The following is a 54297-nucleotide window of genomic DNA, read 5'->3' as shown; positions in this document are numbered from 1 at the left end:
CCAAGCGCTGGATAACGTCGAAATCGCCAGCTGACCCCCACCCCGACGAGGGGAAGCCCTCGTCGAACCCCGCTGTCACAACCCGGCTGGCACACGGCCACGGCTTGCGCCCCCCAGCCTCGGCTGTCAACCTTCGGGCCGTTCTCAAGGATCAGAACCAGGAAACATGGATGAGTGGCTACGTACCCAACCCCCCGAAAAATTATCGTTACGAAGAAGCCAAACCCGTCGATATTCACGCCCAGCGTTGGGCGGAATATGAGAAACACGGGAAAGAACCTGCGCGCGAACCTGAGAAAATCGGGATCGCGTTGAGGATTGGGGTTTTCTTTGATGGCACTGGGAATAACGCGAACAACACGGCGGCTGGGTTGCTGTGTGGGGCGCAGCATCCCATTGCGCCGGAAGATATTCCTGCTAGTTGTCAGCCTTACATGAGGGATCCGGACAGCAGCTACGCCAACGACACCACCAATGTTCAGAAACTGAGCGAACTGTACTTTGCACCTCAAAAGGCCGAAGGGGATAGTTCGCAAAAGCAAGCGTTCCGGATGATTTACATCGAGGGAATAGGAACTCAGTCAGGCAAGAAGGACAGTACGTTAGGTGGTGGTACTGGCCGAGGCGAAACAGGCGTGGCGGGCCGTGTTCAGTTGTCGTTTGCAGAGATCAAAACGCGTATCAAGGACGTGTTGGACAACAATCCTAATAGTGAAATTACGTCCCTGACCTTTGATACATTCGGCTTCAGCCGTGGTGCTGCTGCAGCAAAACACTTCGCCAACGAGGTCGTACGTGGAAAGCAGGGGCCACTCGGGGAGGTTTTGCGCAGCAACGCCAATGCCCTCAGCCGGACCTTCATCGAAGAGTACAAAAGCAGCATCAACATGGGTTTTATTGGCCTTTTTGATACGGTGCCATCGATTGCTGGCTGGTCGAATCTGGGGGACATCAAAAGTCCCATCGCAACAGGAATCAAACTTTACCTCGACCGCCGCTTCTTCACTGATGTCGTGCAGTTATCCGCGCGTGACGAATATCGGGCTAACTTCGCTCTGAGCCGCGTTAAAGCGGATCACTTGGAAATAACTCTGCCCGGGGTTCATTCCGACATCGGCGGTGGCTACCGCGATGAGGTCGAAGAGTGCGTGCTCGTCAGTCCGATGCAAACGCTTGAGGTGTCGCAATTTACCGATGTCTCCACTACGTCGATCTACCGTGATGCCGTGACGGTTAAGGCGCAGTGGCTCGCCAAAGGATGGCCTGAAGAAATGTTGGAGATCGTCACGCCTGATGCCCTTCTTCTGCCAATTGATCGGCAGGAACGGCTCAGCCCACGTATGAAGCGCGTTTATGCCGCAGTGCAGCTCAAACGTCCCGTGAGTGGCTTGCTCTCCAAGGTATATCTCCGAGTGATGCACCGATTGGCTAAAGAGAAGGGTGTTCGATTTCAAGACATTCCCGATACGCCTGAGTTGGCAGTGCCCGCGGAGCTTCAAGCGCTGTGTGATCGATTTCTAGCGGGTAGTTACGACACCTCAATCCAAGAAGACCAATTGCTGAAGCTGAAGTACATTCACATGTCTGCAAATTGGAACCATCCTCTCGGGCGCCGAGATGGCAGTGGCGTCCGTGCCGTTTACATCAATGCCCCGACGCCGGACTCGATACGCGTACAACACCCCCATGTAGCTGACTGGAAACTTTGGTGATGAAACTACTTTTTACCCTGCTATGCGCGCTGTTCATTACTGGGTGCCAGTCTGCAGATCCACTTTCAGCAAAAAATGACCCGAAATCCGAGTGGTGGGAGTTGGCGTTTACCGAGCCGGACTACATGAAGGTCTGGGTAGAGAACAGTTCTGTTCAAGACATTAAAGGAAGGATTTTCTACAAAACCGGCGGCGGCACCGCTGCGGGGGGTGAGCCTGAAGATGGAACGGAGTCCGCCCGAGGTTGGACAGGTGGGGTAGGCGGCAGCGGGAGGAGAGTGGTGGGAGCAGATTTACCTGTTCGCATCTGGGTCCGTTGGCAATCGATTGTCGAACAGAAAACGTGGCAGGCATGGGTAGAAATCCCAGAGGAAGCCAGGCAGTTGATGGTGGCGTCCGTCAATCAACGTTGCCCGCAGACGCCTGATCAGGAAGCGAGATTTATGGCGTCGGTTTATCTAGGGTTGGCCCCCGGTGGTGTTGTGCAGGTTTGGGTAAGAGACTCTTGCCACCACCCGGTCAAAGTCGCTCGAGCGCAGGCAGAAATTGAACCACTGGGGCCGAGCCAAGGTAAGAACGAAGGGCGTTACGCTTATCCGGTGAGTGAAAAGGCCAAGCGGTATATAGACAAATATGGCATTCCGTACGGAAGTTGGTAGCCGTGACACTTAACTGAATGGATCTTTTGTAATGAACGCAAGGATTGCGCTGCTGGGCGCTTTATTGATATCTGGCTGCCAAATCGGAGGCACCGAAACCGGCGAAAATGACCCTAAATATCCATGGTGGGAGTTAGTGTTCGTTGAGCCGAATTACATGAAGGTCTGGGTAGAAGACAGCTCCGTTCAAGACATCAATAACAGAATTTTCTTTCGCGCTGGCAAGAGCACTGCTGCTAGCGGTGAGCCCGATATCCGCACAGAGTCTGCTCGTGGTTGGGGGAAAGTATCGGGTACCGGGAGACCTGTGACGGGCGCTGATCTTCCAAAACAGATCTTTGTCCGCTGGCAATCCATAACAGAGCAAAAAACCTACCAAGGTTTCATCGAAATTCCGGAGGAGGGCAGGCAACTGATGTTGAAGTCAACGCACCAGCGTTGCCCGGAAACACCGGAGAAAACCGCTCGGTTTATGGCGTCGCTCTATGTGGGTCTCGCTCCTGGCGGCGTGCTCAAAACATGGGTTAGAGATTCATGTCGAAATCCGGTTGAGATTTCTCGCGGTCAAGGAGAGATAGAGCCTCTGGGGCCGGAACAAGGGAAGCACGGTGGTCGTTATGCCTATCCGGTAAGTGAGAAGGCTAAACGATACGTCGAAAAGTACGGCATTCCGTATGGAAGTTGGTAGGAAAGAGGTAGGAGTCACTTCTCTTGCCTGCTTTCAGTGGCGTTGTCAGGAGTGAATCACATTTGACAGCCACCGCGTCAATGATGAACTCAGCGAAGGTCCGCTTTCGGCCATTTGCTGCCCTTCGCAAAAAACAACAATCGGTCTCCTATGTGTATCGGCTCAGCAAGCATTCAACTGCGTACTAAGATGAAATCCTCGACCAAAAAAGCGGCTTGGCTAATGCGGTTAGCAGGTTCGATTCTGGGCGCCTTTCGCTACGAAAAGGGCAAGTTTCTTAATCAAAATGAATTGTGCCAGCAAACTAGCGATGCATATAATTCGCAACTTTCCGAATGCGGGTGGGTGTAAACGAAGATTTACGCTGTAATTCTCGCGGGCCCTCACATTGCGAGACCAAATCGGGGCGCTCGCTACCGCTTGCGCTCGAACCTACCGAGCCTCAATGTTTTTACTGTTTCAAATTTGGATATCGACAATATCATTTTTTCTGGTTCTAAGAAAAAAAAGAAATCACCAGCATGGCCAACGAAGCGAGTACTTTGAAGGGGATGCGCATCAGGCGTTATAGCAGTGTTATCTATTACATAGTCAAATGCTTTACCGTCCAATACGGCAGCCGCTCTTAATTGACCAGTACCAAAAGCGATAAAAGGCAGAACTGCAAGCAAGAACAAACATAAAGTCCGAGGCCCGTCCGCCGGAATTTGACGTTCTAAAACATTGCGTGCGCTTGCATATAAAGCGATAGGAGCCCCGAACAAAACTGGCAATGCCCCCTGCCACTTCTCAACTGGCCCATAAATCGCAAATAACAAAGTCCCGGCGAGATATAGAAAAATCAATAAACGTTTATGCCTCGTTATAAATTGTGCTGGAGGACTGTTTCTGCCTCCGCCAGGCGGTAGGTCTGGCCCCACACCTACCAGCTGACCTATCATTACTCCAAGAGCCATAAAAACAAAGGTTGAAGCGATGGGGTATATTGTTGACTTCACTATATCTGTGAGGTTTACATACTCTAGAATATTAACACCGAATGGCGACCAATAACCCCATAGATAAAGAGCTCCCGTTGCCACAGAATATAGAGACAGAAAGTAAATGTAGGCACTTGGCGGCCCTCCCAACTGCTCTAAAGACAATTTTTCACTCATGAAACCCCCTTGTTTCATTGATTTGAGCTAATAGTAAAACTGGCGCGCCATGCAACAGTGGTTATTTCTTCCTCCAGCGGTGCAGATAATCTTCGTTATCAAACAAATATTTATTGCTCGGAGACCGAAAACACCTTCATAAGTTTGGCTTTGAGATTTTTATCACATATCTGATAAATGTCTACCGCCCTAATCAAAGCATCCACCTGTTTTTCACTGTGCATGGGATGAGACAACACCGATTCAATTTGAGAGATTGAAAGAAATTTCGCCAAATATTGATAGGGGTTTGTATCATTTTTTGCATGCGAAAGAAGCATGTTCCATTTCTGATACTGCCTCAGACCCTCATGAATCCTTGTATACTCAAAATATAGCTGTAGAGACTGCGCGTTTTGTTCAATCACGACTCCTTTGTGCCATGTGTAATATGCTTGTGCTTGTTTTTTGTATGTTGTGAGAATTTCGTACACGTCAACACTGCCATCTAAGCTTTGGATGTAATGTTTCGCCTTGGCAGTCCATTTTCTCCATGCGAGCAAATCTTCCTTGCTTATCTGAAAATGAACTGTCCGCGTCCCATTTTCCATGTCGTAGTTTATTGACCAGTTGGCTTCAGCAATGCGCCAATGTGTATTGAAGTTGCGTAAATCCTGTAGGAAATCGTGCAATCCAGACGTGGTGAAGAATTCAGCTCTTTTTTTTCTACCCCATTTGTATCATATCTTTTGTCAAAGTTTCTCGCGATGTCTACTAGGGTCATAAGCGAGGAAGTACAATAGTAAAGTTTTCGTTTCACCTCTCTTGTATAGTGCTCTGCCGTTTTTTCATTGCTTTCATTCCAGAATTCTGGATCCTTGCTTCGCTCGCCAAAAACACAAATTTCATCAATAAGTTCGGAAATGCTTGTATAGAAGATCCATACCGTATCATCCAGCCCCTTCAAATCATTCCAAATTTTACCGCCGGGAGTTCTTTGAATTGAGGGATAAACTTCCGTAAATTTGTGCGTCATCGCAGCCATAATCTGCTTCCGATTCCACGGATGAGGAACAGAGTCTAAATAGCCAGTCATATAAAACTCCAACAATGAACTTGTGGTTGCTCTTTATCTGTCTTTTCGGTTCCACAAAACGACGTAAGGAGTCTTTAGCGTAGCGCTTTCTTGGTCGCAGACAAGATCAGCAGTGCACTTGAATCGCTATTTGTTTCTTACTAATTCCAGAAGTTTCTTTAGCTCGTCCAGATTAACCTTCTCTAAAAGCTGCATCATGGGTAGCTTTTCTTCATGTTTCCCGTCTAATGTTTTTGAAGCATTAAAAGCGATTGCTTCGATAGCTTTAGCGATCAACTCTTGCTGCAACAAATCTGCATCTATCTTAAGTTCTTGCAATTGTTTCTTATAGCTTTCATATGATGATGCAAACGCTTCTTTATGTGCGTACTCTTGTTGCAGTCGTTCATATTGGCTACGACGCGTCGCTGAGAATATCGCAAACCAGACTACTGGTATTATTACTGGAAGGCGGGTGAGCAACGTACGGAGCATCTCCTCCCAATCTGCAGCCCTAGAAAGTTCTATGTGAAACGGCCATAACGTGAAGCTATCTATAACTAGTGCTAGCCCGCCCAGCAGCAATGCAAGCATTGCTCCATAGAAGGCCCGTGTATAATTGGATATAGGTTTCTCAAAATTATCTTTGAGAGTCTTGTATGATGAGGCCAACCCCGCACTGGTAGCGCCGGGAAGTAGAGACTCAATACGCGTAAATAGTGCCTCTTGACGTGTTGCTTGTTCTGTTTCGTAAGTAGCAAGCTGTTCAAATCTGAGGTCTAGTTCTCGCTTCAAACCGTCATCTTGGATTTCATCATCATCCGCTGAAGTACGACCAAAAACGCGCTCATAAAAATGTTCCAAATCCTTGTGCTTAGATACTGACTCTTTGGTCAACTCATTCTGCGCATTTCTGAACTCTGAAATTTCCTGTTCGAAATTTGTGATTTTTTCAGACACCGAGCCAGGATTAACCAGTAACTTCTGATGCAAGTCACTTATAGATTGATGTTGACTTTCAGCATTAGAAAGCGCTCGTGCAAAAAATTTCTCTGCAGGATCGTTGCCATCTACCCCGTCGAACAGATACGCGTCAAAATTCTTTACGCGTTGTTCAATCTCCTCAATTACCCTGACCTGCTCCACAGCTTTGCGCACAGATATATCTAAGTTAGATTGGGTCTCCGATGTTTTCGACTGAAAGGCGCCGATGTAATCTGAAACTTGATCGGAGAAAGCTTTGACGGCCACACCGTATGCCTTAATTGCATCTTTAGGGTGTACCATGTAAGGTCGAACATAGGTAAGAAGATTATCGGCATGCTCGTTTGCTTGAATAAGATGCGCCACATTCCGATTGCTGTCATAATGCTGCACTTGACCTAAACATGCATCTGCTTGGCTATAACTGCTTGCCCATATTGACTTGGGTGTGAGCTCAAGGTCGGCACTACTAAATATGCCATCAATGAAGAATAGGGCTTTTTTAACCTTGCTAACTCCTGTACAGTAGTCGCAACAGTAACGTCGTCAACGACTACAGATTTGACTGCTGCCAGCAGATCCTTCCATACATGATTGAACGGGTGTTGGTTGAACTCTTGAATCCATCTAGTCATTTCGCTTTCCTTTTCCACAATCCTCTATACTACATTAGGCGGAAGTGTTTCGCCTTAGACCGGCAACAAGATTTTTCAGTTAGCATAGACAGATTTGCTTTAACGTCTCGACCCTTTTGATTCGGTCGCAATATATCCTCCAAAAAATAGAATCACGAGCATAGCAGTCGCTATCTGACTGACTGTTTTTGGCCGTAAGCTGCTACTCACTAACGACTGCTATTGGCCAAAGCGGGCCTTGAAATTAATTTCACTCGACATCATCAAGTACTGCAATCATTTCATCCAGTTTGCTTTCGCACCCCTCGTTGAATGACTTGCTTTTTCTTAGTTTAACCAGCCATCTCATGTCCGCTTCTAGATGATGACTTTGATTAGGTTGCCCTAAAATATCTAATATCCCAAGGATATCCGAAGTAGAAAACCAGTTTAAGTTTCGGAGATACACGTTCCAGGTAGACCAACATTTACCTAGCTGAGATGGGGCAGACCAACGAAGCACCTTAATAATATGAGTTAACCGAGCCTCAAAAAACTCACTATCTTTAGCTGGGGAAATGCGCAACACATTCCGAAAAGGGCTTTCTGCAGTATAAAAATCCCAGACGCCCTCAGTGTTTGCGCAGACATCTAGCACTGCTCTGTGGAAATTGGACTTTACATCAGGCGACGGGTGGCCAGCCTTGTTAACCAACCAAATAACAGCACCTACGACCAGATCTATTATGCTATATGGCATCCGATTTTCTGGGGCAAGCAAATTTCCACCAAATTTTGTATAGAGATTCTGATCATTGAGGATTTCGACTAGTGCTGAAATTGCTTGATGTCGAGCTTCCTTGGTCTTGAAAACGCCGATTTTGTTATCGGCCTCTACATCTTTCTTTTTGTTTATGTCAGCAAATACAGTATTAAGTCGAGGTATTATGTTTTTATACTCCTCATCAAAGCTCTTGTTTGAGATTAAGTATTTTTTATATTCGACGGATAAGTCATTGATAAACTCTCCGATTTCTGCCTGGATAATATGTATATTCTTACTAGAGAATAATAGGCGCGTTTCTTCGAGCACTTGATCGCTTTCGCTTGGATGTACCACCATGTATGCTGGTGGCTTTTCCTCGCCCATATGAGCATAAACTTCATCATACAGAAAGCTTATATTAGGATCGGTTAGGCTGTAACCTAGAAAAATAGGAGATGCCTCGGAAAATAATGTATAAATCTTTCTATTAAGATATGTATCTTCTCTCTGAAAAGAAAAGTACTGGCTTTGGGTTACAACAATACTGGCGGGACGACCGACATCTCCATGTATCTTTAAAAGGTTTTTACCCTTACTTGAAATTTGTGGGGACTTGTCCTTTCTAACGACTACATTGATCAGGCCATCGAAAATCCTCTCCAATTGATCATCCCAATTGGTTGTAACAATCATGCCAGGAGAGAAACGTCTAAATCGATCTGTCCATTCAGGATCTTTTTGCTTCTTCCTGGAGTCCTGTAAGCATTTTGCAACGAGAGAGTTAAACTGATACTCGCTCCATTCCAACTTTGTTCTGGCGTATGAACATAGTAGTTCAGCCGCCCTGAGCGGACTGCTTAAGTCAAGATCGAGAGGGTACTCAATTTCTTTTCCGATTAGTCTTAATACTTTACCCCAACTTACATATCCAAAATTATAGGAAAATCCAGAGCCAACCCATAAAAAATAATTTCTTGAAAACATTGATCCAAGTAGTTTGGATTTTGCAATATCGTCCAGCTGATCTATGCAGTTCATTGCATTCCTTTTTCTGAAGTCGGCTGCGCTATATTTGTCGGCTTGTATTTTTCAGTGATTGTGGAAGAGCCATCAACGTATTTCTCACATTGGAAGGCAACGTCACATATTATTATATTATCGCTGATTTCACTGAAAATTCAGAGAAAACGCTTGGTAATGGTCAAGGGCTAGAGGACGCGGCCTTTTACGTAATAAAGCCCAAGCTTTTCATGCCGCGAATGTCCGCTTCTGGCCGAAAGCTGCCCCATCCGTAATTCCCTATCAGTCCGAATACTGCCAGATCAGCGGAATCCATTAGCGGTATCAATCAGCAACGATGTCAAACTCAGCACTCCCCAATACCTCCCCATTAACCATAACCCGAACCCCATGCCGCCCCACAAAATGCTTCCGCGTCGTAAAATCCTTAATCACCTGCCGCCTCCCCACAACCACACTCTCGAACCCCGCCAAAACCACTGTCTTCAACTTAAAAACCTTCCCCGAAACCCCGCCATTCGCCTTCACATAGTCAATCGCATAATCAATCACCAACCGCTGCTCATGCGCCACCGTCGACTTCACCACAAACGACAACGTAATCGCTTCCCCCAACCTCACCACCGCCGGCTCAACCCGCACATCCAACAACTCAACCTCAGCCTTCGCCCCGGCGCCAATCACCGTCAGCGCCCGCAAATCCCCCTGCTTGATCAAACTCCTCAAAGCATGCTTGGCAATCCAGGCCGTGTGCTTGTTCTCCAGCGACCAACCTTCAATCGTGTCCAACACCCACTCCGGATGCACTTTCGTCACATCATTCAAATGATTCGCCACGGACTTGCGCACGTACAAACTCTCATCCGCCTTCAACCGATCCAGTATCCCGGCAGCCAACCGCGGATCCGCCTGCACCGCGTCCAACCGGAACGACCAAGGCAGGCGAGGGCGGCTGCCTTCGCTGGCGAGGCGTCGAACGTGGTGGTTTTCGTCTCGGGTCCAGTCGTGCATCCGTTCCAGCGAGCGCTCGAGGTCGCTGCGCAGAAAGTGGCGGATGGCGAATTCGGAGGAGCCGAAGGTGGTGAAGTACTTCAGCGCATCCATGGAGGTGTCGAACGCATGCCCGCCGTAGCTCGCGACATAGTGCGGCAGGCACATGCTGACGAATCCGCTGTTCAGCCTTGGCGCGAGTTCACGCAATACATCGAGGGAATCTTGGTAATCCAGCGGCAACACGGCATGCAGGCTTTCGCTGACACGCGCCATGCGTTGCATTACTGATAATTCAGCGAGTCCGTCTTGGGCATGTTTGAGAAACGCCTTGGCCTTGAATGCCGGGTACACGGCGCTCATTTCGCGGGCGATGTGCTGCAAGCGCTCGGCGTTGAAGATTTCCTTTAATGCCGGGGCGGCGGTGTCGGTGGTGGTCATGGTCAGGTCATCGGGGTGCTGATGAACGCTTCGAGGGTTTCGGCGTAGGCGGTGTATTGGGCGATGTGGGGGTAGCGGCGGGTGTCGATCTGGTCGGGGACGACGAGGTCGGTGAAGCTCCAGGCGACGGCCAGGCTGATGCCGGCCTGGGTGAGGGTGCCGTCGGTGGGCAGGCCGGTTTTTTCCAGTTCTTGCTCGAGGGCGGTGAACGCGGCGGCGAGTTGGCCTTCGACGCGTTCGACCCACGGCTGGTACTGAATGTCGGCCGGGCGCAGGTTGCGTTCGTAATACAGTTGCACGGCTTTTTCGCAGGCGGCGAGGCTGAGGCCGATCAAGCGCAGGGCATGGGCGCGTTGTTTCAGGTCGGTCGGCAGCAGGCTCTTGCCGGAACTGGCTTCGAGGTAGTCGAGGATGAGGGTCGAGTCCATCAGGACCACACCGTCGTCGAGGATCAGCGTGGGGGCTTTGACCACCGGGTTGATCTGCTGGAATTGCTCGAAGTGGCGGAACACCGAGACTGACTCGTGTTCGAGGTCGATCCCTAAGCGTTTGGCGGAGATGGCTACGCGGCGTACGTAGGGTGAGTCGAGCATTCCGATCAGTTTCATGTGCAATTCCTTGGCGGGACTGATGATGACGGGCAATGGATGTCGAATGTAGCGGGAAAGTTTGTCGGCTGACTACTGTAACGCCCTCGAAGCGTTCGTCGTCGCGATCCGTAACACGCATGAAACACCCGAAAATAAAGGCTTCACCTGGCCTTGCCAGTTGTTGCGAGGGTTCTATAGTCAGAGTGCCAGCACCGTCCAGGGATGGAAAAGTTAAGCGAGCTTCAGGCCCTCTGATTCAGTACTCGTTTGTATTACTCCCTTGCAGTCCACGACCCCTAGAACGTTGAGGCGCCGACCTGAGCGCATTCGATGCGGCAGTTCGTGCTTTCGAAACTGGAGGGAGGGGCATCCAATGAGGGAATACAGGTACCTGTGCTGGTGCGTGATCGGAGTGGGATTGGCGGGATGTGGTTCCAGGCCGGAGCCCGGGGTTGTTGCCGAAAACTGGGCGACAAATACAGAGCAGTTGGGCATTCAGGCTATTTATCCTCCTCGCGCCCAGTTCGAGGTCGGGGACGTATTTATCGCGCGCTCGGTCCCGAATGGGCAGAAGGCCAAGACGGCTGACTATGTTCTGGGGTCCTTACGAATCGATCACATCGATCTCAGTGAGGAATTATATGAATCGGCGCCCACTGTCAGGTTCGAGTCAACCGACACCTACGATGACGGGACGGGAAATGGCACCGTCCAGGCGCGCAAGGTCTTGCCACTGATGGTTCGCGACAGGGCGGTCAACAGCCTTGTGGCGTTTCCCGGATTCACCTTTGCATCGCTATCGGAAAGCGACATTGGCGTTAACGTCGCCAGCAACGCGATCGGGGCAATGCTTGGGTTTGGCCGCCGATCACAATACAGCGTGTCTTACTCGGTGCCGGCAGCTGAAACCTATGGTGTCAGCTATCTGCAGGCGAGGCGTCGGTTTGCCGCCCTGGCTCCAAAGCGTTACACCATCGCAGATCGGCAAATGATGCAAGAGGCTGCAGAATCGCTGCGCAAGAAGCGCTCGACATTTTTTGATCGCTCGCCACCCGTCCTGGTGTTGATCACGGATGTTTACCTGGCCCGAGCCATTGATGTGAGTGTTTCTTCGGAGGAGGGAATGAGTGCCTCGTTTTCGGCATTGACCATGGCCATGGTCGATTTGAGTGACAAGAAAAAAAGCCTTGAGGCGCAGTTGACCAAGCTCCGCCCGGCACCGAAGGCCGCAGGCGAAGGGGAAGCGGGCAAGGTGCAAACCAAAGAAGACAAGGTCACAAAAATGGCCGACCCGAAAACCCCGGATACCCCGAAGCCAGAGGAAAAACCGGCAGAAGCGCCGGTAGCAGCGAGTTCTCAAGCAAAGATCGATCAAGTGGAAGCTGAACTGGTGCAAGTCAACGCACAGCTGCGTGAAAAGGTCAGCAAGGTGGCGCCTGACTTGCCTGGCGTTACGGGTTCAGTGGTCAGATCATCTGCATTGGGTGTGACACTGCGTCAGGCGTTCGCCCGGCCCGTAGCCATAGGTTTCCGAGGTATCAATTACAGCGTTGAATCGTTGCTGCCACCGAAGGATGCCGATCAGGTTGCCGACTTGCCGCAGCCATCTCCGGGGCGTACTCCTGTTGTGCTTGTCCGCAAAGGCGATGATCCGAGCACTATCTTGAAAATAATAATGAAGCTAATGAATGAAGACGGCCCCAAGGCGGATTAGGCAATATCCGTGAGCAAAGCTATGCGCCGGCCGATGCTCTGCACCTGCCGGCGCACTAGTCATCAAACCCCGCCTGCTCGTGAATCTCATCCACATTCAACCCCAACCGATAGGCCACCGCCACAAACAACGCCTGACACAAACACAGCGTCGCACTCAGCGAACGAAAGGCGAGAGCGCTGCCTTCGTTGACCAGCAATACGCTGTTGGCGAGTTTCGCTAGCGGCGAGAGATGGCTGTCGGTGAGGATCAGGGTGTTGGCCTGCTGCTGGCGGGCGAAGCGCAGACAATGTTGGGTTTCCTTGGCGTAGGGCACGAAGCTGATGGCGATGACCAGATCGTTGGCGCGCACGCTGCGCATTTGCTCGCGATAGCTGCCGCCTAGCCCGGACACCAGATGAATTTTTTTCTGAGTGTGTTGCAAGTTGTAAACGAGGTAGTCGGCGACGGCGAAGGAGCGGCGCACGCCGACGACATAAATGTTGTCGGCGTTGACGATCAGGTCGACGGCTTTTTCGAATGCGGCGTCGTCGAGTTCGCGGCCCAGGCGTTCGATGCCGGAGCGCGTAGCGTCGATGCATTCGCGGGCGAGGTCGCCGGCGCTGGCTTGCTGCGACTGGTTGGCGATCATGCTGCGGATGCGTTGCTGGTAGTTTTGCACCGGCGAGGCTTTGTGCGTGTAGGCGCTGCGGAACAGCGCCTGCATTTCGCTGAAGCCGCTGAAACCGAAGCGTTGCGAGAAGCGCACGATGGCGGATGGGTGGACTTCGCACTCGCGGGCGATGTCGCTGATGCGGTCGACCATGATCCGGTCGCTCTGCTGGCTGATGTAGCTGGCGATGCGTTTGAGCTGGCGCGGCAGGGCGTCGTATTCGTCGGTGATCAGTTGCAGCAGGCGCTCGGCATTGATCGGGGGGCTGGCGAGTGAAACCTCGTCGGTGGCCGGCAGATCGGGGCGGGGCATAGGTCATCCTTCAGGCTGTTTGATCTCACGGTGGGCCTGATAGTAGGGGGGCTTTTGCGGTTCTGCTTTGCTGAAACGATGCAGTGCGTGGTAAAAAATTGCGTCTGGGCGCTGCTTGGTTAGCCGTTTGTCTTCTATATACAGCCGCTCGACTGAATTTCTTGCTATAAACGCACTCCGATTGCCCGTGTGAACGCTGTGTCAGAGCAGTTTCCGGACGTTGTCGGACAAATTCCCTGTATTTACAGTTGCTGAGGCCTCATTCGGGCCTTAGACTGCCGCCCCTCGTAAATTGAGTGCCGGGTGGCATTTGCAATAAACGATGCCTTTTCGCCGACCGCACGCGGTTCGCCGAAACGCTCCCTAATTCGCCTTAATGCACGTTTTTTTATAGAGATATCAATGACAAAGGACAAGTTGCTGGCCATGCCGGCAGATGACTACATGAATGCCGAGCAGCACGCTTTCTTCACTGAGCTGTTGCAGAACATGAAAGTCGAAACCCACGAGCGCATTGAGCAAAACCGTATCGCCATCGAAAGCCTGGACACCCCGGCTGACCCGGCGGACGCGGCTTCGGTTGAAGAAGAGCGCACTTGGCTGGTGAACGCGATCGATCGCGACCAGCGCATGCTGCCACAACTGGAACAAGCCCTTGAGCGCATCAAGGAAGACAGTTTTGGCTGGTGCGACGACAGCGGCGAGGCCATTGGCCTGAAGCGCCTGCTGATCAGCCCGACCACCAAGTACTGCATCGAAGCTCAAGAGCGTCACGAGCAGATCGACAAGCACCAGCGTCAGGCCTGATTCTGTGAGGTGACCCTTTCGATAGGGGCGCCTTGAAAAGATCGCAGCCTTCGGCAGCTCCCACACGGGCGTTGCTGGAGGCTGCGATCTTTGTTTTTGCTCGTCTGCAATAATCCCGAGCCGTTCCATTGACCTGCCACAAACCCCACGACTAACGGACCATGGATAATGGCGTTGTAGTGGCGTTTAATGCAGTCACAACAATGAGAACAAGCGTGGGGTGTTGATATGACGAGAGACGGATCTCTGGTTGGGGCTTTGCCTGCACCAGTGCTTTTGCCGAAAAACCGCTGGATCGCGCCGACCCTGCAAAGCATCGCCCTGATGCTGTTGTTGGCCGGCATGACGCTGGGTGGATGGTCGCTGTACATTGGCATGCCGTTGGCGGTGCTGATTGTCTGGCTGCCGCGCCTGCGCTCTCGCGCCATCCCCGATACCCAGCCTGCCGACAGCGGCAGTGCCATGTCCGAACTGACCCGCGACCTTTCCTACACCACCAGTCACAACGCCTTATCGGCAGCCGGTGTGGCGTTTTCGGTCAAGGAACTGGCGAGCAAACTCGAATCGCAGCTTGATGCGGCGGCGCGGATCGTCAGCAATGCTGAGGTGATGATTGCCACCGAACACGCGACTTCGCAGCTCAGCCGTACGGCGCTTGAGGCGGCCAGTCAGGCGCATCACAGCAGCGCGGCGGGGCGTACGGAACTGGTGGATTCGATCGCGCGCATGCATCAGCTCAGTCAGCGCGCGAATGCCAGCCGTGAATTGATCGAAGCCTTGAGCCTGCGCAGCGACGATATTCAGCGAGTGACGTTGGTCATTCAGTCGATTGCCAGCCAGACCAATCTGCTCGCACTGAACGCGGCGATCGAGGCGGCGCGGGCCGGGGAACATGGTCGCGGTTTTGCGGTAGTGGCGGATGAGGTTCGTGGGTTGGCGGCGCGTACGGCGTCGGCAACCGGTGAAGTCGGCGAGATGGTCGCTGACATTCAGCAGCGCACGGCGCAGGTCGTGGAGCAGATTCGCGAGTTGTCGAGTGATCTGCAGACCGGTGTCGAGCAGGTCGAACACACCGGTCAGCATCTGGAGAACATCGCGCGACTGGCCGCCGGGGTGGAAACTCAGGTCGGTGAAATTGCCCAAGGTGCGGAAACCAATCGCGAACAACTCGACAGCCTGTTCAAGGCTATCGAGCAGATGCGCAGCGACCTGGCGATCAGCGATCAACAGACTCGCCGCCTCGCCGAAGCGGCGGTGCAAATGGAAGGGCAGGCGGAAACCATCAGCGAGCGTCTGGCCGAAGTCGGTCTGGATGACTATCACCAGCGCATCTACGATCTGGCCCGCGAAGGGGCGAGCCAGATTGCTGCGCGGTTCGAGGCGGATGTCGAGCAGGGGCGGATCAGCCTCGAGGACTTGTTCGACCGCCAGTATCAGCCGATCCCGAATACGCAACCGGCGAAGTTTCAAACCCGTTTCGACCGATACACCGATCAGGTGCTGCCGGCGATTCAGGAGCCATTGCTGCCGCGTCACGAAGGGTTGGTGTTCGCCATCGCCTGTACGCAACAGGGTTATGTGCCGACGCATAATCAGGTGTTCAGCCAGCCGTTGACCGGCGATGCGCAGGCCGACGCGGTGAACAATCGCACCAAACGCAAGTTTGCCGACCGCACGGGTATTCGCTGCGGCAGCCATCAGCAACCGGTGTTGTTGCAAACCTACACCCGCGACACCGGTGAACTGATGCATGACCTGTCGGTGCCGATCATGATCAAGGGCCGGCACTGGGGGGGATTGCGTTTGGGTTATAAGCCGGAAAAGCCGCGTTGAGGGATTGTTACTCTCGGTGCAATAAATCTGTGCATGGAGCTTGCTGTTTCCGTTTGAAAGAAACCATTAATCTGACCGCTTAGTTAGGGTGCTAATGATTTTTGGAGGGCTGCATGCAGTGCAGAGTAGATGTCGCCGTGATGATCGGCAGTGGCGTACCCGCCGGTTTGCGCGCAATGGGTCGTAGCGTCTGCTGGGTGGTGTTGCTCAATGGCGAGCGTCGCGGCACTGCGTTTGCCAGCCGCGACGAGGCCGAGGAGTGCAAGGCTGCGTGGCTCGCGCAATTGCATGCCGAGTGTGGTGACAGCCTGCACTGAGTGCGGTTACTTGCTGTCGTGAAGGCGCACGTTCAGCTCGTCGAAGACGATTGCCCTGTCATCGTCTTTGCCGATCCACTCTTGCAGCGTTTGCTTTTGAGAGTCCGACCAGAAAGGGGCGTCGACTAGTTTGGTGTCAGCATCGAGAGGATGCGCTTCGATGAAATCGTCGATCTCCGGTCCTTCTGAAGGAAGACCCAACTGATCGAACAGCGTTTTCAAGTTATAACCTTCCAGATCCATCGTGTTCTCCTTTCTGATTTACGCCGGGATGGCACAATCGGTCACTCTCTTTATCTGAGGCAGCCATTCGCCAGGAGTTCGATCTTCGACTCAAGTGAGCGGGCGAGGGCGCAGGCTTCGTTGTGATCTTCGCGGAAACCTCTTACGCGGCCGGTCGATGTTTCTTTTATATGGAAAAAAGCATTGCCAGCAGGCACGACCTGGAAGCGCGGACAATGGTCATTGATATCGGTGACACGTAGTATCAGTGGTGATTCGATCCGTGCGTCAGCAGTCATGGCAAAGTGAGTCCGAGTGCACATGTGAAGTCCTTTTCATCAGTTGGCCGGTAATTACAGGCCGTTTCGGGTAGTCGGAATGAGCATCGCTGCTCTAGAATCGCCAGTACCTGTTGACGACAGGGCTTATCTAAAGCAATTTTTCGCCAGCGATATGTCGGAAAAGTGCTTTTTTTCGTGAGAATTTTCCCTAAAGTTCGTAGTCAGACTGCTCTTGCCAGCGGTGAGGAATTTTCCTTCAAGCTTTGGCGACATCGGGATGAGTTTCGCGAGTGACAATCCAGTAGTCTTACGGACCTCGCGCTGAATGAGCACTCTGCTCTATTCGGGTTTTATTTGAGTCATTTGGCAGTTACATCGGCCTGGCCGTTTTTTTTGCCGTGCGCGTTTTCCGTGTGCGGTTTTTTCAGATGTGGGGATGTTTCTTTGGCAGTCAGTAATCTCGATATGCATGCTTTGTTCGTGTTGGGTGATTTGCGTGCAAAGCTGGTCAAGCTGTTCCAGTCGCGTTTTGTTTACATCACCGAGCAGAACGCCGAAGGCATTTACGTGGCCGAGATCGACACCGAAAGCGCCTTGGTGGTCGATGACAAACCGGGGCTCAAGCTCAAGGTCGGCGATCATTTCAGTGCATCGGTCTTGCCCAGCCGCGAAGGCGGCAAGATGGATATCCGTTTTCGCGAAATCAAACTCACGGTCTATGGGCTGGGCGATTACGCTTTCGTCGAAACCGCTGACGGGCACGCGATCCTGTTCAAGGAAGGCCACAGCGTGGTGACCGTGTTTGCGGCCAATCAGCAGTTGCAGGAAGGCCTGACCAAAACCCTGAAAGCCGTGACCGCCAAAGCCGCCAAGTGGCGCAAGGGTGAACTGGTGACGTTCAAGGCCAGCGAGTGAGCCGCGCGGACTTTCATGCGCAGAACCTCGACACTGCACGCGAGGAGGCTCGGCGTTTATTCGCCGCCAAGGCCGAACTGCAAGGCGCCTGGCTGAATTGGCTGGCTGCGCAGATCTACACGCTGCGTCCTGCGGAATACGCCAGCATGGTCAGACGTGAGCTGCAAAGCCTGCAGGAAAAGTCTGATTCATAACCTCGTCCGGAGTGCGGCCCGGAAAAAGCAGGAACCTCGGCTACAGTCAGTTGACTGAGTATTCAGAGGCTTGCGGTCTTCTGTCAGGCCAACCTGCCATTGCTGTGAACAGCACGAGGTGCAATGCATGAACGGATTTCGACGGTTATTGGCCGCCAGCGTGGCCACGTTCGGTTTGCTGACATCAGCGCAATCGGTGATGGCCGCCGAGGCGCCGATCCATTTTGCCGACCTGAACTGGGAAAGCGGCAGCCTGATTACCGATGTGCTGCGGATCATCGTCGAGAAGGGTTACGGCTTGCCGACCGACACCTTGCCTGGCACCACCATCACGCTGGAAACCGCACTGGCCAACAATGACATTCAGGTCATTGGCGAGGAGTGGGCCGGGCGCAGTCCGGTGTGGGTCAAGGCTGAGGCCGAAGGCAAAGTCGTCAGTCTCGGCGATACCGTCAAGGGCGCGACCGAGGGCTGGTGGGTGCCGGAGTACGTGATCAAGGGTGACCCGGCCAAAGGCATCAAGCCGCTGGCACCGGATCTGCGCAGTGTCAGTGATCTGAAAAAGTACAAGGACGTGTTCAAGGACCCGGAAACACCGGGCAAGGGTCGGTTCCTCAACAGTCCGATCGGCTGGACGTCGGAAGTGGTCAACAAGCAGAAGTTGACGGCTTATGGTCTGCAGGACGATTACACCAATTTCCGCAGTGGTTCTGGCGCGGCGCTGGATGCCGAGATCAGCTCATCGATTCGTCGTGGTAAACCGGTGTTGTTTTACTACTGGTCGCCGACGCCTTTGCTCGGCAAGTTCAAACTGGTGCAACTGGAAGAGCCGCCGTTTGATGCCGAGGCGTGGAAGACGCTGACCGACGCTGATAATCCCAATCCGAAACCGACCCGGTCGCTGGCTTCGAAGCTGTCGATTGGTGTGTCTACGCCGTTTCAAAAGCAGTATCCGCAGATTGCCGAGTTTTTCAGCAAAGTGGATTTTCCCATCGAGCCGTTGAACAAGGCGTTGGCCGAGATGAGCGAGAAGCACACGGCGCCGCGGGATGCGGCGGTGGCGTTCATGAAGGCCCACCCTGATGTGTGGCAGGCCTGGTTGCCGAAGGATGTGGCGGAGAAGGTTTCGGCTGATTTGAAATAGGGTTTGATGCGGCTGGCCTTATCGCGAGCAGGCTCACTCCTACAGGGGAGCGCATTCCAAATGTAGGTTTTCGCCTGCTCGCGATGCTTTTAAAACTTCGTTTGCACCGCCAGTTCGAAGGTGCGCGGTGTCCCCAGGTAATACGCCGGCGAAACATGCGCAAACTCGGCATACACCTCATTGGTCAGGTTACGCACGCGCCCGGTCACGGTGGTGTGCGAATCAACCTTGTAGCTGAGGAAACTGCCGAACAAGGTGTACGACGGCACGGTCATGGTGTTGGCCGTGTCTGCATACACCGATGCCACATATCGCGCATCAACCCCACCTTGCCATTGCGGCGAGAAGTCATAGGTCAGCCACAGATTGCCGACTCGATCCGGCACGTTGGTTGGCGTGTTGCCCTTGCGTGACACCACCACGCCAGCGGCATTCTTTTCGGTGAAATCATCGTACTGCGCGTCGACCCAGGCAAAGTTGCCTTCGGCCAAAAGCTTATCGGTGATCCGCAACGAACTGGCGATTTCTACCCCTTTCGAGGTCTGCTGGCCGACCGGAATGCTGCTGGTCGGATCCAGCGGATCAGTTACGGCGAAGTCCTTTCGCTCAATGGTGTAGGCGGCAATCGTCGCCGAGCCGCGTCCATTCAAATAATCGAATTTGCTGCCGATCTCCCATTGCTTGCCGGTCGAGACATCAAAGTCCTGCGTGCCATTCGGTTGCTCAGCGGCGGTGCTGTATTGCACGTAGACGTTGGCCGACGGAATGAATTGGTACGTCAGGCCGGCGCGGCCGGTGACTGGCTCCCAACTGCGCTTGAGGTGCTTGGGGTTGGCGGCGGTCACGGTGCGATGGTTGGTCACGTCGAGATCAATGTCGTCATAACGCAGACCGGTGAGCAGCGACAGCTTATCGGTCAACGCCAGCCGGTTTTCCACGAACAGTGCCTTGGTGGTGACCTCGTTGGTTTTGTCGCTGATCAATTTGGGGTTGGTGCCGGGGATGTCGTAGAAGTGCCCCGGACGGTAGTTGTTCGGGTTGACCGTGCTGGCACCTTTGACGTTCAGCGGCGAGTTGGTGGTCTGGTTGACCTTGTATTCGAAGCCCCCCGACCACGTTGTGTCGAGACCGAACAGCGTGTTGTCGTGGCGCAGTTCGAACTGGTTGCCGTTCTGCTCGCCCTGATGACGCACTTGATAGGCGGTGGAGCGGTTCACCGCGGTGTTGTCGGCGTTGTACTGGTAGCTTTCGAGATTGCGGTAATCGCGCTGGCTGTCGAGGTGATACAGCGTGTTGCGCAGGGTGGTGCTGTCATTGATCCGGTAGTCGATGATCGAGCGTACCCAGATCGTCCGCTGCTCGTAACGCCCATCCTCGACGTTGTAGTTGTTGAAGCGGTTGTGTTTATCGATCTTCAACTCGCCGGCCTTGGGGTTGAGCACGGGCGTGCCCCAGTACGGACTGTCTTCGTGTTCGTCCTGATATTCGAGGGCAAGGGTGTGCGACAGGTCGGGCGTGAGATCGCTGAGTAGCGAGAACGCCACGCTCCAGGCATCGCGCTCCTGGCGGTCGATGTAGCCGTTGCTGGTGTTGTGACTGACGTCGAGGCGCGCGTAGTGCTGCACGTCGGCGCCTGGCTCGGTCAGGGCATGGTTGAGGCCGAACGCGGTTTCGGTAGTGTCGTAGGTGCCGTAGCTGACCCGACCTTCAACATCTTGTTCGTCGCGGCTGGCAAGTTTGGTTACGTAGTTCAGCGAGCCGCCGACGGAGCCTGCGCCATTGATCAACGATGACGGGCCGCCGACCAGTTCGACGCGGTCGTAGATCCATGAGTCGACCGGCCGCGCGAGGCCGCCGGAAACGTTGATGCCGTTGAACATCTGGGTGATCTGGCTGCTGGTGAAGCCACGATAGGAAACGAAACCGCCGAACCCCGGCGGCGCGCTGGCGTTGACCCCGGGCAAGGTGTTGGCGGCGTCCTGGAAGTTCTGCGCGCCGTGGCGTTCGATATCGTTGCGATTGGCGATGGCCACCGAGGCCGGTGTGTCGCGCACGCTCAAACCCAGGCGCGAGGCCATGCCGCTGGATTGGTCGAGGCTCAGGCCCGGTTCGGCGCCGGACTCGCCATCGATGGTGATCGGCGCCAGATCCACGGTGGCTTGCGCCCAGACGTTAACGGACAGGCAGCCGCACAGGCTCGCCAGCAAAGTGAGTTGTTTCATCATTGAATCCTGAATGCTTGTCTAGGAGTCAGCGCACAGGCAAACGCCGCGCGTTGGCGCAGTGGGCTGACAAATCAAAAAGGCAGGGACACTCAGGCGAGCGGTGGGGCGCGAGGATTGGCCGAAGGCCAGGTGAAGCGGGCGGGGAGGTCAGCGCTGACAATGGGCGCCAGCGGTGGGCTGTGCTGTTCCGGCAGGATTGCCAGGGTCAGGCTGGAGTTGAACGCCGGGCCCATGCCGCCGCCGACCGAGCACAGCGGGCAGCCGAATGCCTTGGACAGGGTCGGCAGTTGTTCTTCGGTGGGATTACTGGCGAGCGGCGCTTGGGTGGCCGGGTCGACTGTACAGAACTGGCCGCCGATACCGTTCAGCTGCATGCCGACCATTTGTCCGTGACCGATGCTGCAGGCGAACACGTTGAACAGGACGCAGCAATAGAGCATCCAGGCCAGCAGTGAGCGATCGGAACGGGAGAATTTCATGGGGCGGCACTTTACCGTACCGCTGATCGGTCGTGCACTTGAAAAAAATCCGACTAGGATGATTTGTTCAAATCCCTTTCCAAGGATTTCAACCATGACCTTTGTGTTGGCTCAATGGCTGGTGACAACGTTTGCGGTAATCGCCTTGATGCACGTGTATTGGGCGTTGGGTGGGCAATGGGCGGCAGCGGTGGTGGTGCCGCAGGTGCCGGTGCGCGGATTTGTCGCAACGGTGCGGCCGGCGTTCAAGCCTTCGGGCTGGCTCACGTTGATCGTGGCAGCGGCGCTGTTGGTGATTGCGGCGTTGGTGTGCATGCGGGTTGGCTGGGGAGTGCCGGCGGTGACGCACAAGGCGCTGCAATGGGTGATCAGCGCGATTGCGCTGTTGATGTTTGCCCGGGCGATTGGTGATTCCAATCTGGTCGGGTTCTTCAAGGAAGTGAAGGACTCACGGTTTGCGCGGCTGGACACCTGGGTGTATTCGCCGTTGTGTGCGGTGTTGGGGGCGGGGTTGTTGGCGGTGGCTTGGGTTTGAAATTTGAGGTGATATGAAGATTGCTATCGCGAGCAGGCGAAGGCCTACATTTGGAATGCGTTCCCCTGTAGGAGTGAGCCTGCTCGCGATGGCGTCATCTACAAATCTTCAGCTACCACTCTCGGTACGGCGGCTACTGACCTCTGCCGGCACATCATCCCCAGCCATGCGCTTGCGGAACAACGCCGCCCGCGCCAGCAGCAAAGTAGTCACCGGCACAGTGATCGCCAGCAAAATCGGAATCAGCCAGGCATGTATGACCGGCCCGGACTTCAACGCCGAAAAACAGATGATCGACGCCAGTGCCACACACCACGCGCCCAGTGTCGAAGCCAGTGCCGGCGGATGCATGCGCTGGAAGTAATCCTTCATGCGCAACAATCCGATCGCGCCGATCAACGCAAACAAACCGCTGAGCACCAGCAGGATCGCCACCGGAATCTCGACCCACAGAGACAATTCTGCATTCATTCGATCACCTCGCCACGCAGCAGGAATTTCGCCAGGGCAAACGAGCCGACGAAGCCGAACAGCGCAATCAGCAGCGCCGCCTCGAAGTAAGTGTCACTGGAATAACGAATACCCAGCGTCAGCATCATCAGCATGGCGACGATGTACAGGTAATCCAGCGCCAGGACCCGATCCTGCGCCGACGGGCCTTTGAACAAGCGCACCAGCGTCAGCACCATCGCGAGCGAGAACAGGAACAGCGTCAGCAGAATCGCGTTCGACAGTAATGGGCTCATTCGAAAATCTCCATCAACGGCCGCTCGTAGGTGCTCTTGAAGTGCTCGATGAATTGCGCTTCGTCATCCAGATCCCAGACGTGCAACAGCAGAATGCTGCGATCCAGCGACAGCTCCGACCAAACCGTGCCGGGCACCACCGTGCAGATCATCGCCAGAGTCGCCAGACCGTGGGCGTCGCGCAAGTCCAGTGGCACTTTGACAAAGCCTGAACGCGGCGGGCGACGACCGGCGTTGAGTACGCCCCACGCGACGATCAGGTTGGACGTCACCACGTCACGGCCCACGAGCAGGAACAGGCGCAGGATCGTTCCAGGGCGGCGAATGCGTACCTGTTTCGGACGCAACTTGCGCATCATCAACGGTGCAGCAAAGCCCAGTATTGCGCCGAGCAGCAGATTGCCCGGGCTGACCGACAGGTTCAGGGTCAGCCACAAGGCACACAGTGCCAGCGACAACAACGGTGCAGGAAACACACGCTTCATGGCTGCACCTCCAGCATCGCCGATTTGGCTTCCGGGCTCGGTACGGCACGGGTGCCGAGCACCGCCATGACGTATTGCTGCGGGTTGTTCAGCGCCTCGGCGGTAGCCTGGGTGTAGCGCAGCAGCGGCTCAGCCTTGAAGGTCAGGACGATGCTCAGCCCGAGCAACAGGAAAATCGGTGCGCATTCGAGTTTGCGCAGTAGCGGTGAAGGGCGCTCCTCTGGCGTCCAGAAGCGCTGAATGCCGAGACGCGAGAACGCCATCAACGACGCCAGCCCGGTAAGGATCAGCAGCGCCAGCAACGCCCAGGCCGCGTTGGAAATCGGCGCGCCAGTGCCCAGCCCCAGCGGATTGAGCAATGCACCGATCAGGCTGAGTTTGCCGATGAAGCCGGACAGCGGCGGCATGCCAATGATCAGTAGGGCGCAAGCAATGAAACTCAGGCCGAGAAACGCCATGGTCCACGGGATGACCTGACCGACCACGGCTTTCTGCTCGTCATCGAGGTTGATGCCTTTGGGGGGTTGCAGGGACTCCTGCGGACGCGGCAGCAGTTCGCTTTCGTCTTCCAGCGGGATCTCGTTGGCCGAGCGCGAACGCTCGATCAACTCGGCCAGCAGGAACAGCGCGCTCAATGCCAGCGTCGAGCTGACCAGATAGAACAGCGCCGCGCCGATCAGGTTCGGCTGGGCGAAACCGACGGCGGACAGCAGAATCCCCGCCGACACCAGAATGCTCAGGCTGGCCATGCGCTCCAGGCGTTGCGCGGCGAGAATTGCCAGGCCTGCGCAGACCATGGTCGCCATGCCGCCGTAGATCAGCCAGTCGCCACCGAAGAATGCCGACGCACCGGCCTGCCCTGAGAACAACAGCGTCCACAGACGCAGCAGGGTGTAGACGCCAACCTTGGTCATAATCGCGAACATCGCCGCCACCGGTGCACTGGCCGAGGAATAGGCTGGCACCAGCCAGAAGTTCAGCGGCCACATGCCAGCCTTGGCCAGGAACGCGACAGCGAGAATCCCCGCACCGGCGTGCAGCAAACCCCGGTCGGCCTCCGGCACCAGCGGAATCTTCAGCGCCAGATCGGCCATGTTCAGCGTGCCGGTGACGCCGTAGATCAATGCCGCGCCGATCAGAAACAGGGAGGAGGCGAGCAGGTTGATCGAGATGTAATGCAGCCCCGACGAAACCCGCGCCCGACCCGACCCATGCAACAACAAGCCATAAGAAGCCGCCAGCAGCACTTCGAAGAACACGAACAGGTTGAACAGATCCGCCGTCAGGAAAGCGCCGTAGAGACCCATCAACTGAATCTGGAACAGCGCGTGGAAACTCGAACCGGCGCCGTCCCAACGGGCCATGGCAAACAGCAAAGCGCTGACGCCGATGATCCCGGTCAGCACCAGCATCAGCGCCGACAGGCGATCGACCACCAGCACAATGCCGAACGGCGCCTGCCAGTTGCCCGGCAGGTACACGCCAATGGAGCCGGGCACGCCGGTGGTCTGCGTCCATTGCAGCAGCAGCACCGAAATGAACAGGCCGACGAGGCTGGAGAACAGATTGATTTTCGCCTTCAGCGGTCGGTGCCGCTCGCCGAGCATCAGCATGATGGCGGCGGTCAGCAGCGGCAGCAGAATCGGTGCGGCGATCAGGTGAGTCATCGCCATCATTCTTTAGGCTCCCGGCCGTCGACGTGGTCAGTGCCGGTCAAGCCGCGCGAGGCGAGCAGAACGACGAGGAACAGTGCGGTCATGGCGAAGCTGATGACGATCGCAGTCAGCACCAGTGCCTGCGGCAGCGGGTCGGTGTAGTGCAGCAAGTCTTGCGTGACGCCGTCCTTGATCACCGGCTCCTTGCCGATGAACAGGCTGCCCATGCTGAAGATGAACAGGTTGACGCCATACGACAGCAGGCACAGGCCCATGACCACCTGGAACGTCCGTGGCCGCAGGATCAGCCAGACGCCGGACGCGGCGAGCACGCCGATGGCGATTGCGATGACTTCTTCCATCAGACGGCTCCCTTGGTGGCGACGGACTTGGGCAGCGATGCGGTCTTGTGACCCCGCACCGATTGGTGGGCGAGGGCAGTGAGGATCAACAGCGTCGAGCCGACCACCACGCCGTATACGCCAATGTCGAAAAACAGTGCACTGGCAACATGGATGTCACCCAGCACTGGCAAGCTGAAATGCCAGGTGTGCGTGGTCAAGAACGGATAACCGACCAACATCGCCCCGAGGCCGGTAGCGGTGGCGAACAGCAGTCCGGTGCCCATCCAGCGCAATGGTCGCAGGCTCATTTGTGCTTCGACCCACTGCGTACCGGCGACCATGTATTGCAGGATGAACGCCACCGACATCACCAGACCGGCAACGAAACCGCCGCCCGGTTGGTTGTGCCCGCGCATGAACAGGTAGAACGACACCACCAGCGCAATTGGCAGCAACAGACGCACCAACACTGCCGGCACCATCATGAAACCGAGCGCGGTGTCACTGGCCGAACGCGGGTTGACCAGATCGGTGACCACGTCCGGCGCCAGCAAGCGTTGCTGGGCGGGCAGTTGCAGGCTTTCTTTCGGTGGGCGGAAACGGCGGAGCAGGGCGAATACGGTCAGTGCGACGGCGACCAGCACGGTGATTTCACCGAGAGTGTCGAAGCCACGGAAATCCACCAGCATCACGTTGACCACGTTGCTGCCGCCGCCCTCGGGCATGGCGCGGCTGAGGTAGAACGAGGAAATGTCGTTCGGCGTCTGCCGCGTCAGCATCGCGTAGGACAGCAGCGCCATGCCACCGCCGACGGCTATCGACAGCAGCAAGTCGCGCAGACGACGAATCCGCGCCTTGCGCAGGCTGCTTGGCAGTGGCGAGACTTCTTCGATACGGCGTGGCAACCAGCGCAGACCGAGCAGGATCAGCACGGTGGTGACCACTTCGACCGCCAGTTGCGTCAGGGCCAGATCAGGCGCGGAGAACCAGACGAAGGTCACGCAGGTCATCAAGCCGCAGACGCTGACCATGGTCAGAGCGGCGAGACGGTGGTACTTGGCCTGCCATGCGGCGCCAAGAGCACAGGCAATCGCCAGCAGCCACAGGGTCACAAATACGATCGAGCCGGGAATCTTCGGCCGATCGCCCCAGCTCAGCGTGCTGTGCAGCATCGGGATCAGACCGGCGAGTACCGCCGCCAGTACCATCAGGAATAGCTGCATCTGCAGACGCTTGGTGCCGAGTCGCCGCTCGAGGCGGCGGGCCAGGCGCATCATCACTACCAGACTGCGCTCGAACAGGCGCTTGCCGTTGAAACGGCCTACCAGCGGCGGGTATTTGAAACGGCCGAGTTTGAACTGGTTGCGCAGCAGCAGGTACAGAACGATGCCGCCGGACATGGCGATCAGGCTCATGATCATCGGCGCGTTCAGGCCGTGCCAGATTGCCAGGCTGTATTCCGGCAGCGTGCCGCCAACCACCGGTAGCGCGGCTGCCGCGAGCAATGGACCGACGATCTGCGCGGGGAAAATCCCCACCAACAAACAGGTGAATACCAGCAATTCCACCGGCGCACGCATCCAGCGTGGAGGTTCGTGCGGCGTGTGCGGCAGGTCGGTGGCCGGCGGACCGAAGAACACATCGACGGTGAAGCGCAGCGAGTAGGCAACGCTGAATGTGCCGGCAATCGTCGCGACAATCGGCAGCGCCGCTTCGACCCACGCGGTGGCGTTGATAAACACGGTTTCAGCGAAGAACATTTCCTTCGACAGGAAGCCGTTAAGCAGCGGCACGCCTGCCATCGAGGCGCTGGCAACCATGGCCAGCGTCGCGGTGAAGGGAATCAGTTTGATCAGGCCGCTGAGTTTGCGGATATCGCGGGTGCCGCTTTCGTGGTCGATGATGCCAGCGGCCATGAACAGCGAAGCCTTGAACGTCGCGTGGTTGAGGATGTGGAACACCGCCGCCACCGCCGCCAGCGGGCTGTTCAGGCCTAGCAGCAAAGTGATCAGACCGAGGTGGCTGATGGTCGAGTAGGCCAGCAGACCTTTGAGATCGTTCTGGAACATCGCGCAATACGCGCCGAGCAACAGCGTACACGCGCCGGCGCCGCTGACGATGTAGAACCATTCTTCACTGCCAGACAACGACGGCCACAGGCGCGCGAGCAGGAAAACCCCGGCCTTGACCATGGTGGCCGAGTGCAGATAGGCGGAGACGGGTGTCGGCGCCGCCATGGCATGGGGCAGCCAGAAGTGGAAAGGGAACTGTGCGCTTTTGCTGAGTGCGCCGATAAGAATCAGGGGTAAAAGAATAGGGTAGAGGGCGTGTGCACGAATCATGTCGCCGGCGGCCAGGACCTTGTCGAGGTCATAGCTGCCGACGACATGGCCGAGAATCATGACCCCCGCCAGCAGGCATAATCCGCCGGCACCGGTGACCATCAGCGCCATGTACGCGCCGCGACGGGCGTCGGCGCGGTGGTGCCAGTAGCCGATCAGCAGGAACGAGAAGAGGCTGGTCAGCTCCCAGAAAAACACGATCTGGATCAGATTGCCGGAGATCACCAGACCGAGCATGGCGCCCATGAACGCCAGGAAAAACGCGAAGAAACGCGGCACCGGATCGTCCGGCGACATGTAATAACGCGCATAGAGAGAAACGAGCGTGCCGATGCCGAGCACCAGCATCGAGAACAGCCAGGCGAAGCCGTCCATGCGCAGAACGAAGTTCAGGCCGAGGCTGGGCAGCCACATGAATTCTTCGCGGATCACGCCGCCGTGGGCAATTTGCGGGTACAACAGCGCGACCTGGACGGTGCCGATCAGAGCGACCAGACCTGCCAACAGGGATTCGGTATTGCGCGCATTGTGTGGCAGCACCGCTGCCAGACAGCTGCCAATGAATGGCAGAAGCAGTAGAACTATCAGGGACATAGGCTTCTAATCTGCGGAAGTTTGTGAAGCATCATACGTGCCAGCTCCCCGATCACCAAACGCGAGGATGTCTCAGAATCCTACAAAGTAGTCTGGAATTTTCTGTTTGGCATTGTTTCAGGAAGGTCGATGTTGCTTGGAATGGCCTCATCGCGAGCAGGCTCACTCCTACATTTGGAATGCGTTCACCTGTAGGAGTGAGCCTGCTCGCGATAGCAATAATTCAGACTGTGAAGATTTCGGAGCTTTATCCCTGTGCTTCCCGCTCCAGCTCCGCTTCGGCTTCCGCGACCTTCCCCTTGGTCTTCAACTCACTGACAATCACCGCCGCAACAATCAACCCGGCGCCCACCAGCGCGATCGCCGGCAACCGTTCCCCGGCAATCCGCCCGACGATCCCGGCCCATACCGGCTCACCCGCATAGATCAACGTCGCCCGTGTTGGCGAGACACTTTTCTGCGCCCAGTTCATCGCCACCTGAATTGCCGCACTTGCTGCGCCCAACCCCAGCGCGGTCACCAGCAGGGTCCAGGAGAAATCCGGAAGCGCTTCACCGGTCGGCACCACCAGCAGGAACGACAGCACGGAAGTGGTTGCCAGTTGCACAACGGTCACTCGGCGCACATCTACCTGACCGGCATAGGTGCTGATCAGAATGATCTCGGCGGCTATGGCGATGGCGCTGATCAACGTGGCGATTTCGCCCGGACTGAAATTCAGCTCAGCCCCGGACGGCCCCGACAGCAACATCAGCCCGGTGAACGCCAGCATGATGCCAATGCTCGGCATCAACCCCGGTCGCCGCCCCAGCACCAGCCATTGCAGCAACGGCACGAACGGCACATACAACGCGGTGATGAACGCCGACTGACTGCTCGGGATCGTTTGCAGTCCGACGGTCTGCAGGCCATAACCAAGCATGATCGCCACGCCGATGAACGCGCCGGCCTTGAGTTCAAACAGAGTCAGTTCGCGCAAATGCCGCCACGAGAACAGCGCAACGATACAAGCCGCCGCCGCAAAACGCAGGCCGACAAAAAACATCGGGCCGCTGACGGTCATCGCATGCTGAACCAGCAGAAAGGTGCCGCCCCAGATCATGGTGATCAGCACCAGCACGCACTCGGCTTTGCTGAAGCGGTTGAAGCGAAGCGGTGTTTGGGGGCTGTTCACGGACGTCACGACCTTGCGCACTATAAAAGACAGGACGCACAATGCGCCCAACGTTGCGCAGTATACTGCCCAACCTCAGCGAGTGAGCAATATAGTGCACAAAGATTCCAGTCAACGAGCCTCCGTTCTGCAACACGTCAGCCTGAATGTCCGGCGGCTGCGTCATGCCGCCGACATGAGCCAGACCGCGCTGGCGGAAAAATCCGGAGTCAGTCGACGCATGCTTGTGGCGATCGAGGCCGGCGAAAAGAATGTCAGCCTGACCACTCTCGACCGCGTTGCCGAAGCGCTTGATGTGGCGTTTAGCGATCTGATCCAGGCGCCGGATGCCCGTGATCCAAGCCGCATCAACGAGGTGGCATGGGCGGGCACGATCCCGGGCAGCAAAGCGGTGCTGCTCTCCAAAGCCACGGCCACGCGCGAAGTCGAGCAATGGGAATGGTGTCTGCAACCGGGCGAGGTCTACCCGTCGCAAGCGGATGCCGAGGGCTGGAGCGAGCAGATTTTCGTCTTTGAAGGTTGCCTGACGCTGATGCTCGGCGACCAGCCGCAGCACATCGGCACTGGGGAGTTTTTCATGTTTGCCAGTAACCAGCCGCACTCCTATCGCAATGATGGCGATGTTGCGGCGCGGTTTGTGCGTAATGTGGTGATTTGATGAGTCAGAGTGCAGACATCCTGATTATCGGCGGTGGCCTCAGCGGCACGATGCTGGCAGTGCAATTGTTGCGTCTGCCGGGCCAGCGCAAGGTCCTGATCATTGAGCCGCGTAATGAATTGGGACGCGGCGAGGCCTACAGTGCAGTCGAGCTGGGCCACACACTCAACGGCAATGCGGCGCGCATGAGCGTCGATCCGGATAATCCTGATGATCTGACGCAATGGCTGACTGAGCACATTGCCGGCGGAGGCTGGCCGGAGTCTGCAGAGCAGAACGTACCGGTCAGCGAACTGTTTCCGCCGCGTGGATTGTTCGGGGTCTATGTGCAGCAGCGTCTGGCTGAAGCGCGCACTGTCGGGGCGCGTTATGGTTCGAGCGTTGAACACATTCGTGCAGAGGTCGTCGATCTGCAGGTCGATGCCGATTCGGTGCAGCTCACGCTGAGCAATGGTCAGTCATTGCCTGGAGCCTGTGCAGTGCTGGCGACTGGAATGTTCCCTGCCGCACGAACTCCGCAGAAAGCCTCCAGTGGCCTCAACGCCGCCGCCCTCGATCCTTGGGATGTCGCGGCCATGCGCCAGCTCGATCCGCAATCCACCGTGATGATCATCGGCTCCGGCCTGACCATGGTCGATGCCGTGGTGTCGTTGGAGCAGGCCGGGCATCGCGGGCCGATCGAAGTGTTTTCGCGGCATGGTTTGTTGCCCCATGTGCGCAGACAGCCACCGGTTTGGGTTGATTTTCTTGGCGTCGATCACAGCCTGCGCACGCCACGACAGCTGTTGCGTGAATTGCGTCGGCAGTGTCGCGACGCCATGGCCCAAGGCATCGATTGGCAGGCGCCGCTGGACACAGTCCGCGTGCACATCGCCCGGTTGTGGAGTCAGGCGACTGACGTGCAGCGTCGACAATTCGTACGGCATGTACGGCCGTGGTGGGAAAGTCATCATCACCGTTCGCCGCCATTGAGCTCGAAGCTGGTTGAGCGATTGCACAAAGAAGGGCGATTGCGTATTCAGGCAGCTTCGTTCAAAGGGCTTGAGCCGAGCCCTGAAGATGGCGTCAGCATTCGTATTCGACGTCGCGGTGAGTCGCAAACCTGCGTGGTGCAGGGCGCCGCGTTGATCAACTCCAGTGGCATCGAGTACGACTGGCGCCGGGTAGCGCGACCGTTGCCGCAGCAGGTGCTGGCGCGCGGTCTGGTGCAGCCGGGACCGTTGGCGTTGGGGATTGCGGCGGCGGTGGATGGCGCGGTGCTGGATGCCGAGGGGCGTGCGGCTAGCCGGTTGTTTGCCATGGGACCACCGTTACGCGGGATGTGGTGGGAGAGTACGGCGGTGACGGATGTGGCGTTGCAGGCCAAGGCGTTGGCGGCGCGGTTGGTGGGATGAGGTTGATGGTGTTCTTTCAGGCCTCTTCGCGAGCAGGCTCACTCCCACAGGGGGATTCAGGTTGCAAATACCATTTGCGCCACACCACAGACCCTGTGGGAGCGAGCCTGCTCGCGAAAGCGGTGGTTCAGTCAATATAAAAGGTGACTGATATACCGCTATCGCGAGCAGGCTCGCTCCTACATGTGTTGCGTGGAAACCGAAAGAGTTACGCCACCACTCGATAACACGGCACATACGCCGCGCCGCCCGGCAGTTTCATCCGGTGCTGGGCGACGAAGGCTTTGAGCAGCGCATCGAGCGGTTGCATGATCGCCGCATCACCACGGATCTGGTACGGCCCGTGTTCTTCGATCAGGCGAATGCCCTTGTCCTTGACGTTGCCAGCGACGATGCCAGAAAACGCCCGGCGCAGATTGGCCGCCAGTTCGTGCGGTGGCTGGTCGCGGTGCAGTTTCAGGTTGGCCATGTTCTCGTGGGTCGGATCGAACGGACGCTGGAAGCCTTCGTCGATTTTCAGCAGCCAGTTGAAATGGAACGCATCGTTGCGCTCGCGGCGGAACTGCTTCACCGCTTTCAGACCTTGGGTCATCTGCCGCGCCACTTCGGCCGGGTCGTCGATGATGATTTCGTAGTGCTGCTTGGCCGCTTCACCCAGGGTCGCGGTGACGAAGGCGTCGAGCTGTTCCAGATACGGCGCGGCGTGTTTCGGCCCGGTGAGGATCACCGGGAACGGCAGTCCTTTATTGTCCGGGTGCATCAGGATGCCCAGCAGGTAGAGGAACTCTTCCGCCGTACCGGCACCGCCTGGGAAGATGATGATGCCATGGCCAACACGGACGAACGCTTCCAGACGTTTTTCGATGTCCGGCAGAATCACCAGCTCATTGACGATCGGGTTTGGCGCTTCGGCGGCGATGATGCCCGGTTCGGTCAGACCCAGATAACGCCCGCCGTGAATACGCTGTTTGGCGTGGGCGATGGTCGCGCCTTTCATCGGGCCTTTCATCACGCCGGGGCCGCAGCCAGTGCAGATGTCGAGGCTGCGCAGGCCCAGTTCGTGACCTACTTTCTTGGTGTATTTGTATTCTTCGGTGTTGATCGAGTGACCGCCCCAGCACACGACGATCTTCGGCTCGACGCCCGGGCGCAGGGTGCGCGCGTTGCGCAGCAGGTGGAAAACGTAGTCGCTGATGCCTTGCGAGGTGGTCAGGTCGATGCGTTGGCTGTCGAGTTCGTTTTCGGTGTAGACGATGTCGCGCAGGGCGCTGAAGAGCATTTCGCGGGTGCTGGCGATCATTTCGCCGTCGACGAACGCGTCGGCCGGCGCGTTCAGCAGCTCCAGGCGTACGCCGCGATCCTGTTGGTGAATACGGATTTCGAAGTCCTTGTAGGCTTCGAGGATGGTCTTGGCGTTATCGACATGGGCGCCAGTGTTGAGGATGGCCAGGGCGCACTGGCGGAAGAGGGTGTAGGTGCTGCCGGATCCGGCTTCGCTCAGTTGCTGAACTTCACGTTGAGAAAGGGTTTCCAGGCTGCCTTTCGGGCTGACCGAGGCATTGATTACGTGTCGTTGGGTCATGCAATGATCCTTAAAACGATGTCATCTCAAGACTAGGCGATGGCATCCGAATAGTGTGTATCCATGAATGAAGATGGCACGATCTGCGCTGTACCGCCATGTCCCCGTTGGACGCTGAAAAGATGAAAAGGAGCCCCAGCATAGCTAAATCCGCGCTAGAGGCGATAATGCGCCGGCCGGTTTTTTCAGTTAGCCCTTTTGTCGCTCAAGGAAGTCATTTGTGATGTTCGAGATTCAGCCGATGGACGCCGCCACCTTTCGCCAGCAGACGCGACGCAGCACGATCATCATCGCCGTGCTGTTCCTGGTGCTGGCGATGCTGTTTTCCAGCGTCGCGGTGGCGCTGTTCGGCGAGCCTGGCGGCGATAACCTGCGCTTCAATGTCGGCGGGGTGTTTGTGGCGTTTCTGCTGACGGCTGCGCTGTTGCGCGGGCGCTTCTGGAATCAGAGCTGGATGGCGCCAGCCGTCTACAGCTGGCGACTCAAGCGCAACCTGATGAGCATCACCAATGTGATGCATCAGGTGACCGCAGCCGTGGAACAGAATGATCCGACGGCGATGAAGGTTCTGCGCTTCTACCATCTGGGATTGACGCAAATGCACGAACTGGATGGCAACTCCAGTGATCATGGGCAATTGTGGCGGGAAGCTGAAGCACACAAGGAGCGGATGCAGGCGCTGGGGCTCGATACCGAGCAGACGCGCCTGGATCCGGCCTGGCTGGAGGCGTTGAAGCAAACGGCGCGCTGATTACAGTGCGCGGCGCAGTTTCCACGACCGGATTAAACGGCCGTAAACCAGCAGGTTGACCGCGAGTACCACGCTGCCGAGCGCCAGTTGAATCTGCGGGGTGAGCCCGGCCGGATAGATGATCGGCCAGATGTAATGCTCGATGAAGCCGCCGGCGTATTCAGTCTGCCCGGCCGCGTGGCGCATGAGGTTTTCCCAGTACGTCAGCGGGCAGGTCAGATGCAGCACCTCGACCGCCACCCCCCAAGCAGCAGCCGGCAGATGCAGCCACATCAAACGCGGCCATTTGAGTACCAGCAGCCCGCCAAACAGCACGAACAAAATGAAGCACAAATGGAACAGCACCAGCCCGTCGGCTGCGATTCGGTACAGCATGTCGTCTCCCTGACGCAATTGTGAATGGCACTATGTTACGCCGGTCAGGGGATCAAAGGTCAGTGCGAAAGTCAGCGAATTGCGCGCGCATCCGGCCGATTTCCCACAAGTGCGCAAGATTGTTCAAGCCAGAAAGGCGAAACGGCTGGCACAGTCTTCGACCGTTTTCCTGGTTGAAGAACGTTTATGTCTGATTCTCTTATGCCGCGCAGTGCGTTCCTCCGCGGCGCTGCGGCAATCATGCCGTTGTCTCTGGCCACCGCGCCGTGGGGGCTGTTGGCCGGCTCCATGGCGATCGAAGCCAATCTCACACCGCTGCAAGGCCAAGGCTTGTCGAGCATTGTGTTTGCCGGGGCGGCGCAATTGGTGGCGATCGGCATGCTCAAGGGCGGCGCGGGGATTTTCTCGATTCTGTTGACCACGCTGCTGCTGACGTCGCAGCACTTGCTGTATGGCATGAGCATGCGTTCGGTCATTTCACCGCTGCCGGGGCGCTGGCGCATAGGTCTGGGTTTTTTGCTCACCGATGAGTTGTTTGCACTGACCAGTCAACATGATCGTCAACAATTCAATCGCTGGTATGCGCTGGGCGTCGGCCTGACGTTCTACATCGCATGGAACCTGTTCACCCTGGCCGGCATTGTCCTCGGCAGCAGCATTCCGGGGCTTGAGCACCTGGGGCTGGACTTCTCGATTGCCGCCACGTTTATCGCGTTGATCACGCCAGTGGTGCGGAACGTGCCGACGCTGGTGTGTGTGGCGGTGTCGCTGTTTTGTTCGGTGCTGTTCAGTTACTGGCAATGGGGCTCGGCACTGGTGTTGTCCGGACTGGCCGGAATGACCGCAGGGTTTATCTGCAACAAGCTGTATCGGGAGCGCACATGATGGTTTGGGCGGTGATTTTCGGCATGGGGCTTCTGGTGTTTCTCAACCGCTACGTGTTTCTCGAACCGCGTTTGCCGGTGCGTTTGAGCAGCAATGCGCGGCAGTTTCTCGGGTTTGCGGTACCGGGGATGCTGACCGCTATCTGTGGGCCGATTGTCTTCATGCCCGACAAACAGCTGAATCTGCAGTGGGATAATCCTTATCTGCTTAGTTCGCTGGTGGCGATCGCACTGGTGATCTACACGCGCAATACTTTGCTCAGCATGCTGTTGAGCATGGCGTTCTTCTTTTTGCTGCGCTGGTGGTTGTAAGTTGTCTGTTCTACGCTTCCGGGATGGAGGTTTACTGATAACGGGAGGTGCGCATGGCGACTGAGCAAAAGCATCCAGACACGGATGACGAAGATACGGACGAACCGACGCAAGAAGAAATAGAGCGTGAAAAGCACAAGGAACAGACCTGGAAGCACGATGATGGCCGAGAGCTTTCCGATCCTGACCGCAAGTTTTGAGTGACTTCTACGAAAAAGCCCCGCAAATGCAGGGCTTTTTTGTGGTTCAGAGATCGTCCAACTGCGTGAAATCGGGGTGTGTGGCCCGATATCCCAAGGTTCGATCAATCCACGCATTCAGCTCGTTGACCATCACCGGCGCGTGGCCAGGATACCCTTCGAGGGTGGTGCGCAGGATGCGTTCGATATCAGGTACGGAACGCAGGTTTCGGGTCTTGATGTAGTGGCCGATAAAACAGTCGAGTTCAAAGCGTTCTGTCATCGACAGATAAATACACTCCAGGCCGCTGACCTGTTTGATTGCAAAATCGTCGCGCAACTTATTTCTCTGCAAGGCTTGTAGACGTTAGGGGGTTCCTGGTTTGTTGACTCTTTGGTCAACTGGTATACCAAATGGAAATGCGGCGCGCATGCTAGCCGTAGTGCATATAAATGTATGTATGACGGTTGAAATGTCAGACAGGCGGTTAGTTCATTCGAACGTGTGTTTTATTTGCAGCGTCTCAAAGATGAAACAGTTGTTGTAACGATCACGCGTCACCTGTAAGAGCTGCCGAATGCTGCGATCTTTTGATTCTGAGAAAGCAAGTGTCAAAAGATCGCAGCCTTCGGCAGCTCCTACAATTGATAAACGCATGAAGTCGGCAATTGTTTAAGTTTGCCGAATAATCAAACTGGCACCCTGATTGCGTACGTTACCGACAGCTTTGCCGACTTTGTACCATTCGAACACTTCGCTGCGTTCACCTTCGAACAGCAGCATTTGCTCGGCGCGCTCAACGGGTGTCGCAGGATCCAGCCATTCATGCACCAAGTCTGCGCGGAACACGACGGGTCGGCGATCATGGATATCGAGCATGCCGCCGACAGCATCGGCGGTGATGATCACGAAACCGTCGTCATCCCGAGCTGGCGTTTCGGCTGTCGGAAATTGCCCGATGGCTGCGCAGAAAACCGCTTCGTGATCCGCGCGACGGATCAGCCATGGTTGTCGTGTCTTGTCTGCGCTATCGACCCATTCAAACCAGTTGTCCACGGGCACAATCAAACGATGTCGCCAGATCGCGCGGAAGAACGGGCCATGGGCGACTTTCTCGACCCGGGCATTGATCGGTGGTGGGCGATCCTTGGCCCAATGCGGGCGCCAGCCCCAGCGCAGAGTGTCGGCATGCAGGTGTTGCCCATGTTGATGCAGGACGGCCAGCGCGGTGGTCGGCGCCGCGTTATAGCGATCAAGCGTCGCGTCGCCGACGTGATTGATCAACGCGTCGGGAATGCTCAGCACCGCGACGAAGTCGTGAATGCCCCGGTACTGCGAGAGTCTTCCGCACATGGGCTGAATCTCCGGTTGGAGAGTTCAGCTTAGTCGCTGGCGTCCTGCCCGGTGAACGTGTCGCGCCAGTTCAACCAGCGGCGTTCGAGCATGGCCAGCAAGCCGTCACTGAGTTTGCCGAGCAAGGCGAGCACGATGATCGCGGCCAGTACGATGTCCGGCCGCGAGGTTTCCCGGCCGTCACTGAGCAGATAGCCCAAGCCTTTGGTGGCCGCGATCAACTCCGCCGCGACGAGAAACATCCACGCCAGGCTCATGCCACTGCGCAGCCCGGTGAACAGGCCGGGCAGGGCGGCCGGCAGCAATATTCGTCGCACCAGTTGCAAGCGACTGAAACCATAGATGCGCCCGACTTCCACCAGTTTGCGATCAATGTTGCGAATGGCCGCGACCACGTTGACGTACACCGGAAAGAACGCGCCGATGGCAATCAAGACGATTTTCGACGTCTCGTCGATGCCCAGCCACAACAACAGCAGCGGCACCCAGGCCAGGCTTGGAATGGAACGCAGGGCGGCAAAGGTCGGTTCCAGATAAGCCTCGGCTTCGCGGCTCAAGCCAACCCAGGCAGCAAATACCAGCGCGAGACTGGCGCCAATGGCAAACCCCAGCAACACGCGAATCAGGCTGGCGCCGATGTGTTTCCACAGCGCGCCCTCAGCGAGGTCGGTGAGGGTCAGGGCGATCTCGCTCGGCGCCGGCATCTGGTAGGACGGCAGCCAGCCGATGCGGACGATAATTTCCAGCGCGACGATGATCAGCAGCGGCAGGGCCAGGCCTTTGCCGCGGCGTTGCCACGTCGGATTCAAACTCGCAGGACGCTGGCGCGGTACGGCAAGTGGCGCGGGCAAGTCTTTGCTGTGAGTGGTCATGGTTTTGGCTCCGCTCACGACAAATCCGCGACGGGCGCGGATTTGTCGTGAGGCTGATCGGTTACTGGTGGGCGACGGCTTGCTGCACACCGCTGTCGAGCAATTGATCGATGACTTGATCGACATTCACCCCACGGCGCACCAGTTCCTCGGAGACCAGAATCGGCGCCGCTGCCTTGGAGGCGCTGATGTCCTGTTGAGTAAGTTGCGGGCTGCTCAGGTCGGTGCGCGACAGTTGCAACTTGGCCACATCCAGCGGCAAGCCGGACTCCTTGGCGAGGAGGGCGGCGAACTCATCGGGATTTTTCAGCGCCCAGTCGCGTGCCTGTTCGTAAGCCTTGATCACGGTGTCGATGGTCTGCGGATGTTCTTTGGCGTACTGCTCGGTGACGCTGACCACGCCGTAGCTGTTGAACGCCGGGTTGCGATAGAGCAGGCGCGAACCGGCCTGAACCTGGCTGGCGGCCATGTGCGGATCGAGTCCGGCCCAGGCGTCGACATCACCTTTTTCCAGCGCGGTGCGGCCGTCCGGATGCTGCAGATGGACCAATTCGACATCATCTTTTTTCAGCCCGGCCTGTTGCAGGCTGCGCAGGGTGAACAGATACGGGTCGGTGCCCTTGGTGGCGGCGATCTTTTTGCCCTTGAGGTCGGCGACGGTCTGGTAAGGAGAATCCTTGCGCACCACCAGTGCAGTCCATTCGGCGCGGCTATAAACGTAGACCGATTTGATCGGGCTGCCGTTGGCGCGGCTCAGCACCGCGGCGAGGCTGGCACTGGAAGCGAAATCCACGCCGCCGCTGTTGAGGTATTCCAGCGAACGGTTGCTGCCCTGGCTCAGTACCCAGCTGACCTTGGTCTGCGGCAAGGCTTTTTCGAGGAAGCCGAAGTGCTTGAGCACCAGGCTGACTGGCGAGTAATAGGCGTAGTCGAGATGCACTTCTGCTGGCGCCGTTTCAGCGGCGTGGGCGAGCGGTTGCAGGCTCAGCACCATGGCGCTGGCAGCCAGCAGGGTTTTGAGTCGAGGAAAGAACGATGTCATGGGGCGCTCCGGCAAAGGCACAGGTTTCTTATGTCCAAAAAGATATTTTTATCGAATGCTTCCTGCATGAATGGAATATTGCAGGCTCTGTGCCATGTGCTTGAAAGCGCCGATTTATAAGGGTTTTAACGCCAAGTGCAGGATTTCAGCTGTTGCGTGGGCAACAGTGTGATCCGCTACTGTTGCCAAGCAAACAGCATGTATCAACCGTGATGAGCTTATGCACTTATCGAATTTCAAAACGGTTTATCAAGAGCGTTATGGTCTATGCAATTATCTTTGCAGGACTCGCCATGAAGGTTTCTCGTTTCCTCCGCAGTGCGTTAATCACTGCAGTATTCACCTCGCCGCTGTCCTACGCAGCCGAGCCATTGGTCCTGCATGTCGGCGACCAGAACTACTACAACATCCGTGCCTCGGTGGAGGCATCCGGCGTGTTGAAAGACGCGCCTTATACCGTCGACTGGAAGCACTTCCAGGCCGCTGCACCCTTGGCGGAAGCCTTGCAAACGGGTTCGCTGGATTTGGGCTTTTTGGGCGATTCCGGTTTTCTGTTTCTGGCCGCCAAACAGGCGCCGGTGAAATTGATCGGCGTATCACGGCAGAATCCGGACACCATTGCGTTGTTGGTGCCCAAGGATTCTCCGGTGAAAACCATTGCCGACCTGAAGGGCAAGAAGGTCGCTTATTGGCCCGGCGCCTGGAGTCAGCAGTTGACCTTGCGCGCCCTGGAGCAGGGCGGTCTGCCGGAAAACTACGTCGACTTCGTCAAGTTGATGCCTATCGATGCCGCCGCAGCCCTGCCACAGGGCAGCATTGACGCTTTCCCGGTGTGGGAACCGTACATTTCCCAGCAAATCGTGTTCTCCGGCGCTCGGCCGATCCTGACCGCAAAAAACCTGATGCCGGGCCTCAGTGCAATCGCCGCGTCGACACCGTCCATTGATAGCAAACGCGCAGCCATCGCGGATTTTCTCGGACGTCTGAAACAGGCGCGGGCCTGGGTCGACAGCCATACGGACGAATACGCCGATCTGTGGGCAAAGAAAGCCAATCTCGATCAGCAGGTGTCGCGCCACTGGTTGCGTCAGGCGCACATGACGGTCGGGCCGGTGGACACGCAAGCGGCGACGGATCTGCAAAGCACTGCCGACTTCCTGTTCAAAGTGAAAGCGCTACCGGCTCCGTTGGCCACCGCCGGAATTATCGACACGTCTTTTCAGCAGGCATTGGCTCACTGAGCGAGCGCCGGAACCAAACCCTGTGTACCTTATCCAACCTCGGCTCGAATATCCGAGCGCAGGGATGGATAAGGGCGAGGGAGTTTTGCCAATCGATCACATGACGGCAGCCGCCGTGCTCAAGGCAAAACATGACATCCGGATTCAAACTTCTTTGTGCCGCGCTGATTGCTCTCGGGCTGGCCGGTTGTATCGCCGCCCCGATCGAAATGACCGCGCAAACCGAAACGCGCCTGAAAGCCCAGGCACCGGTGCGCTTCCTGTTGACGTTCGATGACGGCCCCAGCGCATCCAGTTTCTGGAATCCGTCGGCCACGGTGCTCGACGGTCTCAAGGACAATGCGCTGATGCCGAATATCAAAGCGGTGTTCTTCGTGCAGATGCGTGCACCGCGAGCGGGCAACAGTGACATCGGTCGCGGCATCATGCGCCGTGAGTATGAGGAGGGCCACATACTGGCGTTTCACACGGCCACCCACTGGCACACCAATCATCGCTTGCTCGACCCGCAAGAACTCGAAGAGTCGCTGACCAACGGCACGGCTGATATCGCTGCCATCACTGGCGCGCCGCCGAAGTTGCTGCGCCCGCCGTTCTGGAATTACGACAAACGTACCTTCGCCGCCTATCAGCAGCATGGCTTGCATGTGTTGCTCACCGATTTAAGCGCCAATGACGGCAAGATCTGGGGCTTCAATGCCAGCCCGCGACGTCGGGCCAACATGCTGCGACAGTTATCGGAAGTCCGTGAACGTATTGCCCTTGGCGAATTGCCCGCCGTGGACGGGGTCATCCCGGTCGTGGTGACGTTTCATGATCTCAACCGCTATACCGCGCGGCACACCCGCGAATACCTGCAGATTCTGCTGGATAGCGCCGCTGCCACGGGCGTGAAGCTGGCGGACAAGCCTTTTTATGATGATCACGCTGAACTTGAGAAAGCCGCGTTGGCGCGCACCGTGGAGAACAGTTCGGAGTCGGTGAATTTGCCGGGGATGTGGAACTGGATCTGGGATCATGACGCGCATTGACGGCGTGCTTGAAAGTTGTGATCGGGTTGGCATTTTTGTGTCAGGCGAGACACAAATTGCTCATCTATGCTCTACGAGTCGACCGACCCACCGCCTGCGAGGCGTCCACTCATGCTTGCCATTGACGATATCTGCCGGATTGTCGAATCCGGCTTTCCTGCGTTCAAGTGCGATTGCATCCCGAGCACGCAGGGGCTATTGCAAATCAAGGTGTATGAGCCGGACAGCGGGCGAGTCGAGTTGCTGTTGAATGGCGTCTCCCCGGAACACCTCGTCACGATTCGTGACATTTCCAACTTCATCGGTGAATTACGCACCGAAATGAGCGCCGGCCGCCGAGCGTTCGCTGGTTAACGCGTCATAAACGCCGTTGAAACGCTTGAACGATGCGCAGCGTCGCCTCGCTGGTGTGCAGATTGCGCACTGCGTCCAGCGGATGCCAGATGCAATCGATGATCTCGTTCTGCGGTCGCGCTTGCTCGAAGTCCAGCACGGACGCTTCGTAGACATGGTGCCGCGTGCTGCCGCTCTGCAGTTCCATCAGATACAACACGTCGTCGGCGTTCAGGCCGGTTTCTTCCTGCAATTCGCGTACGGCGGCTTGCGCGCGGGTTTCTCCGGGCTCGACTTTGCCGCCGGGCAATGTCCAGCGGCAGTGGGGTTTGCGCACCAGGAGGATGTGGCGATCCTGCTCGCATATGACGGTTGCGCGTACTTTCATCTGATACCTGTTTACTGCTTGTCACAAAAAAGAAATAAAACTGCAATATTTGAGCCGAAGCTTGCGGCAAAGGTTTCATTGGAGTTTGGAGCGTTCGCGGCGGCGAAAAGTGCCAGAACCATGACGGGCGCGGCTTGCGACACCCGGTCGGCATTTTTGGCGCATCAAGGTGTAAGGTAAAAGCGTGAAGCGGGATCTGACCGTTAGCAAAAATGGAGGTGTCCATGAGCATGCCGATGTTGAACAAGATGCACATGAACGGCTATGACGTGCTTAGCGTGAACAATGGCCCATGGCGGGTTTGCACCCAGGGCGATCGACTGGCGTCGTTTGGCAGCCGGGAGGAAGCGCTGGCCTACGCCGCCGCACTGCCTGGCTACAAAAAACGCTCGACGCGCGCGCAAAGTCACCAAACCCACTGACTGAACGGCTGCAATGAAAGAGCCCCGGCAATTGTCGGGGCTTCTGTTTTGGGGGAGGGTGGTCTCAGTGGACCTTGGTTCGGCTGATGGCGCGGGCTTTCACTTCCCTGGCATAGAGTTGCAGTCGTTCTTCATCGCTTTGCAGCACCTCGCAGGATCTCAGCACGGATTGCGCATCCGCCTCGTTGCCGGATTTGCGCAGTTGTTCGGCAATACGCTTCAGGTCGACCGCCGACCATCTCAAGTCCGATGCAACGCTTTGCAGGTCGCGTTGAAGTTCGTGTTCGTATTCATTGAGCCGCATGATCACCTCCAGAACATTCTCGGTAGAAAAGAGTAGTCGCATTTTTCGCTGATGGGCAAAGCGCTTTCGTCTGTACGCCCAGCGGTTGTGAAAAGTTGTGCAGATTGCGTCAAGGGCGCGTTACCACGATGGATGCGCGCCGGGTTACGCGCTACATTCACTTTTTTCAGATCAGGAAAACACTATGCGGATATGGATCGGGACGTTGGCGTTGGCCCTGTTGGCGGGTTGCTCGTTGCCGGCGTCGTTGGTGCCGGGTGAGCCGAACGTCAGCAAGACCAGTGACAAGGCACCCAAGGACTATGCCGCGTGTGTATTACCGTTGTGGCAGAAGGATGTGGCCAAGACTTCGCAGACGTCGATCTCCAACGGCTACCGCATCACCGCGCCGAGCATCATCACGGCCGATGAGATTCTCGATATCGTCAAATACAAGGACGGCAGTCGGGTTTCGTTGTATCAGGGGCCGCCGTGGGCGAAGTCCGGTTCGTTGCGCCAATCGGTGCGTGATTGCCTGTAACCACATTTCTGAATGCATAAAAGCAGAAACCGGCTCGACGGTTTCTGCTTTTTTTTGCCTGCTTTCAGGCTGAAAGTCAGTCGGAAATGTCGGTCAGGGCAATGCAGCAGCCCAATGTGCACGACAAGAATCTCACGCCACATGGATTTGGTTCGCGAAATGAACGGTGACAGTTGCGCACGAGGGTTTTTATTCGTGTGCACTAGGCTTTTGAGGGACGGTCGATAGTCAGGTCGGCCGGTCTTTCAAGGAGCCACGGATCATGGATGATCTGGTCAAAGAAGTTATACCGCTGTTGCAGTACTTGATTCCCGGATTCTTGTCAGCGTGGATTTTTTATTCGCTGACGGCGTTCAAGCGACCGGATACGTTCGGGCAGATTGTGCAGGCGCTGATTTTTACGTTTGTGATTCAGGGCGCGGTTTGGGGCGTGGGCACTCTGTGTTTGTGGGTGGGTTCGAAGGGATTTTCTGTCGGGCGCTGGGATGCCAAGGCCGAAACGATGTGGGCATTCGTTGTGTCGGTGACGCTCGGATTGCTTTCCTGCTACCTGGCTACGAATGACAAATTGCATGGCTGGTTACGCAGTCGAAATGTCACGAAACAAACTTCCTACCCCAGCGAATGGTTCAGTATTTTTGCTCAGCACCATCGTTTGGTCACACTGCATTTGAACGACGAAAGGCGCGTGTTTGGCTGGCCCGTGGAGTGGCCGCCGGAATCCAGCAGTGGCCAGTTCGTGATGCAGAATCCCTGTTGGCTGGATGCCGAAGGGGCAGAAGTGCCTTTTGGCGCTGAGTTTTTGCTGATAGATTCCGGGAAGGTCAAGTGGGTCGAATTCGGCCCGAAATCGGAGGTTTCGTTATGACAGCCAGAGCACCGCAACCAATGCCGGATTGGGTAGCGCGTCGCTACACGAAAGATGGCAAGCCAGTGGCAAATGCGCAGCCTAGAGCACCGAGCGCTCCACCACCGTTGAAGAGCTAGTATTTCCTTAGCCCCAACCCTCAGCCACCGCCCGGCGAATCGCTTCCAGCAACATCGCAAACGCCGGGTTGTCGTTGTTCTCCCGCCAGATCAGATGCAGTTCGCTCTGCACCCCTTCGCCCAGATCGATATCGCGAAACACCACATTCCTGAACACCACACTGGTCGCACAACGCGGCACCAGCGCCAGGCCCATGCCGGCGTTGACCAGGGCCAGAATTGTCAGCGATGACCCCAGCCACTGCACATAATCTGGCGCAACCCGTGCCGAGCGCAGCATGCCGGTCAGCAGTTCATTGAACGGCGGATACGCGGCGTGGGAGTACATCAGGAACGGTTGTTTATCCAGGTCACTGACCGCCACTTCAGCCGCCGTTGCCAATGGATGTCCACTCGGCACCGCCAATACAAACGGCTCGCGCACCAGGCATTCGGTGGCGTAGCCCGGCTCCAATAACGGCGCACGGGCGATGCCCAGATCAATGCGGCGGGCGCGCAGGGCTTCGTGTTGTTGGTAAGTGTTCATTTCCGCCAGATCGATTTTCACCTGCGGCTGTTTCAGTCGCGCCTCGGCAATGACCTTGGGCAGAAACTCATACACCGCGCTGCCGACAAAACTGATGTTCACTGACCCGATGTCGCCTTCGGCAAACCGCCGGGCGGTGACGGCGGCCTGCTGCGCGCGCTCCAGCAGATTCTGTGCTTCGATGAAAAATGCACGGCCAGCGGCGGTCAGCGCGACGCTGCGGGTGCTGCGGGTGAACAACTCGACGCCAAGGTGATGCTCCAGCAACTGGATCTGCCGGCTGAGCGGCGGCTGCGTCATGTTCAGTCGCTCGGCGGCGCGGCGAAAGTTGAGTTCGGTGGCGACGGTGGTGAAGCAGCGCAGTTGGGTCAGTTCGAACATTGATCTAATCCGGGTATCAATCGAATGCCAAGTTAGATTAGACGGGATCAATGATCGCCGTCCATGATCGGTCCATCGCTTTACGCCATCCCTAAAAAAACAAGATCGGGAGTCGCCCTTGAAAACCCTCCAGAGTCCGCTGGACGTCACGGTTCTCGCCCGTGCCGCCGCCAAGGTCAAGCGCCACGTGCTGCCGCTGTTCGTGGTGATGTTCATCGTCAACTACATCGACCGGGTCAACATCGGTTTCGTGCGCAGCCACATGGAAACCGATCTGGGCATCGGCGCGGCGGCTTATGGCCTCGGAGCCGGATTGTTCTTTGTCGGTTACGCGCTGTTCGAAGTGCCGTCCAACATGCTTTTGCAGCGTTATGGCGCGCGGGTCTGGTTGACGCGGATCATGTTCACCTGGGGCGCAGCGGCCATGGCCATGGCCTTCGTCAGAGGTGAAACCAGTTTTTATGTGCTGCGCTTTATTCTCGGCGCGGCGGAGGCGGGGTTCTTTCCGGGGATCATTTATTACTTCACCCAATGGCTGCCGGCCTCTGAGCGCGGCAAGACCATGGCGGTATTTCTCAGCGGTTCGGCCATTGCTTCGGTGATCTCCGGCCCGGTCTCCGGTGCGTTGCTGCACATCAGCGGACTGGGCCTGCATGGCTGGCAGTGGATGTTTTTGATTGAGGGCGCGGCTTCAGTGGTGCTCTGCGCATTCGTCTGGTTCTGGCTGCAATCGCATCCGCGTCAGGCCAAGTGGCTGAGCGAAGAAGAGCGCGAAGCACTGGTGGCGGCAATTGCCGAAGAGCAGCGCGCTCGTGAGGCGTCGCAGGTGGCCAAGCCGTCGATGTTCAAGCTGTTGGCGGATCGGCAGATTGCGCTGTTCTGCTTTATCTACTTTTCTATCGCCCTGACCATTTACGGCGCGACGTTCTGGCTGCCGAGCATGATCAAGAAGATGGGCAATCTCGGCGACTTCCAGGTCGGCATGCTCAATTCGATTCCGTGGATCATTTCGATTGTTGCCATGTACGGCTTCGCGGCAATGGCCGGCAAGTGGAAGTTCCAGCAAGCCTGGGTTGCGCTGACGCTGGTGATTGCGGCGATCGGCATGTTCATGTCGACCACTGGCGGGCCGATCTTCGCCTTCGTTGCCATCTGTTTCGCCGCCATCGGCTTCAAGGCTGCGTCGGCGTTGTTCTGGCCGATTCCGCAAAGCTATCTGGATGCGCGTATCGCCGCTGCGGTGATCGCGTTGATCAACTCCATCGGCAACCTCGGCGGTTTCGTTGCGCCGACGGCGTTCGGCATCCTCGAAGAAACCACCGGCTCCATCGAGGGCGGACTGTACGGCCTGGCGGCGACGTCACTGGTCGCTGCGGTGGTGATCTTCTTCGCCCGCACGGCCCCGGGTGCCAAGGGTAAAACCCCGGCAAAGCCCCATGACGAGACCGCCGTTGTTGCGACGGCCAGCCCGGCCGCGAGCCATTGAATTGATTGTTGATCTGTCAGGAGCGTTATCTTGAAAATCACCCGTGTCACCGTGACCCCGATTGCCTTTCGTGATCCGCCGCTGCTCAACGCCAGCGGCATCCACGAACCCTTTGCCCTGCGTTCGATCATCGAGATCGAAAGCGACAACGGCTACATCGGCCTCGGCGAAAGTTATGGCGATGCCCCGGCGCTTGCAATCCAGCAGCAGTTGCAGGCACAGCTGATCGGCCTTGATCCGTTCAACCTCAACCAGTTGCGCGCCATCGTGCAGGCCACCGTTGCCGCGAACAAACCGGCCAGTCTTGCCGGCGCCGAACTGGCGCCCGGTTCCCACGCCAGTAAAGCGGTGAGCAATGCCTACTCGGCGTTCGAAGTGGCCTTCCTCGATTTGCAGGCGCATTACCTGAATGTGCCGCTGGTGGACTTGCTCGGCGGCGCGATTCGTGAAGAAGTGCCGTTCAGCGCCTATCTGTTCTTCAAGTATGCGCAGCATGTCGATTCACCGTACAAACCGGACAACTGGGGCGAAGCACTCAGCGAGCAGCAGATCGTTGCGCAGGCCGCGCGGATGATCGAGGCGTACGGTTTCAAGAGCATCAAACTCAAGGCCGGTACGTTGCCGCCGGAGCATGAAGTGGCGTGCATCAAGGCGCTGAAAAAAGCCTTCCCCGGCTACCCGCTGCGCATCGATCCGAATGGCAATTGGTCACTGGAAACTTCGATTCGCATGGCTGAATTGCTCGGCGATGATCTGCAATATTACGAAGACCCGACCCCGGGCCTCGACGGCATGGCCGAGCTGCACAAGCGCACCGGTCTACCGCTGGCGACCAATATGGTGGTCACCGATTTCGACGAATTCCGCCGCAGCATCGCGCAAAACAGCGTGCAGATTGTTCTCGCCGACCACCATTACTGGGGCGGCCTGCGCGACACGCAAACGCTGGCGAAGATGTGCGATGTGTTCGGCGTTGGTGTGTCGATGCATTCCAACTCGCACCTGGGTATCAGCCTGATGGCGATGGCCCATGTCGCGGCGGCGGTGCCGAATCTGGATTACGCCTGCGATACGCATTACCCGTGGCAGGAGCCGGATGAAGAGGTGATCAAGGGCGGCAAACTGCCGATTGTCGATGGCTGCGTGAAGATCACCCGCGCACCGGGGCTTGGGCTGGAGCTGGATCATGAGCAGTTGGGCAGGCTGCATGATCAGTACCTGACGTGCGGGATTCGTCAGCGTGATGATGTGCGGCAGATGCAGCGGTACAAGCCGGATTGGAGGGCGGTTAAACCAAGGTTTTGAGGTGTCTGAATTGACGCCATCGCGAGCAGGCTCACTCCTACAGGGAAACGCGTTCCAACTGTAGGAGTGAGCCTGCTCGCGATTGGCGTCCTCACGGTTACAACGTTTCTAGCAGCCAATCCCGAAACGCTTTCAGCGACGGTAAATTTTCATTGCGCGGCGGATACACCAGGTAATAGCTGCGTCGACTGGTGATCGGCTCGCCCAGTTGCAGCAACTCGCCATTCAACAACTCATCTTCGACCAGAATTCGCGGCACCAGCCCCACACCAATATTGGCCCGCACCGCCTGAATCAAGTGCGAGGTCATTTCAAAGCTTGGCCCGATACGCATGCTTCGGTGCGGCAGACCTTGATGGCTGAACCATTCCGCCCACGCCTGCGCATTGCTGCTGACATTGAGCAGCAGTTGCCCGGCGATGTGTTGTTCGGCGTCGTCGCGCTCAGCGTCAGACAGTTGCGCGCTGGCGATCACCACCAGTTCCTCGGTGTGCAAGGGCAGGGCGGTCAGCCCCGGCCAGTCACCACCGCCGACACAGATTGCCGCATCGATTTCGCTGGTATCGAAGTCAATCGCTGCGATACGCGAATGCAAATGCACGGTCATGCCCGGGTGCGCGGTGTAGAAATCCTTCAGGCGCGGCAGCAACCATTTCGAACCGAAAGTCGGCAGCGTCGCCAGGCGCAAGCTGTGAATGCCCGAGCCGAACGCCATGGCCTGCAAGGTCGCGCTGCGAATCTGCCCAAGCGCTTCGGCGAGTTCGCGCTGATACATGCGCCCGACATCGGTGAGCACCACTTTGCGACCTTCGCGAGTGAACAAACGCATCCCAAGCATCTTCTCGAGAATCTGCACCTGACGGCTGACCGCACTCTGCGTCAGCGACAGTTCGTGGGCGGCGCGGGTGTAGCTTTCATGGCGCGCGGCGGCCTCAAAGGCCAGCAATAACGACATGGAAGGGGTGAGCGTGCGCGGATTCATTCGTAAAAGTCATCAATAACGGGTCGAATTTACGGTTGTCCCGGCGTTCGTCAGCAATGAACATGGGCACCATGAGATGGCGGAGCCTGACGCAATCATTCGTTGCGTACAACTGTTCACCGCCACGCGGCCCGATTTGACCGAGATAACCTGACCGATGATTGCCCAGCTGTCCCCCGCCAAAGCCCTGACCAGCGATTACCAACAGTTCCTCAAAGCCCTGAAAACCAGCGGCTTTCGCGGTGAAATCAGCGCTGATTACGCCAGCCGCGTGGTGCTGGCGACCGACAACTCGATCTATCAGCGCCTGCCGCAAGCGGCGGTGTTCCCGCTGGACGCCGAGGACGTGGCGCGGGTGGCGCGGTTGATCGCCGAGCCGGCGTATCAGCAAGTGGTGATCACCCCGCGCGGTGGCGGCACCGGCACCAACGGCCAATCACTGACCGACGGCATCGTCGTCGATCTGTCGCGGCACATGAAGCGCATCCTCGAAATCAACGTCGAGGAACGCTGGGTGCGCGTGCAGGCCGGGGTGGTCAAAGATCAGCTCAACGCTGCGCTGAAATCCGCCGGACTGTTTTTCGCTCCGGAATTATCGACCTCCAACCGCGCCACCATCGGCGGCATGATCAACACCGACGCCAGCGGCCAAGGCAGTTGCACCTACGGCAAGACCCGCGACCATGTGCTCGAACTCGACATGGTTTTGCGCGGCGGCGAACGTCTGCACGGTTTGCCGCTTGAGGAAAGTGAGCTTGAAGAGCTGTGTGCCCGCGAAGATCGCGTCGGTGAGGTCTATCGCTGCGCGCGGCAGATCATTGATGAACAGGGCGAACTGATCAAACAACGTTTCCCCGATCTCAACCGTTGCCTGACCGGTTACGACCTCGCGCACCTGCGTGAGGCGGACAAGCGTTTCAACCTCAACAGCGTGCTGTGCGGCGCGGAAGGCTCGCTGGGATTTGTCGTCGAGGCGCGGCTGAATGTGCTGCCGATCCCCAAGCACACGATGCTGGTGAACATCCGCTACGCCGGGTTCATGGACGCACTGCGCGATGCGCGGGCCTTGATGGCGCTCAAGCCATTGTCGATCGAAACCGTCGACTCGAAAGTGCTGTTGCTGGCGATGCAGGACATCGTCTGGCACGGCGTCGCCGAGTATTTCCCGGAAAGCGCCGAGCGCCCGACGTTGGGCATCAATCTGGTGGAGTTTTGCGGTGACGATCCGGAGGATTTGCAGCGCCGGGTCGAAGCGTTCGTCGAGCACTTGAGCAGCGACCGCACGGTCGAGCGTTTGGGCCACACGCTGGCGGTCGGCCACGCAGCGGTGAACAAAGTCTATGGCATGCGCAAACGTGCAGTGGGCCTGCTCGGCAATGTTGCCGGTGAAGCGCGGCCGCAGCCGTTCGTTGAGGACACTGCGGTGCCGCCGCAGCACTTGGCCGAATACATCGCCGAGTTGCGCGACCTGCTCGACAGCCACGGTTTGCAGTACGGCATGTTCGGTCACGTCGATGCTGGCGTGCTGCACGTGCGTCCGATTCTCGACATGAAAGATCCGCAGCAAGCGGCGCTGGTGCGCCCGGTGTCCGATGGCGTTGCCGCGCTGACCCAGCGTTACGGTGGCCTGTTGTGGGGCGAACATGGCAAAGGCCTGCGCTCGGAATACGCACCGGCCTTTTTCGGTGAGCTGTATCCGGCACTGCAAGCCTTGAAGGCCGCGTTCGACCCGTTCAACCAGTTCAACCCGGGCAAGATCGCCACCCCGGCCAACACCGGAGCGGCGCTGCTGAAAATCGACGAAGTCACTTTGCGTGGTGAGCTGGATCGGCAGATCGACGAAAAAGTCTGGCAGGACTACGGCGCCGCGATGCATTGCAACGGCAACGGCGCCTGCTACAACTTCGATCCCGATGACGCCATGTGCCCGTCGTGGAAAGCCACCCGTGAACGCGCTCAGTCGCCCAAGGGCCGCGCCTCGTTGATTCGCGAGTGGCTGCGCTTGCAGGGCGAGGCGGGTGTCGACGTGTTGTCCGATGCGATTCGCAAGCCGGCGTTTTTCAGCACGTTGTGGCAGCGCTGGCGTAACAGCCGTGCCCAATCCGAGGACTTCTCCCATGAAGTCTACGACGCCATGGCCGGTTGTCTGGCGTGCAAATCCTGCGCAGGGCAGTGCCCGGTGAAGGTCAATGTGCCGGAGTTTCGTTCGCGCTTTCTCGAGCTGTATCACAGCCGTTATCTGCGCCCGGCGCGGGATTATCTGATTGCTTCGCTGGAGTACAGCATCCCGTACATGGCGCGGATTCCGGCGCTGTACAACGGCTTGATGGGCGCTTCATTCGTTCGCAGCCTGCTGGAACGGGTCGGCGGCATGATCGATGTGCCTTTGCTCAGTCGTTTTGATTTCCATGCGGCGATGCGCCGTTGGCAGGTGCAACCGGCGAAGGTTTCGACGTTGTCGGCGCTGACCGAGGCGCAACGTGAACGCAGCGTGGTCATCGTGCAGGACGCGTTCACCCGCTACTTCGAAGCGCCGCTGTTGGCCGATCTGGTCGAGTTGATTTCGCGTCTGGGTTATCAGGTCTATCTCGCGCCGTTCAGCGCCAACGGCAAACCGCTTCACGTGCAGGGCTTCCTCTCGGCGTTCAACCGCGCGGCGTTGCGTAATGCGCGGCAGTTGCGTGAGTTGGCCGATGTGGGTGTGCCGTTGCTGGGCCTTGATCCGGCGATGACGCTGGTGTATCGCCAGGAATACCTGAAAGTGCCGGGCATGGAGCAATGCCCGGAAGTGGCGCTGGTGCAGGAGTGGTTGCTCAAGGTGATGCCAGAGCAGGCGGCGCAGGATAAAAGCGCAGCGTTCCGACTGCTCGCCCATTGCACCGAGAAAACCAACGCCCCGGCCGCCACCCGCCAGTGGGAAGAGGTATTCGAACGCGCAGGATTGAAGCTGGCCACGCAAGCCACCGGTTGCTGCGGCATGTCCGGCACGTATGGCCACGAGGCGCGCAATCGCCAAACCTCAGCGGTGATCTACGCGCAGTCGTGGGCACGTCAGGTCGACGCGTCGGCAGAGCAGGGCGAAGCCTTGGCGACCGGTTATTCCTGCCGCAGTCAGGTCAAGCGCCAGTCGGATCAGTCACTGCGCCATCCGTTGCAGGTGCTGCTTGAGGTTCAGCGTCGCTGAGGGATTCGTCCGTGTCCTTGTCCCAGATCAGGCGCGGATCGAAACTCATCGCTGCGAGCATGGTGAACACCACGACCAGGCCAAAAAACAGAATGCCCGGTCGTGGCTCGATGTCGCCCAGCGCCTGAAACTTCACCAATGCTGCGACCAGCGCTACCACCAAAACGTCGAGCATCGACCAATAGCCAATCAGCTCGACGAAGCGGAACAGCTTCGAGCGCTCTTTGCGCGCCCAGGCGCTGTCGCGTTGCACGGTCATCAGCAGCAGCGTCAGGGCGACGAACTTGACTCCCGGCACGGCGATACTGGCGATGAAAATGATCAGCGCAATGTCCCACGCGCCGTGTTCCCAGAACTCCAGTACACCGCTCATGATCGTGCTGTCGGCGCCGCTGCCGAGCATGGTGGTGTTCATCACCGGCAGCAGGTTGGCTGGCACGTAAAACGCCAGCGCCGCGAGCATGTAGGCCCAAGTACGGGCCAGCGAGTTGGTTTTGCGCCGGTGCAGTGGCGCATCGCAGCGCGGGCATTCATGCGGCTCGTCGGTCATGTCGCAGGCCAGGCCGCAGCTGTGGCACAGGCACAGATTGAGTTCGCTGGCAGTCGGTGGCCGTTTCATAGAATGTCCCAGAGGTCGCGAATATCGCGGCCGGCGATCCTGATCATCATCAGGCTCAGCACGGCCAGCGCGAACAGGCCGATGCCGGGCAACACGTCGAGCAATCCCGCCAGTTTGAACACCGCCACCATCGCTCCGAGCAGGCATACCTCAAGCATGCTCCACGGCCGCAGGGTTTCCAGCCAGCGCATGCACAGCTTGAAGCCCGGCGCGCGTCGCGATGACAGCGCGAAGCTGAGCACCCAGATCAGCAGCACCAGTTGAAACGCCGGGGCAATGATGATCGAAATCGCCGCAACCATCGCCATGAAGGTGATCGGCCCCTGACTCAGCGCCAGCACCGAATCCCACAGCGTCGCGCTGTTTTTCAGGCCTTTGAGGCTGATGCTCATCACCGGATAGAAGTTCGCAAACAACCACAGCATCGCCGCCGTGAAGGTCAGGGCCAGACGCTGTTCGACGGTCAAACCGTTGAAGCGCTGGAGTACGCCGCCGCAGCGCACGCATGAGGTTTTCTGGTGTTTGGCCAGCACGGCTTTTTCGTACACACAATCGCAGTGTTCGCAGATGATCAGGTGTTCGGTGTTGACCATGGACAACGCTCGACAGCAGCCGCAAGGGCAGGGGACTTGATCACTATAGAAGCCTGAGGCTATTGGGCAACTTGCCCGGCTTGATCAACTGAGGTTTTTCTGAGAATCGCTATCGATTGGGCTTTGGTTTTTGCTATTTATTGTTATAAGGTAACGCGAATTTTTAGCGGTGTTCCTTTTGGGCGCCTGCTGTTAACCCTTCGATTGCGAAACGCTCATGACGATTGTGCTTCCTCGTTCTGCCCCGTTGACCACTGGCCGACTGCTGTCCATTGACGCCCTCAGAGGCTTGGTCATTCTGTTCATGCTGCTCGACCACGTGCGCGAAACCTTTTTGCTGCATCGCCAGGTCAGCGACCCGATGGACATTGCCAGCACCGAGCCGGCGCTGTTTTTCAGTCGCACCCTGGCGCATCTGTGTGCGCCGGTGTTCATGCTGCTGACGGGATTGTCGGCGTGGCTGTTCGGTGAAAAGTACGCGGGCAAGTCTGATGTCAGCGCCTTTCTGTTCAAGCGTGGTCTGTTTCTGGTGCTGCTGGAATTCACCCTGGTGAACTTCGCGTGGACCTTCCAGCTGCCACCGAGTGTGATTTATCTGCAAGTGATCTGGGCGATCGGCTTGAGCATGATCGCCTTGTCGCTGCTGGTCTGGCTGCCACGCTGGCTGTTGCTGACGTTGAGCCTGATGATCATCGCCGGACACAACCTGCTCGACACTGTGCATTTCCCGGTGGAGTCGGCGCTGCATGTACCTTGGGCGATTTTGCATGATCGCGGCTGGATCGACGTCAGCGACACTCTGCGCCTGCGCACCTCCTATCCGTTGTTGCCGTGGATCGGTGTGATCGGTCTGGGTTATGCGCTGGGGCCGTGGTTCGCTCGCGGCGTTGAAGCGGGGTTGCGTCAGTGGCAACTGCTGATCGCGGGGAGCGCAGGACTGCTTGGCT

The 54297-nt window shown here is 57.2% G+C and carries 60 protein-coding genes (2 of these 60 running past the window's edge); 28 read left to right on the top strand and 32 right to left on the bottom strand.

The window, feature by feature from the left end:
- The 4 genes from KBP52_RS06295 to KBP52_RS06280 form a co-directional block, all read left to right on the top strand.
- A protein-coding gene (locus KBP52_RS06295) for a DUF6124 family protein (RefSeq protein ID WP_016982978.1) crosses the window boundary here: on the top strand, positions 1-34 show its end. 329 nt of this gene lie to the left of the window's left edge; the window shows 34 of its 363 coding nt (coding positions 330-363); its start codon lies beyond the left edge, outside the window; it ends in the stop codon at positions 32-34.
- Between the two features lie 136 nt (positions 35-170).
- Complete coding sequence (locus KBP52_RS06290) at positions 171-1712, top strand: DUF2235 domain-containing protein (protein WP_212622384.1); 1542 nt, start codon at positions 171-173, stop codon at positions 1710-1712.
- Entirely contained in the window at positions 1712-2371 is a 660-nt protein-coding gene (locus tag KBP52_RS06285; RefSeq protein ID WP_212622383.1) for a DUF2931 family protein, read from the top strand. The genes KBP52_RS06290 and KBP52_RS06285 overlap by 1 nt, the downstream gene beginning before the upstream one ends.
- A 31-nt stretch (positions 2372-2402) precedes the next feature.
- Positions 2403-3059: a DUF2931 family protein gene (locus KBP52_RS06280; RefSeq protein WP_212622382.1), complete on the top strand. Its 657-nt coding sequence runs from the start codon at positions 2403-2405 to the stop codon at positions 3057-3059.
- A 413-nt stretch (positions 3060-3472) separates the two neighbouring features.
- On the opposite strand, the gene KBP52_RS06275 is transcribed toward KBP52_RS06280, so the two are convergent.
- The 8 genes from KBP52_RS06275 to KBP52_RS06240 all read right to left on the bottom strand — a co-directional run bounded on the left by KBP52_RS06275 (position 3473) and on the right by KBP52_RS06240 (position 10693).
- The gene (locus tag KBP52_RS06275) at positions 3473-4216 is read right to left on the bottom strand and encodes a hypothetical protein (protein ID WP_212622381.1); all 744 of its coding nucleotides are present in this window, start codon (positions 4214-4216) and stop codon (positions 3473-3475) included.
- 110 nt (positions 4217-4326) lie between these two features.
- The gene (locus tag KBP52_RS06270) at positions 4327-4806 is read right to left on the bottom strand and encodes a hypothetical protein (protein ID WP_212622380.1); all 480 of its coding nucleotides are present in this window, start codon (positions 4804-4806) and stop codon (positions 4327-4329) included.
- Between the two features lie 8 nt (positions 4807-4814).
- Positions 4815-5291 (bottom strand): hypothetical protein, encoded by a 477-nt coding sequence (locus KBP52_RS06265; protein WP_212622379.1) that lies wholly within the window; start codon positions 5289-5291, stop codon positions 4815-4817.
- 126 nt (positions 5292-5417) lie between these two features.
- Positions 5418-6647 (bottom strand): hypothetical protein, encoded by a 1230-nt coding sequence (locus KBP52_RS06260; protein WP_212622378.1) that lies wholly within the window; start codon positions 6645-6647, stop codon positions 5418-5420.
- Positions 6648-6652: 5 nt separating this feature from the next.
- Positions 6653-6889 carry a hypothetical protein gene (locus tag KBP52_RS06255; protein ID WP_212622377.1) on the bottom strand — a complete coding sequence of 79 codons (237 nt, stop codon included), beginning with the start codon at positions 6887-6889 and terminating at the stop codon, positions 6653-6655.
- 250 nt (positions 6890-7139) lie between these two features.
- Positions 7140-8672 (bottom strand): SIR2 family protein, encoded by a 1533-nt coding sequence (locus tag KBP52_RS06250; RefSeq protein WP_212622376.1) that lies wholly within the window; start codon positions 8670-8672, stop codon positions 7140-7142.
- A gap of 306 nt (positions 8673-8978) precedes the next feature.
- Positions 8979-10085, bottom strand: coding sequence for a DNA alkylation repair protein (locus tag KBP52_RS06245; RefSeq protein WP_212622375.1), 1107 nt, complete (start codon positions 10083-10085; stop codon positions 8979-8981).
- Positions 10086-10087: 2 nt separating this feature from the next.
- A complete protein-coding gene (locus KBP52_RS06240; protein ID WP_212622374.1) occupies positions 10088-10693 on the bottom strand; it encodes a glutathione S-transferase in 606 nt (201 codons plus the stop codon).
- A 355-nt stretch (positions 10694-11048) separates the two neighbouring features.
- Here KBP52_RS06240 and KBP52_RS06235 point away from each other — a divergent pair, with 355 nt between their 5' ends.
- Positions 11049-12389: a hypothetical protein gene (locus tag KBP52_RS06235; protein ID WP_212622373.1), complete on the top strand. Its 1341-nt coding sequence runs from the start codon at positions 11049-11051 to the stop codon at positions 12387-12389.
- Between the two features lie 55 nt (positions 12390-12444).
- Here the strand turns inward: KBP52_RS06235 and KBP52_RS06230 are convergent, their stop codons facing one another.
- Positions 12445-13353, bottom strand: coding sequence for a MurR/RpiR family transcriptional regulator (locus KBP52_RS06230; protein ID WP_212622372.1), 909 nt, complete (start codon positions 13351-13353; stop codon positions 12445-12447).
- Positions 13354-13755: 402 nt separating this feature from the next.
- Here KBP52_RS06230 and KBP52_RS06225 point away from each other — a divergent pair, with 402 nt between their 5' ends.
- The 3 genes from KBP52_RS06225 (at position 13756) to KBP52_RS06215 (ending at position 16310) form a co-directional block, all read left to right on the top strand.
- Positions 13756-14160 carry a TraR/DksA family transcriptional regulator gene (locus KBP52_RS06225; protein WP_003225981.1) on the top strand — a complete coding sequence of 135 codons (405 nt, stop codon included), beginning with the start codon at positions 13756-13758 and terminating at the stop codon, positions 14158-14160.
- A 228-nt stretch (positions 14161-14388) separates the two neighbouring features.
- Positions 14389-15993, top strand: coding sequence for a methyl-accepting chemotaxis protein (locus KBP52_RS06220; RefSeq protein ID WP_212622371.1), 1605 nt, complete (start codon positions 14389-14391; stop codon positions 15991-15993).
- A 113-nt stretch (positions 15994-16106) separates the two neighbouring features.
- Positions 16107-16310, top strand: coding sequence for a hypothetical protein (locus tag KBP52_RS06215; RefSeq protein WP_077573356.1), 204 nt, complete (start codon positions 16107-16109; stop codon positions 16308-16310).
- Between the two features lie 6 nt (positions 16311-16316).
- Here the strand turns inward: KBP52_RS06215 and KBP52_RS06210 are convergent, their stop codons facing one another.
- On the bottom strand, positions 16317-16553 hold the full coding sequence (locus tag KBP52_RS06210; protein WP_077573355.1) for a DUF2789 family protein: 237 nt from the start codon (positions 16551-16553) through the stop codon (positions 16317-16319).
- 50 nt (positions 16554-16603) lie between these two features.
- Positions 16604-16855 carry a hypothetical protein gene (locus KBP52_RS06205; protein ID WP_116029188.1) on the bottom strand — a complete coding sequence of 84 codons (252 nt, stop codon included), beginning with the start codon at positions 16853-16855 and terminating at the stop codon, positions 16604-16606.
- A 423-nt stretch (positions 16856-17278) separates the two neighbouring features.
- Here KBP52_RS06205 and KBP52_RS06200 point away from each other — a divergent pair, with 423 nt between their 5' ends.
- The 3 genes from KBP52_RS06200 (at position 17279) to KBP52_RS06190 (ending at position 19066) form a co-directional block, all read left to right on the top strand.
- On the top strand, positions 17279-17728 hold the full coding sequence (locus tag KBP52_RS06200) for a hypothetical protein (protein ID WP_052229386.1): 450 nt from the start codon (positions 17279-17281) through the stop codon (positions 17726-17728).
- Positions 17725-17922, top strand: a complete 198-nt coding sequence (locus tag KBP52_RS06195) for a hypothetical protein (protein WP_038366428.1) — start codon at positions 17725-17727, stop codon at positions 17920-17922. Before KBP52_RS06200 ends, KBP52_RS06195 begins: the two co-directional genes overlap by 4 nt.
- Positions 17923-18049: 127 nt before the next feature.
- The gene (locus KBP52_RS06190) at positions 18050-19066 is read left to right on the top strand and encodes an ABC transporter substrate-binding protein (protein WP_212622370.1); all 1017 of its coding nucleotides are present in this window, start codon (positions 18050-18052) and stop codon (positions 19064-19066) included.
- Between the two features lie 89 nt (positions 19067-19155).
- Here the strand turns inward: KBP52_RS06190 and KBP52_RS06185 are convergent, their stop codons facing one another.
- Both KBP52_RS06185 and KBP52_RS06180 read right to left on the bottom strand, forming a co-directional pair.
- On the bottom strand, positions 19156-21288 hold the full coding sequence (locus KBP52_RS06185) for a TonB-dependent receptor (protein WP_212622369.1): 2133 nt from the start codon (positions 21286-21288) through the stop codon (positions 19156-19158).
- Between the two features lie 92 nt (positions 21289-21380).
- Positions 21381-21770, bottom strand: a complete 390-nt coding sequence (locus KBP52_RS06180) for a DUF2946 domain-containing protein (protein ID WP_016982997.1) — start codon at positions 21768-21770, stop codon at positions 21381-21383.
- Positions 21771-21864: 94 nt separating this feature from the next.
- Here KBP52_RS06180 and KBP52_RS06175 point away from each other — a divergent pair, with 94 nt between their 5' ends.
- Positions 21865-22305, top strand: coding sequence for a DUF3995 domain-containing protein (locus KBP52_RS06175; protein WP_212622368.1), 441 nt, complete (start codon positions 21865-21867; stop codon positions 22303-22305).
- A gap of 108 nt (positions 22306-22413) precedes the next feature.
- Here KBP52_RS06175 and KBP52_RS06170 read toward each other — a convergent pair whose 3' ends face one another.
- From KBP52_RS06170 to KBP52_RS06140, 7 genes are all read right to left on the bottom strand, one after another.
- The gene (locus KBP52_RS06170) at positions 22414-22776 is read right to left on the bottom strand and encodes a Na+/H+ antiporter subunit G (RefSeq protein WP_016982998.1); all 363 of its coding nucleotides are present in this window, start codon (positions 22774-22776) and stop codon (positions 22414-22416) included.
- A complete protein-coding gene (locus KBP52_RS06165) occupies positions 22773-23051 on the bottom strand; it encodes a K+/H+ antiporter subunit F (RefSeq protein WP_007910754.1) in 279 nt (92 codons plus the stop codon). Before KBP52_RS06165 ends, KBP52_RS06170 begins: the two co-directional genes overlap by 4 nt.
- The gene (locus KBP52_RS06160) at positions 23048-23536 is read right to left on the bottom strand and encodes a Na+/H+ antiporter subunit E (RefSeq protein WP_034152418.1); all 489 of its coding nucleotides are present in this window, start codon (positions 23534-23536) and stop codon (positions 23048-23050) included. The genes KBP52_RS06165 and KBP52_RS06160 overlap by 4 nt, the downstream gene beginning before the upstream one ends.
- Positions 23533-25212 carry a monovalent cation/H+ antiporter subunit D gene (locus KBP52_RS06155; protein ID WP_212622367.1) on the bottom strand — a complete coding sequence of 560 codons (1680 nt, stop codon included), beginning with the start codon at positions 25210-25212 and terminating at the stop codon, positions 23533-23535. Before KBP52_RS06155 ends, KBP52_RS06160 begins: the two co-directional genes overlap by 4 nt.
- Positions 25209-25553, bottom strand: coding sequence for a Na+/H+ antiporter subunit C (locus KBP52_RS06150; protein WP_007910763.1), 345 nt, complete (start codon positions 25551-25553; stop codon positions 25209-25211). The genes KBP52_RS06155 and KBP52_RS06150 overlap by 4 nt, the downstream gene beginning before the upstream one ends.
- On the bottom strand, positions 25553-28471 hold the full coding sequence (locus KBP52_RS06145; protein ID WP_212622366.1) for a monovalent cation/H+ antiporter subunit A: 2919 nt from the start codon (positions 28469-28471) through the stop codon (positions 25553-25555). The genes KBP52_RS06150 and KBP52_RS06145 overlap by 1 nt, the downstream gene beginning before the upstream one ends.
- Positions 28472-28718: 247 nt before the next feature.
- Positions 28719-29654: a DMT family transporter gene (locus tag KBP52_RS06140; RefSeq protein ID WP_212622365.1), complete on the bottom strand. Its 936-nt coding sequence runs from the start codon at positions 29652-29654 to the stop codon at positions 28719-28721.
- A gap of 85 nt (positions 29655-29739) precedes the next feature.
- Here KBP52_RS06140 and KBP52_RS06135 point away from each other — a divergent pair, with 85 nt between their 5' ends.
- On the top strand, positions 29740-30303 hold the full coding sequence (locus KBP52_RS06135) for an XRE family transcriptional regulator (protein WP_116029181.1): 564 nt from the start codon (positions 29740-29742) through the stop codon (positions 30301-30303).
- Positions 30303-31697 carry an FAD/NAD(P)-binding protein gene (locus KBP52_RS06130; protein ID WP_212622364.1) on the top strand — a complete coding sequence of 465 codons (1395 nt, stop codon included), beginning with the start codon at positions 30303-30305 and terminating at the stop codon, positions 31695-31697. Before KBP52_RS06135 ends, KBP52_RS06130 begins: the two co-directional genes overlap by 1 nt.
- Positions 31698-31905: 208 nt before the next feature.
- Here KBP52_RS06130 and ppnN read toward each other — a convergent pair whose 3' ends face one another.
- Entirely contained in the window at positions 31906-33279 is a 1374-nt protein-coding gene (gene ppnN, locus KBP52_RS06125) for a nucleotide 5'-monophosphate nucleosidase PpnN (RefSeq protein ID WP_008085844.1), read from the bottom strand.
- Positions 33280-33502: 223 nt separating this feature from the next.
- On the opposite strand from ppnN, the gene KBP52_RS06120 reads away from it, so the two are divergent.
- Positions 33503-34030 (top strand): DUF3087 domain-containing protein, encoded by a 528-nt coding sequence (locus KBP52_RS06120; RefSeq protein WP_137217318.1) that lies wholly within the window; start codon positions 33503-33505, stop codon positions 34028-34030.
- On the opposite strand, the gene KBP52_RS06115 is transcribed toward KBP52_RS06120, so the two are convergent.
- On the bottom strand, positions 34031-34405 hold the full coding sequence (locus KBP52_RS06115) for a DUF2784 domain-containing protein (RefSeq protein ID WP_077573342.1): 375 nt from the start codon (positions 34403-34405) through the stop codon (positions 34031-34033).
- Between the two features lie 186 nt (positions 34406-34591).
- Here KBP52_RS06115 and KBP52_RS06110 point away from each other — a divergent pair, with 186 nt between their 5' ends.
- From KBP52_RS06110 to KBP52_RS06100, 3 genes are read left to right on the top strand one after another with little or no spacing between them, the layout of a single operon-like run.
- Positions 34592-35290 (top strand): AzlC family ABC transporter permease, encoded by a 699-nt coding sequence (locus KBP52_RS06110; protein ID WP_212622363.1) that lies wholly within the window; start codon positions 34592-34594, stop codon positions 35288-35290.
- Positions 35290-35601 carry an AzlD domain-containing protein gene (locus KBP52_RS06105; RefSeq protein WP_185057851.1) on the top strand — a complete coding sequence of 104 codons (312 nt, stop codon included), beginning with the start codon at positions 35290-35292 and terminating at the stop codon, positions 35599-35601. Before KBP52_RS06110 ends, KBP52_RS06105 begins: the two co-directional genes overlap by 1 nt.
- A gap of 53 nt (positions 35602-35654) precedes the next feature.
- Positions 35655-35801 (top strand): hypothetical protein, encoded by a 147-nt coding sequence (locus tag KBP52_RS06100; protein WP_174244442.1) that lies wholly within the window; start codon positions 35655-35657, stop codon positions 35799-35801.
- 46 nt (positions 35802-35847) lie between these two features.
- Here the strand turns inward: KBP52_RS06100 and KBP52_RS06095 are convergent, their stop codons facing one another.
- The 4 genes from KBP52_RS06095 to KBP52_RS06080 form a co-directional block, all read right to left on the bottom strand.
- Positions 35848-36120, bottom strand: coding sequence for a hypothetical protein (locus KBP52_RS06095; protein WP_077573339.1), 273 nt, complete (start codon positions 36118-36120; stop codon positions 35848-35850).
- A 333-nt stretch (positions 36121-36453) separates the two neighbouring features.
- Positions 36454-37134: an SOS response-associated peptidase gene (locus tag KBP52_RS06090; RefSeq protein ID WP_212622362.1), complete on the bottom strand. Its 681-nt coding sequence runs from the start codon at positions 37132-37134 to the stop codon at positions 36454-36456.
- Positions 37135-37163: 29 nt separating this feature from the next.
- Positions 37164-38006 carry an ABC transporter permease gene (locus KBP52_RS06085; protein ID WP_077573337.1) on the bottom strand — a complete coding sequence of 281 codons (843 nt, stop codon included), beginning with the start codon at positions 38004-38006 and terminating at the stop codon, positions 37164-37166.
- A gap of 61 nt (positions 38007-38067) precedes the next feature.
- Complete coding sequence (locus tag KBP52_RS06080; protein ID WP_137217322.1) at positions 38068-39048, bottom strand: aliphatic sulfonate ABC transporter substrate-binding protein; 981 nt, start codon at positions 39046-39048, stop codon at positions 38068-38070.
- Positions 39049-39341: 293 nt separating this feature from the next.
- Between KBP52_RS06080 and KBP52_RS06075 the strand changes: the two genes are divergently transcribed.
- The 3 genes from KBP52_RS06075 to KBP52_RS06065 all read left to right on the top strand — a co-directional run bounded on the left by KBP52_RS06075 (position 39342) and on the right by KBP52_RS06065 (position 41674).
- A complete protein-coding gene (locus tag KBP52_RS06075; protein WP_137217323.1) occupies positions 39342-40289 on the top strand; it encodes an ABC transporter substrate-binding protein in 948 nt (315 codons plus the stop codon).
- A 131-nt stretch (positions 40290-40420) separates the two neighbouring features.
- Entirely contained in the window at positions 40421-41320 is a 900-nt protein-coding gene (locus KBP52_RS06070) for a polysaccharide deacetylase family protein (protein WP_212622361.1), read from the top strand.
- 111 nt (positions 41321-41431) lie between these two features.
- Positions 41432-41674 carry a DUF1652 domain-containing protein gene (locus KBP52_RS06065; RefSeq protein WP_016983016.1) on the top strand — a complete coding sequence of 81 codons (243 nt, stop codon included), beginning with the start codon at positions 41432-41434 and terminating at the stop codon, positions 41672-41674.
- 4 nt (positions 41675-41678) lie between these two features.
- On the opposite strand, the gene KBP52_RS06060 is transcribed toward KBP52_RS06065, so the two are convergent.
- The gene (locus tag KBP52_RS06060) at positions 41679-42041 is read right to left on the bottom strand and encodes an NUDIX hydrolase (RefSeq protein ID WP_212622360.1); all 363 of its coding nucleotides are present in this window, start codon (positions 42039-42041) and stop codon (positions 41679-41681) included.
- A gap of 224 nt (positions 42042-42265) precedes the next feature.
- On the opposite strand from KBP52_RS06060, the gene KBP52_RS06055 reads away from it, so the two are divergent.
- Complete coding sequence (locus KBP52_RS06055; protein ID WP_212622359.1) at positions 42266-42463, top strand: DUF2188 domain-containing protein; 198 nt, start codon at positions 42266-42268, stop codon at positions 42461-42463.
- A 64-nt stretch (positions 42464-42527) separates the two neighbouring features.
- Here KBP52_RS06055 and KBP52_RS06050 read toward each other — a convergent pair whose 3' ends face one another.
- Positions 42528-42767, bottom strand: coding sequence for a hypothetical protein (locus KBP52_RS06050; RefSeq protein WP_007910805.1), 240 nt, complete (start codon positions 42765-42767; stop codon positions 42528-42530).
- Positions 42768-42951: 184 nt separating this feature from the next.
- Here KBP52_RS06050 and KBP52_RS06045 point away from each other — a divergent pair, with 184 nt between their 5' ends.
- Positions 42952-43287 (top strand): hypothetical protein, encoded by a 336-nt coding sequence (locus tag KBP52_RS06045; protein ID WP_077573332.1) that lies wholly within the window; start codon positions 42952-42954, stop codon positions 43285-43287.
- A gap of 262 nt (positions 43288-43549) precedes the next feature.
- The gene (locus KBP52_RS06040) at positions 43550-44155 is read left to right on the top strand and encodes a DUF6338 family protein (RefSeq protein ID WP_077573331.1); all 606 of its coding nucleotides are present in this window, start codon (positions 43550-43552) and stop codon (positions 44153-44155) included.
- A 126-nt stretch (positions 44156-44281) separates the two neighbouring features.
- On the opposite strand, the gene KBP52_RS06035 is transcribed toward KBP52_RS06040, so the two are convergent.
- A complete protein-coding gene (locus KBP52_RS06035) occupies positions 44282-45181 on the bottom strand; it encodes a LysR substrate-binding domain-containing protein (RefSeq protein ID WP_077573330.1) in 900 nt (299 codons plus the stop codon).
- A gap of 118 nt (positions 45182-45299) precedes the next feature.
- Here KBP52_RS06035 and KBP52_RS06030 point away from each other — a divergent pair, with 118 nt between their 5' ends.
- Positions 45300-46667, top strand: coding sequence for an MFS transporter (locus KBP52_RS06030; protein WP_212622358.1), 1368 nt, complete (start codon positions 45300-45302; stop codon positions 46665-46667).
- Between the two features lie 30 nt (positions 46668-46697).
- On the top strand, positions 46698-47972 hold the full coding sequence (locus KBP52_RS06025) for a glucarate dehydratase family protein (RefSeq protein ID WP_212622357.1): 1275 nt from the start codon (positions 46698-46700) through the stop codon (positions 47970-47972).
- Positions 47973-48069: 97 nt separating this feature from the next.
- On the opposite strand, the gene KBP52_RS06020 is transcribed toward KBP52_RS06025, so the two are convergent.
- Positions 48070-48954, bottom strand: coding sequence for a LysR substrate-binding domain-containing protein (locus tag KBP52_RS06020; protein WP_212622356.1), 885 nt, complete (start codon positions 48952-48954; stop codon positions 48070-48072).
- Between the two features lie 157 nt (positions 48955-49111).
- Between KBP52_RS06020 and KBP52_RS06015 the strand changes: the two genes are divergently transcribed.
- Positions 49112-52138: an FAD-binding and (Fe-S)-binding domain-containing protein gene (locus tag KBP52_RS06015; RefSeq protein ID WP_212622355.1), complete on the top strand. Its 3027-nt coding sequence runs from the start codon at positions 49112-49114 to the stop codon at positions 52136-52138.
- Here the strand turns inward: KBP52_RS06015 and KBP52_RS06010 are convergent.
- Positions 52071-52757, bottom strand: coding sequence for a paraquat-inducible protein A (locus tag KBP52_RS06010; RefSeq protein WP_212622354.1), 687 nt, complete (start codon positions 52755-52757; stop codon positions 52071-52073). The two genes, KBP52_RS06015 and KBP52_RS06010, sit on opposite strands and share 68 nt — an antisense overlap.
- Positions 52754-53350: a paraquat-inducible protein A gene (locus KBP52_RS06005; protein ID WP_077573324.1), complete on the bottom strand. Its 597-nt coding sequence runs from the start codon at positions 53348-53350 to the stop codon at positions 52754-52756. Before KBP52_RS06005 ends, KBP52_RS06010 begins: the two co-directional genes overlap by 4 nt.
- A 217-nt stretch (positions 53351-53567) precedes the next feature.
- Between KBP52_RS06005 and KBP52_RS06000 the strand changes: the two genes are divergently transcribed.
- Positions 53568-54297, top strand: partial view of a DUF1624 domain-containing protein gene (locus tag KBP52_RS06000; RefSeq protein WP_212622353.1) — the 5' portion only. 440 nt of this gene lie beyond the right edge of the window; the window shows 730 of its 1170 coding nt (coding positions 1-730); its start codon is at positions 53568-53570; the stop codon falls past the right edge of the window.

It is taken from the genome of Pseudomonas sp. SCA2728.1_7 (genome assembly GCF_018138145.1).
GTDB classification, from domain to species: Bacteria; Pseudomonadota; Gammaproteobacteria; order Pseudomonadales; family Pseudomonadaceae; genus Aquipseudomonas; species Aquipseudomonas koreensis_A.
Note: the sequence above shows the minus strand (reverse complement) of the source record. Positions and strands in the feature narration are given on the sequence as shown.

What these genes read in the sequence shown, in the direction of transcription:
- KBP52_RS06290 (WP_212622384.1), top strand. Translation starts at nt 171, where the DNA reads ATGAGTGGCTACGTACCCAACCCCCCGAAAAATTATCGTTACGAAGAA.
- KBP52_RS06285 (WP_212622383.1), top strand. Translation starts at nt 1,712, where the DNA reads ATGAAACTACTTTTTACCCTGCTATGCGCGCTGTTCATTACTGGGTGC.
- KBP52_RS06280 (WP_212622382.1), top strand. Translation starts at nt 2,403, where the DNA reads ATGAACGCAAGGATTGCGCTGCTGGGCGCTTTATTGATATCTGGCTGC.
- KBP52_RS06275 (WP_212622381.1), bottom strand. Translation starts at nt 4,216, where the DNA reads ATGAGTGAAAAATTGTCTTTAGAGCAGTTGGGAGGGCCGCCAAGTGCC.
- KBP52_RS06270 (WP_212622380.1), bottom strand. Translation starts at nt 4,806, where the DNA reads ATGGAAAATGGGACGCGGACAGTTCATTTTCAGATAAGCAAGGAAGAT.
- KBP52_RS06265 (WP_212622379.1), bottom strand. Translation starts at nt 5,291, where the DNA reads ATGACTGGCTATTTAGACTCTGTTCCTCATCCGTGGAATCGGAAGCAG.
- KBP52_RS06255 (WP_212622377.1), bottom strand. Translation starts at nt 6,889, where the DNA reads ATGACTAGATGGATTCAAGAGTTCAACCAACACCCGTTCAATCATGTA.
- KBP52_RS06250 (WP_212622376.1), bottom strand. Translation starts at nt 8,672, where the DNA reads ATGAACTGCATAGATCAGCTGGACGATATTGCAAAATCCAAACTACTT.
- KBP52_RS06245 (WP_212622375.1), bottom strand. Translation starts at nt 10,085, where the DNA reads ATGACCACCACCGACACCGCCGCCCCGGCATTAAAGGAAATCTTCAAC.
- KBP52_RS06240 (WP_212622374.1), bottom strand. Translation starts at nt 10,693, where the DNA reads ATGAAACTGATCGGAATGCTCGACTCACCCTACGTACGCCGCGTAGCC.
- KBP52_RS06235 (WP_212622373.1), top strand. Translation starts at nt 11,049, where the DNA reads ATGAGGGAATACAGGTACCTGTGCTGGTGCGTGATCGGAGTGGGATTG.
- KBP52_RS06230 (WP_212622372.1), bottom strand. Translation starts at nt 13,353, where the DNA reads ATGCCCCGCCCCGATCTGCCGGCCACCGACGAGGTTTCACTCGCCAGC.
- KBP52_RS06225 (WP_003225981.1), top strand. Translation starts at nt 13,756, where the DNA reads ATGACAAAGGACAAGTTGCTGGCCATGCCGGCAGATGACTACATGAAT.
- KBP52_RS06220 (WP_212622371.1), top strand. Translation starts at nt 14,389, where the DNA reads ATGACGAGAGACGGATCTCTGGTTGGGGCTTTGCCTGCACCAGTGCTT.
- KBP52_RS06215 (WP_077573356.1), top strand. Translation starts at nt 16,107, where the DNA reads ATGCAGTGCAGAGTAGATGTCGCCGTGATGATCGGCAGTGGCGTACCC.
- KBP52_RS06210 (WP_077573355.1), bottom strand. Translation starts at nt 16,553, where the DNA reads ATGGATCTGGAAGGTTATAACTTGAAAACGCTGTTCGATCAGTTGGGT.
- KBP52_RS06205 (WP_116029188.1), bottom strand. Translation starts at nt 16,855, where the DNA reads ATGTGCACTCGGACTCACTTTGCCATGACTGCTGACGCACGGATCGAA.
- KBP52_RS06200 (WP_052229386.1), top strand. Translation starts at nt 17,279, where the DNA reads ATGCATGCTTTGTTCGTGTTGGGTGATTTGCGTGCAAAGCTGGTCAAG.
- KBP52_RS06190 (WP_212622370.1), top strand. Translation starts at nt 18,050, where the DNA reads ATGAACGGATTTCGACGGTTATTGGCCGCCAGCGTGGCCACGTTCGGT.
- KBP52_RS06185 (WP_212622369.1), bottom strand. Translation starts at nt 21,288, where the DNA reads ATGAAACAACTCACTTTGCTGGCGAGCCTGTGCGGCTGCCTGTCCGTT.
- KBP52_RS06180 (WP_016982997.1), bottom strand. Translation starts at nt 21,770, where the DNA reads ATGAAATTCTCCCGTTCCGATCGCTCACTGCTGGCCTGGATGCTCTAT.
- KBP52_RS06175 (WP_212622368.1), top strand. Translation starts at nt 21,865, where the DNA reads ATGACCTTTGTGTTGGCTCAATGGCTGGTGACAACGTTTGCGGTAATC.
- KBP52_RS06170 (WP_016982998.1), bottom strand. Translation starts at nt 22,776, where the DNA reads ATGAATGCAGAATTGTCTCTGTGGGTCGAGATTCCGGTGGCGATCCTG.
- KBP52_RS06165 (WP_007910754.1), bottom strand. Translation starts at nt 23,051, where the DNA reads ATGAGCCCATTACTGTCGAACGCGATTCTGCTGACGCTGTTCCTGTTC.
- KBP52_RS06160 (WP_034152418.1), bottom strand. Translation starts at nt 23,536, where the DNA reads ATGAAGCGTGTGTTTCCTGCACCGTTGTTGTCGCTGGCACTGTGTGCC.
- KBP52_RS06155 (WP_212622367.1), bottom strand. Translation starts at nt 25,212, where the DNA reads ATGATGGCGATGACTCACCTGATCGCCGCACCGATTCTGCTGCCGCTG.
- KBP52_RS06150 (WP_007910763.1), bottom strand. Translation starts at nt 25,553, where the DNA reads ATGGAAGAAGTCATCGCAATCGCCATCGGCGTGCTCGCCGCGTCCGGC.
- KBP52_RS06145 (WP_212622366.1), bottom strand. Translation starts at nt 28,471, where the DNA reads ATGTCCCTGATAGTTCTACTGCTTCTGCCATTCATTGGCAGCTGTCTG.
- KBP52_RS06130 (WP_212622364.1), top strand. Translation starts at nt 30,303, where the DNA reads ATGAGTCAGAGTGCAGACATCCTGATTATCGGCGGTGGCCTCAGCGGC.
- ppnN (WP_008085844.1), bottom strand. Translation starts at nt 33,279, where the DNA reads ATGACCCAACGACACGTAATCAATGCCTCGGTCAGCCCGAAAGGCAGC.
- KBP52_RS06120 (WP_137217318.1), top strand. Translation starts at nt 33,503, where the DNA reads ATGTTCGAGATTCAGCCGATGGACGCCGCCACCTTTCGCCAGCAGACG.
- KBP52_RS06115 (WP_077573342.1), bottom strand. Translation starts at nt 34,405, where the DNA reads ATGCTGTACCGAATCGCAGCCGACGGGCTGGTGCTGTTCCATTTGTGC.
- KBP52_RS06110 (WP_212622363.1), top strand. Translation starts at nt 34,592, where the DNA reads ATGTCTGATTCTCTTATGCCGCGCAGTGCGTTCCTCCGCGGCGCTGCG.
- KBP52_RS06105 (WP_185057851.1), top strand. Translation starts at nt 35,290, where the DNA reads ATGGTTTGGGCGGTGATTTTCGGCATGGGGCTTCTGGTGTTTCTCAAC.
- KBP52_RS06100 (WP_174244442.1), top strand. Translation starts at nt 35,655, where the DNA reads ATGGCGACTGAGCAAAAGCATCCAGACACGGATGACGAAGATACGGAC.
- KBP52_RS06090 (WP_212622362.1), bottom strand. Translation starts at nt 37,134, where the DNA reads ATGTGCGGAAGACTCTCGCAGTACCGGGGCATTCACGACTTCGTCGCG.
- KBP52_RS06085 (WP_077573337.1), bottom strand. Translation starts at nt 38,006, where the DNA reads ATGACCACTCACAGCAAAGACTTGCCCGCGCCACTTGCCGTACCGCGC.
- KBP52_RS06080 (WP_137217322.1), bottom strand. Translation starts at nt 39,048, where the DNA reads ATGACATCGTTCTTTCCTCGACTCAAAACCCTGCTGGCTGCCAGCGCC.
- KBP52_RS06075 (WP_137217323.1), top strand. Translation starts at nt 39,342, where the DNA reads ATGAAGGTTTCTCGTTTCCTCCGCAGTGCGTTAATCACTGCAGTATTC.
- KBP52_RS06070 (WP_212622361.1), top strand. Translation starts at nt 40,421, where the DNA reads ATGACATCCGGATTCAAACTTCTTTGTGCCGCGCTGATTGCTCTCGGG.
- KBP52_RS06065 (WP_016983016.1), top strand. Translation starts at nt 41,432, where the DNA reads ATGCTTGCCATTGACGATATCTGCCGGATTGTCGAATCCGGCTTTCCT.
- KBP52_RS06060 (WP_212622360.1), bottom strand. Translation starts at nt 42,041, where the DNA reads ATGAAAGTACGCGCAACCGTCATATGCGAGCAGGATCGCCACATCCTC.
- KBP52_RS06055 (WP_212622359.1), top strand. Translation starts at nt 42,266, where the DNA reads ATGAGCATGCCGATGTTGAACAAGATGCACATGAACGGCTATGACGTG.
- KBP52_RS06050 (WP_007910805.1), bottom strand. Translation starts at nt 42,767, where the DNA reads ATGCGGCTCAATGAATACGAACACGAACTTCAACGCGACCTGCAAAGC.
- KBP52_RS06045 (WP_077573332.1), top strand. Translation starts at nt 42,952, where the DNA reads ATGCGGATATGGATCGGGACGTTGGCGTTGGCCCTGTTGGCGGGTTGC.
- KBP52_RS06040 (WP_077573331.1), top strand. Translation starts at nt 43,550, where the DNA reads ATGGATGATCTGGTCAAAGAAGTTATACCGCTGTTGCAGTACTTGATT.
- KBP52_RS06035 (WP_077573330.1), bottom strand. Translation starts at nt 45,181, where the DNA reads ATGTTCGAACTGACCCAACTGCGCTGCTTCACCACCGTCGCCACCGAA.
- KBP52_RS06020 (WP_212622356.1), bottom strand. Translation starts at nt 48,954, where the DNA reads ATGAATCCGCGCACGCTCACCCCTTCCATGTCGTTATTGCTGGCCTTT.
- KBP52_RS06015 (WP_212622355.1), top strand. Translation starts at nt 49,112, where the DNA reads ATGATTGCCCAGCTGTCCCCCGCCAAAGCCCTGACCAGCGATTACCAA.
- KBP52_RS06010 (WP_212622354.1), bottom strand. Translation starts at nt 52,757, where the DNA reads ATGAAACGGCCACCGACTGCCAGCGAACTCAATCTGTGCCTGTGCCAC.
- KBP52_RS06005 (WP_077573324.1), bottom strand. Translation starts at nt 53,350, where the DNA reads ATGGTCAACACCGAACACCTGATCATCTGCGAACACTGCGATTGTGTG.